General features: G+C 69.0%; 41 protein-coding genes and 1 pseudogene. 23 read left to right on the top strand and 19 right to left on the bottom strand.

What is annotated here, in order from left to right; translation table 11 throughout:
• Positions 1–422 precede the first annotated feature (422 nt).
• Positions 423–1,367: an RNA polymerase sigma factor SigJ gene (sigJ, locus tag AB0395_RS35415; protein ID WP_366288506.1), complete on the top strand. Its 945-nt coding sequence runs from the start codon at positions 423–425 to the stop codon at positions 1,365–1,367.
• 93 nt (positions 1,368–1,460) lie between these two features.
• The gene (locus tag AB0395_RS35420; RefSeq protein WP_366288508.1) at positions 1,461–2,657 is read left to right on the top strand and encodes an FAD-dependent oxidoreductase; all 1,197 of its coding nucleotides are present in this window, start codon (positions 1,461–1,463) and stop codon (positions 2,655–2,657) included.
• Between the two features lie 179 nt (positions 2,658–2,836).
• Here the strand turns inward: AB0395_RS35420 and AB0395_RS35425 are convergent, their stop codons facing one another.
• Both AB0395_RS35425 and AB0395_RS35430 read right to left on the bottom strand, forming a co-directional pair.
• On the bottom strand, positions 2,837–3,229 hold the full coding sequence (locus AB0395_RS35425) for a DUF3224 domain-containing protein (RefSeq protein WP_366288510.1): 393 nt from the start codon (positions 3,227–3,229) through the stop codon (positions 2,837–2,839).
• A 53-nt stretch (positions 3,230–3,282) separates the two neighbouring features.
• Positions 3,283–3,927: a CatB-related O-acetyltransferase gene (locus AB0395_RS35430; RefSeq protein WP_366288512.1), complete on the bottom strand. Its 645-nt coding sequence runs from the start codon at positions 3,925–3,927 to the stop codon at positions 3,283–3,285.
• 85 nt (positions 3,928–4,012) lie between these two features.
• On the opposite strand from AB0395_RS35430, the gene AB0395_RS35435 reads away from it, so the two are divergent.
• Entirely contained in the window at positions 4,013–4,627 is a 615-nt protein-coding gene (locus tag AB0395_RS35435; RefSeq protein ID WP_366288514.1) for a TetR/AcrR family transcriptional regulator, read from the top strand.
• A 68-nt stretch (positions 4,628–4,695) separates the two neighbouring features.
• Here the strand turns inward: AB0395_RS35435 and AB0395_RS35440 are convergent, their stop codons facing one another.
• Entirely contained in the window at positions 4,696–6,429 is a 1,734-nt protein-coding gene (locus AB0395_RS35440; RefSeq protein ID WP_366288516.1) for an ABC transporter family substrate-binding protein, read from the bottom strand.
• A gap of 224 nt (positions 6,430–6,653) precedes the next feature.
• Between AB0395_RS35440 and AB0395_RS35445 the strand changes: the two genes are divergently transcribed.
• Both AB0395_RS35445 and AB0395_RS35450 read left to right on the top strand, forming a co-directional pair.
• The gene (locus tag AB0395_RS35445) at positions 6,654–7,943 is read left to right on the top strand and encodes an MFS transporter (protein WP_366288518.1); all 1,290 of its coding nucleotides are present in this window, start codon (positions 6,654–6,656) and stop codon (positions 7,941–7,943) included.
• A 151-nt stretch (positions 7,944–8,094) separates the two neighbouring features.
• Complete coding sequence (locus tag AB0395_RS35450; RefSeq protein ID WP_366288520.1) at positions 8,095–8,793, top strand: aminoacyl-tRNA hydrolase; 699 nt, start codon at positions 8,095–8,097, stop codon at positions 8,791–8,793.
• A 35-nt stretch (positions 8,794–8,828) separates the two neighbouring features.
• Here AB0395_RS35450 and AB0395_RS35455 read toward each other — a convergent pair whose 3' ends face one another.
• Positions 8,829–9,836 (bottom strand): DUF3616 domain-containing protein, encoded by a 1,008-nt coding sequence (locus AB0395_RS35455; protein WP_366288522.1) that lies wholly within the window; start codon positions 9,834–9,836, stop codon positions 8,829–8,831.
• 124 nt (positions 9,837–9,960) lie between these two features.
• On the opposite strand from AB0395_RS35455, the gene AB0395_RS35460 reads away from it, so the two are divergent.
• From AB0395_RS35460 to AB0395_RS35475, 4 genes are all read left to right on the top strand, one after another.
• Positions 9,961–11,001 (top strand): hypothetical protein, encoded by a 1,041-nt coding sequence (locus tag AB0395_RS35460; protein WP_366288524.1) that lies wholly within the window; start codon positions 9,961–9,963, stop codon positions 10,999–11,001.
• 356 nt (positions 11,002–11,357) lie between these two features.
• Positions 11,358–11,951 (top strand): nucleoside triphosphate pyrophosphatase, encoded by a 594-nt coding sequence (locus AB0395_RS35465; RefSeq protein ID WP_366288526.1) that lies wholly within the window; start codon positions 11,358–11,360, stop codon positions 11,949–11,951.
• A gap of 332 nt (positions 11,952–12,283) precedes the next feature.
• Positions 12,284–13,084 (top strand): EI24 domain-containing protein, encoded by an 801-nt coding sequence (locus AB0395_RS35470; protein ID WP_366288528.1) that lies wholly within the window; start codon positions 12,284–12,286, stop codon positions 13,082–13,084.
• A gap of 324 nt (positions 13,085–13,408) precedes the next feature.
• On the top strand, positions 13,409–14,527 hold the full coding sequence (locus tag AB0395_RS35475) for a DUF4192 domain-containing protein (protein WP_366288530.1): 1,119 nt from the start codon (positions 13,409–13,411) through the stop codon (positions 14,525–14,527).
• A 4-nt stretch (positions 14,528–14,531) separates the two neighbouring features.
• On the opposite strand, the gene AB0395_RS35480 is transcribed toward AB0395_RS35475, so the two are convergent.
• Positions 14,532–14,870 carry a hypothetical protein gene (locus AB0395_RS35480; RefSeq protein WP_366288532.1) on the bottom strand — a complete coding sequence of 113 codons (339 nt, stop codon included), beginning with the start codon at positions 14,868–14,870 and terminating at the stop codon, positions 14,532–14,534.
• 233 nt (positions 14,871–15,103) lie between these two features.
• Here AB0395_RS35480 and AB0395_RS35485 point away from each other — a divergent pair, with 233 nt between their 5' ends.
• The gene (locus AB0395_RS35485) at positions 15,104–15,649 is read left to right on the top strand and encodes a DUF1707 and DUF4870 domain-containing protein (protein ID WP_366288534.1); all 546 of its coding nucleotides are present in this window, start codon (positions 15,104–15,106) and stop codon (positions 15,647–15,649) included.
• Between the two features lie 6 nt (positions 15,650–15,655).
• Here the strand turns inward: AB0395_RS35485 and AB0395_RS35490 are convergent, their stop codons facing one another.
• The 3 genes from AB0395_RS35490 to AB0395_RS35500 all read right to left on the bottom strand — a co-directional run bounded on the left by AB0395_RS35490 (position 15,656) and on the right by AB0395_RS35500 (position 19,046).
• Positions 15,656–16,396, bottom strand: coding sequence for a septal ring lytic transglycosylase RlpA family protein (locus AB0395_RS35490; RefSeq protein WP_366288536.1), 741 nt, complete (start codon positions 16,394–16,396; stop codon positions 15,656–15,658).
• 617 nt (positions 16,397–17,013) lie between these two features.
• Positions 17,014–18,540, bottom strand: a complete 1,527-nt coding sequence (locus tag AB0395_RS35495) for an ATP-dependent DNA ligase (RefSeq protein WP_366288538.1) — start codon at positions 18,538–18,540, stop codon at positions 17,014–17,016.
• Between the two features lie 131 nt (positions 18,541–18,671).
• Positions 18,672–19,046, bottom strand: a complete 375-nt coding sequence (locus tag AB0395_RS35500; protein ID WP_366288540.1) for an FKBP-type peptidyl-prolyl cis-trans isomerase — start codon at positions 19,044–19,046, stop codon at positions 18,672–18,674.
• Positions 19,047–19,396: 350 nt separating this feature from the next.
• On the opposite strand from AB0395_RS35500, the gene AB0395_RS35505 reads away from it, so the two are divergent.
• Positions 19,397–20,392 (top strand): LacI family DNA-binding transcriptional regulator, encoded by a 996-nt coding sequence (locus tag AB0395_RS35505; RefSeq protein WP_366288542.1) that lies wholly within the window; start codon positions 19,397–19,399, stop codon positions 20,390–20,392.
• Positions 20,393–20,513: 121 nt separating this feature from the next.
• On the opposite strand, the gene AB0395_RS35510 is transcribed toward AB0395_RS35505, so the two are convergent.
• Positions 20,514–21,110 (bottom strand): general stress protein, encoded by a 597-nt coding sequence (locus AB0395_RS35510; RefSeq protein WP_366288544.1) that lies wholly within the window; start codon positions 21,108–21,110, stop codon positions 20,514–20,516.
• Between the two features lie 255 nt (positions 21,111–21,365).
• Between AB0395_RS35510 and AB0395_RS35515 the strand changes: the two genes are divergently transcribed.
• Entirely contained in the window at positions 21,366–21,509 is a 144-nt protein-coding gene (locus AB0395_RS35515) for a hypothetical protein (RefSeq protein WP_366288546.1), read from the top strand.
• A gap of 229 nt (positions 21,510–21,738) precedes the next feature.
• On the opposite strand, the gene AB0395_RS35520 is transcribed toward AB0395_RS35515, so the two are convergent.
• Entirely contained in the window at positions 21,739–23,178 is a 1,440-nt protein-coding gene (locus tag AB0395_RS35520) for a GuaB1 family IMP dehydrogenase-related protein (protein ID WP_366288550.1), read from the bottom strand.
• A 136-nt stretch (positions 23,179–23,314) separates the two neighbouring features.
• On the opposite strand from AB0395_RS35520, the gene AB0395_RS35525 reads away from it, so the two are divergent.
• A complete protein-coding gene (locus AB0395_RS35525; protein WP_366288552.1) occupies positions 23,315–23,782 on the top strand; it encodes an effector binding domain-containing protein in 468 nt (155 codons plus the stop codon).
• A gap of 37 nt (positions 23,783–23,819) precedes the next feature.
• On the opposite strand, the gene AB0395_RS35530 is transcribed toward AB0395_RS35525, so the two are convergent.
• Positions 23,820–24,953 (bottom strand): CaiB/BaiF CoA-transferase family protein, encoded by a 1,134-nt coding sequence (locus AB0395_RS35530; RefSeq protein WP_366288554.1) that lies wholly within the window; start codon positions 24,951–24,953, stop codon positions 23,820–23,822.
• A 219-nt stretch (positions 24,954–25,172) separates the two neighbouring features.
• Between AB0395_RS35530 and AB0395_RS35535 the strand changes: the two genes are divergently transcribed.
• The 3 genes from AB0395_RS35535 (at position 25,173) to AB0395_RS35545 (ending at position 29,628) form a co-directional block, all read left to right on the top strand.
• Entirely contained in the window at positions 25,173–26,813 is a 1,641-nt protein-coding gene (locus AB0395_RS35535; protein WP_366288556.1) for a serine/threonine-protein kinase, read from the top strand.
• A 184-nt stretch (positions 26,814–26,997) separates the two neighbouring features.
• A complete protein-coding gene (locus tag AB0395_RS35540; RefSeq protein ID WP_366288558.1) occupies positions 26,998–28,356 on the top strand; it encodes an FAD-binding oxidoreductase in 1,359 nt (452 codons plus the stop codon).
• A gap of 12 nt (positions 28,357–28,368) precedes the next feature.
• Entirely contained in the window at positions 28,369–29,628 is a 1,260-nt protein-coding gene (locus tag AB0395_RS35545) for a cyclopropane-fatty-acyl-phospholipid synthase family protein (RefSeq protein ID WP_366288559.1), read from the top strand.
• Between the two features lie 194 nt (positions 29,629–29,822).
• On the opposite strand, the gene AB0395_RS35550 is transcribed toward AB0395_RS35545, so the two are convergent.
• On the bottom strand, positions 29,823–31,355 hold the full coding sequence (locus tag AB0395_RS35550; RefSeq protein ID WP_366288561.1) for a long-chain fatty acid--CoA ligase: 1,533 nt from the start codon (positions 31,353–31,355) through the stop codon (positions 29,823–29,825).
• Between the two features lie 175 nt (positions 31,356–31,530).
• On the opposite strand from AB0395_RS35550, the gene AB0395_RS35555 reads away from it, so the two are divergent.
• The 3 genes from AB0395_RS35555 (at position 31,531) to AB0395_RS35565 (ending at position 36,320) form a co-directional block, all read left to right on the top strand.
• Positions 31,531–33,090 carry a GMC family oxidoreductase N-terminal domain-containing protein gene (locus tag AB0395_RS35555; protein WP_366288563.1) on the top strand — a complete coding sequence of 520 codons (1,560 nt, stop codon included), beginning with the start codon at positions 31,531–31,533 and terminating at the stop codon, positions 33,088–33,090.
• Positions 33,091–33,721: 631 nt separating this feature from the next.
• Complete coding sequence (locus AB0395_RS35560) at positions 33,722–34,999, top strand: cytochrome P450 (RefSeq protein ID WP_366288565.1); 1,278 nt, start codon at positions 33,722–33,724, stop codon at positions 34,997–34,999.
• A gap of 46 nt (positions 35,000–35,045) precedes the next feature.
• Positions 35,046–36,320, top strand: a complete 1,275-nt coding sequence (locus AB0395_RS35565) for a cytochrome P450 (protein WP_366288567.1) — start codon at positions 35,046–35,048, stop codon at positions 36,318–36,320.
• A 2-nt stretch (positions 36,321–36,322) separates the two neighbouring features.
• Here the strand turns inward: AB0395_RS35565 and AB0395_RS35570 are convergent, their stop codons facing one another.
• A complete protein-coding gene (locus AB0395_RS35570; RefSeq protein WP_366288569.1) occupies positions 36,323–38,983 on the bottom strand; it encodes a hypothetical protein in 2,661 nt (886 codons plus the stop codon).
• A gap of 559 nt (positions 38,984–39,542) precedes the next feature.
• Between AB0395_RS35570 and leuS the strand changes: the two genes are divergently transcribed.
• On the top strand, positions 39,543–42,011 hold the full coding sequence (leuS, locus tag AB0395_RS35575; RefSeq protein WP_366288587.1) for a leucine--tRNA ligase: 2,469 nt from the start codon (positions 39,543–39,545) through the stop codon (positions 42,009–42,011).
• 187 nt (positions 42,012–42,198) lie between these two features.
• Here leuS and lexA read toward each other — a convergent pair whose 3' ends face one another.
• Entirely contained in the window at positions 42,199–42,909 is a 711-nt protein-coding gene (gene lexA, locus AB0395_RS35580; RefSeq protein WP_366288571.1) for a transcriptional repressor LexA, read from the bottom strand.
• A gap of 492 nt (positions 42,910–43,401) precedes the next feature.
• Between lexA and AB0395_RS35585 the strand changes: the two genes are divergently transcribed.
• The 3 genes from AB0395_RS35585 (at position 43,402) to AB0395_RS35595 (ending at position 47,460) form a co-directional block, all read left to right on the top strand.
• Positions 43,402–43,752, top strand: coding sequence for a hypothetical protein (locus AB0395_RS35585; RefSeq protein ID WP_366288573.1), 351 nt, complete (start codon positions 43,402–43,404; stop codon positions 43,750–43,752).
• A 299-nt stretch (positions 43,753–44,051) separates the two neighbouring features.
• Positions 44,052–44,513, top strand: coding sequence for a transcriptional regulator NrdR (nrdR, locus tag AB0395_RS35590; protein WP_366288575.1), 462 nt, complete (start codon positions 44,052–44,054; stop codon positions 44,511–44,513).
• 85 nt (positions 44,514–44,598) lie between these two features.
• The gene (locus tag AB0395_RS35595) at positions 44,599–47,460 is read left to right on the top strand and encodes a vitamin B12-dependent ribonucleotide reductase (RefSeq protein WP_366288577.1); all 2,862 of its coding nucleotides are present in this window, start codon (positions 44,599–44,601) and stop codon (positions 47,458–47,460) included.
• Positions 47,461–47,605: 145 nt separating this feature from the next.
• On the opposite strand, the gene AB0395_RS35600 is transcribed toward AB0395_RS35595, so the two are convergent.
• The 5 genes and pseudogenes from AB0395_RS35600 to AB0395_RS35620 form a co-directional block, all read right to left on the bottom strand.
• Positions 47,606–47,932, bottom strand: coding sequence for a 3-hydroxyacyl-CoA dehydrogenase family protein (locus tag AB0395_RS35600; protein ID WP_366288579.1), 327 nt, complete (start codon positions 47,930–47,932; stop codon positions 47,606–47,608).
• Between the two features lie 20 nt (positions 47,933–47,952).
• Positions 47,953–48,222 (bottom strand): annotated as a pseudogene (locus AB0395_RS35605) (3-hydroxyacyl-CoA dehydrogenase NAD-binding domain-containing protein); the annotation flags it as partial.
• A gap of 79 nt (positions 48,223–48,301) precedes the next feature.
• Positions 48,302–48,469: a hypothetical protein gene (locus AB0395_RS35610; RefSeq protein WP_366288581.1), complete on the bottom strand. Its 168-nt coding sequence runs from the start codon at positions 48,467–48,469 to the stop codon at positions 48,302–48,304.
• A 63-nt stretch (positions 48,470–48,532) separates the two neighbouring features.
• Positions 48,533–49,516: an NADPH:quinone oxidoreductase family protein gene (locus tag AB0395_RS35615; RefSeq protein ID WP_366288583.1), complete on the bottom strand. Its 984-nt coding sequence runs from the start codon at positions 49,514–49,516 to the stop codon at positions 48,533–48,535.
• Positions 49,513–49,722: hypothetical protein (locus AB0395_RS35620; RefSeq protein ID WP_366288585.1), on the bottom strand; the 210-nt coding region annotated here is incomplete at its 5' end. The genes AB0395_RS35615 and AB0395_RS35620, both read right to left, overlap by 4 nt.

Below are 49,722 nucleotides of genomic sequence, written 5' to 3' on the forward strand. Positions count from 1 at the left end.
TTCGAGCGGCTCCTGAATTCGTGCGAAAGACACACGACGGGGACCAGCGGGTACGGCGGAGGCGTTGCGCGAGGCTGCCAACAGATGTCCTTCCGGAGAGCACGGATGGAATCAAACTGCGCGCACGCCAAACGCCCCGGGGAAAACCGGGGCTTCGACAGGCAGCGCGAGAAAGCAGCATAACGCAAATGACAAACAGATGGCCAGACATATTATAAGTGTCAACCTCAGTGCCGCCTTCAGCTTCCCATAGCCGGAGCGGCCTCGTCAACTTCTCACGGTCGCGGTACGCGTCGACCTATGCCGGACACGTTGATGGGATCCCGTTCGAGATGTCGGACAGCGCGTCGAACGGCGCGTCGAACAGCGAAGGCCCCATCGCGGCGGCGGCCGATTCGCGCTGCCCGACCTAGGATCGGGCCATGCCCTTGACCGCGCACGACGTCGACCGGTTCGAGGCCTCCAGGCCGCGCCTGGAAGCCATCGCCTACCGCCTTCTCGGCTCCGCCGGGGAGGCGGAGGACGCCGTACAGGAGACGTTCCTGCGCTGGCAGGCCGCCGACGTCGACCGCATCGAGGTCCTCGAGGCCTGGCTGACGAAGGTCCTCACCAACCTGTGCCTCAACCAGCTCACCTCCGCGCGGGCGCGCCGCGAGACCTATGTGGGCCAATGGCTTCCCGAGCCGCTGCTCGCCGGGGACCCGATGCTCGGCCCGGCCGAAACCGCCGAGCAGCGCGAATCGGTCTCGTACGCGGTCCTCACCCTCATGGAGCGCCTGTCTCCCAACGAGCGGGCGGTGTACGTGCTGCGGGAGGCCTTCGACTACCCGCACCGGCAGATCGCCGAGATCCTCGACATCACCGAGGCCGCCAGCCAGCAGATCTTCCACCGCGCCAAGAAGCACGTCGCGGAAGGCAAGACCCGAACCGAGATCGGCGAGGCCGCCGCCCGGCGGATCGTCGAGGAGTTTCTGGCGGCCGCCACCAGCGGCCAGACCGGGCCGCTCGTGCGCCTGCTCACCGAGGACGCCGTCTCGATCGGAGACGGCGGCGGGAAGATCCCCGCCCGTGCCAAGGCTTTCGAGGGCGCCGTCGCGGTCGCGAAGTTCCTGCGGGGCCTGTTCAAACCCGGCAAGGCCAAGCGCGCCATGGCCGGCGGCTCGCCCGGGGTCTACGCCTGGACCGCCAACGGCGACCCCGCCGTCGTGGCCGTCGTGGACGGCCGGATCGTCGGCGTCATGTGCCTGGAGGTCACCGCCAAGGGCATCGCCGCGTTCCGCAACCAGGTCAACCCCGACAAGCTCGAACGCGCGACCGCGCACTGGGCGGCCACCGACCATGGGGAGCCCTTGTTCAACGCCTTCTGATCGCGATGTGAGGTGCTTCACATCGCGTTCCTGTCAGGAAACGGCGGGCCGCCCGGTTCAAGGGGCGAACCCGCGAAAGACAGGAGCAAGGAAATGCAGCACCGCGTCATCGTCCTCGGAGCCGGATACGCCGGAGCCGTCGCCGCCGGTCGCCTCGCCAAGCGGCTCCGCCGCGAGGACGTCGCCATCACCCTCGTCAACGCCGAGCCCGACTTCGTGGAACGCGTCCGCATGCACCAGCTGGCGGCCGGACAGGACCTCAAACCTCGGCCGTTCAGCGAGATGTTCGCGGGCACCGGGGTCGAACTGAGGCTCGCGAAGGTCACCGGCGTCGACGTCGACGGCAAGACCGTCGCCGTCGTCGGCGTGAACGGTGCCGAAGAACTCGCCTACGACACGCTCGTCTACGCCCTCGGCAGCGGCTGGAATGCCCAAGGCGTCCCCGGGACCGCCGAGCACGCCTATGAGATCGCCGGCCGTCCCGGAGCACTCCGGCTGCGCGAGCGCCTGGCCCGCCTCGACGCCGGGCAGAGGGTGGTCGTCGTCGGCGGAGGTCTCACCGGCCTGGAGGCCGCGACTGAGATCGCCGAGGCGCGCCCGGACCTCGACGTCGCCCTCGCCGCCCGCGGCGACTTCGGGGACTGGCTCTCGCCCAAGGGCCGCGAGCACCTGCGGAAGGTCTTCGGCAGGCTCGGGATCACCGTGCACGAGCACACCGCCGTCACCGGCGTCGAAGCCGAGCGCGTCGCCACCGCCGACGGCAAGACCATCCCGGCCGCGGTCACCGTGTGGACCACCGGATTCGCGGTTCACCCGATCGCGAAGGCGACCGCTCTTGAGGTCACCGGCACCGGCCAGATCGTGGTCGACGGGACCATGCGCTCGGTCTCGCACCCGGACGTGTACGCCGTCGGCGATGCGGCCATGGTGATGGGCCCCGGGGACAAGCCGCTGCGGATGTCGTGCGCCTCGGGAACTCCGACCGCGTGGCAGGCCGCCGCCGCGATCGCGGCGCGCCTGACCGGCGGAAAACGTCCGAACATGTCGATCCGCTACTTCAACCAGTGCATCTCACTAGGCCGCGAGGAGGGCTTGATCCAGTACGTCACCGCCGACGACCGCGCCGTGCGGGCGGTCCTGACCGGACGGCTCGCCGCCGTTTACAAGGAACTGGTCTGCAAGGGCGCCGCCTGGAGCGTCGCCAACCCGACACTCGGGCTGCCGACCTGGCGCCGCCGCGTCACGCGGGAGCGGGCCGCGGCAGGCTCGGCCGTCAAGGCGCCGGCATAGAGCACGAAGCGAAGCATGCACCCTCGCTGCCGCCGATCGGCGAAGAGATCAGGAAGCCTCACGGCGAGCACTCTGACGACCTCGACCCCTCACCCCCGGGAAACGATCACAGGTGTTCCGCGCGCGGCCGCGCGAAGGGCGGGATGGCGCGACACCGGGGGAGGGGTGGCGGGAACGGCTCAGCCGAGCTCGTAGTCGAGGTGATAGGAGTGGGCGCCGTCGTCGTTGACGATCTGGCCCCCGCCGCGGATGCCCGACAGCTCACCGGTTCCGGAGTCGGGGAGGATCGTCCAGCTCAGGGATGACTCCCCGGCGTGCGAGGTCGCGGTGTGGTGCAGCACGAAGGTGCCCTTGCGGCCGTGCACCGTCCCGGTGAAGCGTTCGAAGCCCGCGTAGGCCGCGGAGTCCTCGACCTGGCCGAGCGCGGTGATGATGTCGGTGGTGCTGGTGCCCAGCAGGTCGCCGCCGAAGGTCTTGGTCAGATGGACGCGGGAGAGCGTCGCACCCTCAGCCTCGTCATACGGCTGCTGGTCCCAGCTGTCGATGGTGAAGGTGCCGCCTGCGCGGGGCATGGGAGTCTCCTTGGGTCTTCGAGGTACGTCTCCCATCCTGGCGGCCATACCTGTCATCTGCTGTCAGCTATGGCCTCGATCTCGGCGGGAGTTCCCGTCATGATCGTTCGGACGTGTTCGGTGACGAGTTCGACCGGCCAGTCCCACCAGGCGGCCCGCAGCATCCGCTCGACGTCCGCGTCGTCGAAGCGCCGCTTCACCACCCGTCCCGGGTTCCCGCCGACGACGGTGTACGGCGGGACGTCTGAGGTGACCACGGCGCCGGTCGCGATGACGGCCCCGTCCCCGATGTGGACGCCGGGCATGACCGTCGTGCCGTAGCCGAACCAGACGTCGTTGCCGACGACGGTGTCACCCTTGGTCGGCATGGACATCATGATGTCGAGGGTCCGCTCGGCCCAGTCGCCGCCGAAGATCGTGAAAGGGAAGGTTGAGACTCCCATCGCCGGGTGGTTCGCCCCGGCCATGAGGAAACGCGTTCCGGTGGCGATCGCGCAGTACCTGCCGATGATCAGTTTTTCCTGGCCGTAGCCGTACAGGACGTTGCGTCGCTCGAACTCCGTCGCGTGCTCGGGGTCGTCGTAGTAGGTGTAGTCGCCGACCTCGATCCTGGGGTCCTTGACCAGGGGTCTGAGCAGGACCACGCGAGGGTGGTCGGGCAACGGGTGAAGCGTGTCCGGGCTGGGGATGGCGGTCATGGGCACCTCTCGCTCATAATGCGACCCAGGTCGCTTTATGATGAGCATGCCAGACCGGCAACAACTAACGCAACTGGAGTCGACTTTGTCGGAGGAGTCCATCAGGCGGCCGGGCGGGCGCAGTGCCCGGGTCAGGGCGGCCGTGCTCGACGCGACCCTGGCCGAGCTGGCCGACGGGGGATACGACCAGCTCACCGTCGAGGCGATCGTGGCCCGCTCGGGCGTGCATAAGGCGACGCTGTACCGCAGATGGGGCGGGATCGACGGGCTCATCGCCGATGTGCTCTCCCGGTCGGTCGAGCAGCCGTGGCAGGTGCCGGATACCGGTTCGCTCGGTGGTGACCTGCACGCGATCACCCGGCTGATCTACGAGGGCTTCACCGACCCGGAGCAGGGCGCCATCCCCCGGAACCTCATCGTTGCCGCGCTCCGCTCCTCGCAGGCGGCGCAGGCGCTCACCGGGTTCTTCGAGACCCAGCACGGGCTGGCCGCCGAGGTGGTTTCCAGGGCCGTGCGGCGCGGGGAGGTGCCCGAGGGCACCGACGCGGTCGACGTGGTGCGGACGGCGTGCGCCCCGCTGTACTACCGGCTGTTCGTCACCGGTGAGCCCCTGGAGGAGGAGGCGGCGGGCCGGGCGGCGGAGGCGGCACTGGCCGCTGCACGGGCCGGGGCGTTCCTCCCGAGGGAACGGCCCGCGTAGCGGCGTCGTCCGGGAACGTCAGGAGAGCCTGCTCCTCGGTCTCCCGGCTGCTCCCCAGCGCCTTGGGGTCACACCAGGCTCCACTTGTCCATGTTCCAGGTGATGGTCGACTGGGCGGGGTTCGGGACGACGTTGTGGATCGCCTCGTCCCACGCGGTGAGGGTCGAGTGCTGGAAGAGGGGGATGGTGGCCACGTCGGCCCACAGAGTCTTCTCGATCTCCCCGATGATCGGGTTCTGTGCGGCCAGGTCAACGGTCGCGTTCAACTTCCTGATGAGCCGGTCGACCTTCCTGCTGGAGTAGCAGCCGTTGTTGTTGCCCTTGTTCTCGCCGTCGCATTTCTTGGGCGTGGTGTAGGTGGAGGCCCAGCCGCTGACCAGGGACGACGCTGACCAGGCGAACAGTGCCACGTCGTAGCCGTTGGCGGGCATCACCGTGCCGAAGAAGTCCTCAGAGCCCTTGTCGATGACCTTGAAACCGGCCTTGTTGCAGGCGTCGATGATGAGCTGTACCTCGACGGTGCGGCGCGGGTTCGGGGTCTGGTAGCCGATCTTGATCTGCACGCCGGTCTTTCCGGCCTTCGCCACCAGGGCCCTCGCGCCCTCGATGTCCTGCTCGGCGTAGACACCGGCGCCGCCGGAGGCGGCGATGACCGCTGCGGCGTTCGCCTGGAACGGCGCCACGTTACGGATCTCCAGGGGCTTGGCGTCCGGAGCGACCGGTTTGATCAGGCTGTCGACGATGAGCTGCCTGGGCACACACTTGGCGAAGGCCTGGCGCAGCCTCTTGTCCCTGAAGGGACTGGAGTCGACGTTGAAGTCCAGGTGCTCGTAGGTGTACTGGTCGGCGATGTTGACTTTGACGTTCTCCAGCTTCTCCAGCTCCTTGAGCACGCCGGGACCCGGCTGCGGCTCAATGATCTGGACCTCGCGGTTGTGCAGCGCCTGAGCCTGTTCGTCGAGGGTGATGAAGCGCTCGATGACGGTCGGGGTCGCCGCGGGGGTGCCCCACCACCTGTCGTTGGCGACGAAGGTCAGGGACTGCCCCGCGTCCATCTTGGAGAGCTTGTAGGGGCCTGAGGACGGGATCAGCTCGGCGGGCGGCAGTGAGATCTCGGAGACCCAGCCGTCGTTGAAGAACTTGGCAGCCCTCTCGAGCCGCTTCGCGTCGAGTGCCTTGATCGCCGCGATGAACTCCTCCTCGGAGAGGCCTCCCTGCTTCTCGACCACGTGGGCGGGCAGCAGCTCGGTCGCGCCGGGGCCGCCCGCTATCCAGTCCGCGAAGGGCTTGTCGTAGACGAGGGAGAACGTCTTGCCGCCCTTGTCGCACTTGGGCAGCGCGGTGTCCTCGACACCGGTGGTGCCGGAGGTGGAGAAGCCCTTGATCTTTCCGGACTTGAAGCCCCACCACAGCAGCACGTCGTCGCAGTCGATCGGGATCCCGTCGGACCAGACGGCCTTGTCGCTGATTGTGTACTCGACGGTCAGCGGGTTGTCCGAGGTCTTCGCATAGGTGCCGAAGTCCTTGTCGGGCGTGATCGCGCCCTTCTCGCCGTAGAACCAGAAGCCCGTCAGGACCCGCTGCAGCGGGCCCGCGTTACGCGTGGCGTTCTCGGCGGCCGTGTTGTTGTTGTAGGAGTGGAACTCCTGCTCGTAGGCATAGGCGATGCTCTTGGCCCCCGCGGAGACCGACCCCGAGGTCGTGGGCCTGCTCGCGGTGTCGCCGACCCCGCAGGCGCTCAGCACGAGCATGCCTCCCACCAGCACTGACAGGAGCCTGCCAGGCCTCGGCGTATGGAACACGGTAGAACTCCTTACTAGTCCGGCGTATGTTCCCCTGCCGGCCTCAGTCGAGCAAAGCTGAGCATCTCTCATTTCCGACAAGTAGGACAAGCTGGGTGTTGTGTGTCTGAGACGGATCGGCCCGGACACACCTTCGGTGCGACCGTCGACATGGCCTGATCCTTACGGATATTGGCACTCGGGCCACTCGTGAGGGCGGTGGACCACCATCCATGATGAGCCACATGACAACCACTCTTCAGACGCGTGAGCGTGGGCTGCATCGCGCCTGGATCGTAGCGGGAGTCGCGTTCGTGGCGATCCTCGGCGCGGCCGGGTTCCGGGCGACGCCCGGTGTGCTGATCACTCCGCTGCAGGAGGAGTTCGGCTGGTCACGGGGCACGATCTCGCTGGCCGTCTCGGTCAACCTCATGCTCTACGGTCTGACCGCGCCCTTCGCTGCCGCCCTCATGGACCGCTTCGGCATGCGCAGGATCGTGTCGTGCGCGCTGCTGCTCGTCGCGGCGGGCAGCGGCCTCACGATCCTGATGAACGCCCCCTGGCAGCTCGTCCTGTGCTGGGGAGTCCTGGTCGGGCTGGGCACCGGGTCGATGGCCCTGGTCTTCGCCGCGACCCTCACCGACCGCTGGTTCGTCCGCCACCGGGGCCTCGTCACCGGGATCCTCACCGCGGGCGGCGCCACCGGCCAGCTCATCTTCCTGCCCGTGCTCGCCACCCTGGCCGCGGCCCAGGGATGGCGGATCGCCGCCGCGACGGTCACCGCGGCCGCCCTGGTCGTCGTCCCCCTGGTGTGGTTCCTGCTGCGCGACCACCCGGCGGAGGTCGGCACGACCGCGCTGGGCGCCGACCGGGAGGCGCCCCCGCCCGTGCCGCGCCCCAGGACGGGCGGGGCCGCCGCGCACGCCCTCGCCGTACTGTGGAGGGCGGCGCGCACCAGGCCCTTCTGGCTGCTCGTCGGCGGGTTCGCGATCTGCGGGATGAGCACGAACGGCCTGGTCGGCACCCACTTCATCCCCGCCGCCCACGACCACGGCATGTCCGAGCCGATCGCGGCGGGACTGCTCGCGGTCATCGGGATCTTCGACGTCGTCGGGACGATCGCCTCCGGCTGGCTGAGCGACAGGATCGACCCGCGGACCCTGCTCGGCGTCTACTACGCGCTGCGCGGGCTGTCGCTGATGGTCCTGCCGATCCTGTTCTCTGCGACGGCCGAGCCCAGCATGCTCGTCTTCATCATCTTCTACGGCCTCGACTGGGTCGCGACCGTGCCGCCGACGGTGGCCCTGTGCCGTCAGGTCTACGGCCAGGACGCCCCGGTGGTTTTCGGCTGGGTCTTCGCCTCCCACCAGATCGGCGCGGCCGTCGCCGCGGTTGGCGCGGGACTGACCCGGGACCTCTCCGGTGCCTACGACCTCGCCTGGTACGCGGCGGGCGCCCTCTGCCTGCTCGCCGCCCTCATGTCGGTCGCCGTCGGGACCGCGAAGGACGCGGCGGGCCGTCGCGTCCCGGCCTGACGGTCGTCGCGGGCCCGGTTCCTTTCGGCACCGAGCCTCCGGCCCGCGCGGGCCGGAGGCCTTCGCGGAGAAGGCATCCTTGGAGGGTGAGCGAGCGAGGCGGGCAAGCGGGCACACCGCAGGGCAGACGCCTCCGGGTGAAGGAGGTCGTGTGACCGGTCAGAAGGTGCTCCCGCTGGTGGTGCGGATCGAGCGGGCGGCTCCGCCGCAGCGCACCGACGCCCTGGAGGCGGCCGCGCTCGCCGTGCTCACGCTGCTCGACGACCCCCGTGCGGCAGACGACGGCGAGTGGGCCGAGCCGGTCAGGTCCTGGGAGAGCGTCGGGATCAGGAAGGTCGTACGGCGGGCGCGCGGGGCCGAGTGGCGCAGGGTGCTCGACCTGCCGGGCCTCACCGTCACCTCGGGCACCGCGGAGGTCCGCGTCCACCCGCCGGTCCCGCTCGACGAGTGGCCCAGAGACCTGTCCAGGCTCCAGGTCTCGGGCACCGACCTGACCGACTCCGCAGAGCCGGGGCCGGAACCGGAGGAAGGCGTGGTGCTCTGGGTCAACCCGGACCTTGAGATGTCGGCGGGCAAGGCCATGGCCCAAGCAGGGCACGCGGCCCAGCTCGCCTGGTGGGGCAGCGAAGAGCCCGCCAGACGGCTGTGGCGCGAGCGGGGGCTCGCCGCCGCCGTACGGACCGCCGACCCCGCCAGATGGGCCGCACTGGCCGCCTCCGGCCTGCCGACGGTCAGGGACGCAGGGTTCACCGAGATCGCGCCCGGCTCGTGCACGGTCGTCGCGGACGCCCCGTGGCTGCGCCAGGGAGGTTTCCGCCCGGCGGGCTCCGGGCCGCTCAGATCAGCCTGACCCTGGGAGGTTCCGCCTGGCGGCCCCCGGGCCGCTCAGATCAGTCTGACGATGTCGGCGAGCACGCCGCCCTCGGGGGTCAGGCGCGCCGCTGACGGGCTGTCGTAGACCACCAGGAGACGCTCGTCGTCGAGCATGGTGATCCCCTCTGCGTGGTCGTCGCCGTCGCCGTGGGGCAGATCCATCACGAGCTCGGGATCGTGCTCGACGGACGGAGTGTGCCCCGGACTCCAGCGCAGCAGCCGCACCGGGCCGTCGAGGTCCATGGTCGGTCCCGCCAAAATCATCAGGTGACCCCGGTGCGGGCACAGGTCACGGATGCCGAGGCCGCCGAGGTTCAGGAAGTGCGTCCGATACGGCTCGCCGTCGATCGGGGCGAGCAGCAGCCGATCGGGACGGCGGGGATCGGTCTCGGGGCGGATCTCCAGCAGTACGGCCCAGCCGCGCAGCACCGGGCCACGCAGCCCGACGAACATGCGGTCGCCGAGGAGCGCGATGCCCTCGACGTCCAGGCCGTTGTCCTTGCTGGGGATCTTCAGGAAGGGGGCCAGATGGGGGTCGTCGGCCATCAGATCCGCCAGGTTCCTGCCCCGGCCCGACAGGATCGCGGCCGTCCGGCCGCCGTCCGTGCGGACCGGGACCGATCCGGCGAGCGGCAGCCGTACGAGGATGTAGCGGTTCTCCTCGCGCACGACGCTTCCAAGCCTGCGGCGGGTCTTGTCGACCGGGTGGCCCCTCTTGGCCCGCTTCCGCTTGAGACTGTGTGAGCCGATCGCCCAGAGCCACCCGTCGGCCCTGGCCAGCCCTTCGATGTCGGCCTCGTCCTCTGGGCCGGCGGGTAGGTCGACGAAGTCGGCCAGGGCGTAGGTGCGCTGGTCGTCGTAGCGGCCCTCGCGCAGCGTCAGGTGCTCGACGGTCGCGGTCTCGTCACCCGCAAGCCAGAGGCTCGCGCCATCCGAGCGGACGGCGGACAGGTTCGTGTGGGTCCTCGCGTCACGGGAGGTGACGTGGAAGCGGAGCTCTACCCGGCGTTCTGCAAGCACGGTCGAATCATGGCAGGTGGACACCGGGCCGGACATGCCGGGTGCGGGGACGGGAAGGCACTCGTTCCCTAAGTGTGATGGGGATCGCGCACGAGAAAACCGGATTTGTCGTACGCTCCCGATCGTGCTCGATGGGTTGGGTGGGACTCAGGGGACCCGGGAAACGGGTGCCGTATCGGCGTATGCGACCGCGGAGGCGGACACGCCCGGGGCGCCCAAGGCCGCTGTCCCCGGCCCGCCGAGGCCCCCGAAGCGATCCCGTATCGGCGACCTGTCGATGCGCGTCATCTACCGGATGCTGGCGGTGGGCGTCGCGGTTGTCGTGGTCGCCGTCGCCGCCGTGGTCGTCTTCATCTCCTCTGGTTCCTCCGGACAACCGGGCGGGGCGTCGTCGGGGCAGGTCGCCGCGCCACCTGCCGCGACGCCCTCGCCCGGTCTCAGTTCCACCCCCGCGTCCCCGGTGGCCTCGGTGTCCGCCTCGGCCTCCCCGGCGGTCCTGGCCTCCGCGGCGTCCTCCGCTGCTCCGTCGGTGTCTCCTTCGGCGTCCGTTTCGGCGTCGCCCTCGGTGTCCGCCTCGCCCTCGCCGACCGGGTCCCAGGAGGTCGCACACGACCGGAGCGCGGTCGTGGCCGCCCTGGCCGACTCTCGCGTCCCCGAGCTGCCGCGCAACAGGAAGCTCGTCCGGCTGCCCGGCAAGGCCTACAAGACCAAGCGCCTCCTGAAGGACCCCAAGGCGGGCGTCTCGCTCGTCCGCTTCGGCAAGCCGTGGAAGATTTTCGGGGCCTCGCCGTTCTCCACCAAGCAGGTCCTGCCGAAGGTGAAGGGCACGCCCGTCCGGGCGATGCTCGTGAGCTGTCCGGTGCCCACCCAGGTGCAGAAGAGCCCCAGGGACACCGCGCTGCTGGCCGCTCGCTGGACGCTCAACCACCACCCGAGGGGCGCCAAGATCTCCTGGGTCGCCTCTCAGCCGATCAAGAACGGCTGGCTGCTCGGCTATCGGGTGAAGTACAAGGTCAAGGGCAAGGCTCGCTTCTCCATGGCCGCCGTCGCCGTGACCGAGGTCTCCGAGGCCAAGCCCGCCATGGTCTTCGTGACCATCCCCGACGCCCAGCGCAAGCGCTGGCGCGATATCAACACCGCCATCTCCTCTATCAGGGTGAAGTAGCCGCCCTCCTGGCGGGAGCCGCGCTGTTCGCATGGCCTGACGAAGCCCGGGGGAGGTTCGTCGGCGTCCTTCTCACCGCCGTGAGGCTCCCGCGAGGAATCGCGGACCCCTCCCTCCCCGCTCAGAACCGCACAGCCCGCTCGGCAGGCGTGCTTTCCGCCGTTTCCCGGGAGGCGCTGCCCGGTCCGGCGGTTGTGCCCCGCGGCTCCGCCGTGCGGGGAACGCTTCGCCGCGTGTCGAGTGCCCGGCGCCGACCGTGCGCCCACACTGTGCCCGGGGACGGCGGACGGCCATGGTGAGGGGGATGCTTCGCCGTACGGTGGGACAAGGCTGGATTCGCGCTAGGCTCGATCGGCGTGACCCAGATCGTTCTCGCCTCCGCCTCGCCCGCCCGTCTCACCCTGCTCCGCAGCGCCGGGCTCGACCCCAAGGTGATCGTCAGTGGAGTCGACGAGGAGGCCGTGACCGCGGACACTCCCGCGGAACTCTGTCTCGCGCTGGCCCGCGCGAAGGCGTCGGTGGTCGCGCGTGACCTCACCGAGGGCCTCGTCGTCGGCTGCGACTCCATGCTGGAGCTGGACGGCCGGGCCTATGGCAAGCCGTCCTCGCCCGAGGAGGCCGTCGCCCGCTGGGAGCTCATGCGCGGACGTCAGGGGCGGTTGCTCACCGGTCACTGCGTGATTGACGCGGCAGACGGCAGGGAGGTGGCCGAGGTCGAGGGCACGGTCGTGCGCTTCGGGACTCCCAGTGACGAGGAGATCGCCGCGTACGTCGCGACCGGCGAACCCCTCAAGGTCGCCGGCGCCTTCACCCTGGACGGCCTCGGAGGCTGGTTCGTCGAGGGCATCGACGGTGACCACGGCAACGTCCTGGGCATCTCCCTGCGTCTTCTGCGCCGTCTCTTCGGCACGCTCGGCGTCTCCGTGCCCGCCCTCTGGCGACGGGCCTGAGCCGGGCTCCTCGTCTCCGACCACTGATGACTTACGCGTGATGTCGCCGGGCAACCCGCTGTTCTCCAAGTTCGGAGCCGCCGTCTGCGGCGACGGCACGCGTTGGGATCCAGTAACCCTCCGTCCGTGATCGATCCTCCCGGCCGGGGCTGATCCTCTCTTGGACCGCTCATCCCGTCTCGGACGGCCGGGGCACCCCGTCTCGCCCGCCGCCTCCGCCGTCCTGCGTACGGGCTCCAGCACGCCTTCGGCCGGAGATCCCGTACGGCGCCCGCGGAGGCGCCCCCCGGCATCGCCGCGCGGTGATCAGCCGATCCCGCTAATCTTCCGGCATGGGTCATTTCCGCTCCTTTGTGGAGGGCGTCGGGTTCTTCTTCCAGGGACTGCGCTGGGTCGCGCGAAATCCTCGGTGGTGGCTGTTCGGGCTCATTCCCGCCCTGATCGTGTTCGTGCTCTACGCGGTTGGGCTCTACTGGCTCGGCACCAGGGCCGTCGACATCGCCGGGTGGGCGACGCCGTTCGCCGAGGGCTGGGGGCAGGCGACGCGGACAACCCTGCGGACCCTGGTCGGGCTGGCCGTCTTCGGCGCCGGTGTGGTCCTGTTCGTGGTGACCTTCACCGCGGTGACGCTGATCCTCGGCGAGCCCTTCTACGAGAAGCTCTCTGAGCAGGTCGAGCTGACCTACGGTGACCTGCCGAGCGGGCACGAGCTTCCGCTGTGGAAGTCCATTCCCAGGTCCATCAGGGACAGCCTGATCACCCTTGGATACGTGCTGCTGTTCACCGTTCCGCTGTTCTTCCTCGGCTTCGTTCCCGTGGTCGGGCAGACGGTCGTGCCGGTGCTGGGGGCCCTGGTCTCGGGCTTCTTCCTGACCGTGGAGCTCACCGCGCTGGCCATGGAACGCAGGGGCATGACGCGTAAGGCCCGTTTCGCCGTGCTGCGTGGCGACAAGGCCCACGCGCTCGGTTTCGGCGTGCTTCTCTTCCTGATCTTTCTCATCCCGCTTGCCGCTGTCGTGACGATGCCCGCGGCCGTGGCGGGGGCGGCCATCATGGTCCGAACGCGGCTGACCGCGCCGGAGCCACTTCCCGGCTTGCGGGACGGGGATCAGGGCGTCCACGGGAGAGCGTGAGGTCGTGTCCGCGGCGGGGGTGGATGACACGCCCGCGGCGGATGCCGGCGACCGGTGCGGGAGGACAGGCGGGTGCCGGTGATCAGCCGATACCGGCGAACACATGCATGGCCTGGCCGGATGTGACCACGGGGGACGCGTGCGCCGTTGCCCGGATGTCACCTACGGGTGGACGCGTGCGCCGTTGCCTGGATGTCGCCTACGGGTGGACATGTACACCACTTGCCCAGATGTCACCACGGGCAGCTGTGGACAACCGGAAACCATCCACAGAACGCCGTTCGGTGCCGGCCTGGGGGTGGGATCCCGGCGATGCTCTTCGCCATGACAACCGACATCCCCGCTCCGCCCGTCCCGCTCCGCCCGCCGCCCAGCCTCCTGCTCACCTCCACGCAGGACATCCTCGGCGCGGTGCCCTATCTCGTGGGATTCCACCCTGCCGACAGCCTGGTCGTCATCGGTCTGAAGGGGAGAGCGCCCAGATGCCGCCTGCACCTCACCGTCCGCTGGGACCTGCCGCTGGCCGACCCGGGGGCGGGCCAGATCGTCCCGCTGCTCGCTGAGGAGGGGATCACCCAGGTCATCGTCGTGGGATACGGCTCGGGCTCGCTGGTGACCCCGGCCATGGACCTGATCGTCGCGTTGTTCCGCCAGGTGGGGATCACGCCCGTCGACGCGCTTCGGGTCGAGGACGGCCGCTACTGGTCCTACATGTGCTCCAGGATCGACTGTTGTCCCGTCGACGGCACTCCATACGACAGGGAGGCGGGCGCCGTGGCCGCTCGCGCGACCGTGCACGGACTGGTCGCGCTGCCCGACAGGCAGACCCTGGAGCGGTCACTCGACCCCGTCGGCGGATCCGCGCGCCTCGCGATGCGCCAGGCGACCGCACGTGTCGCGGAGGAGCTGAAGCGCAGGCTCGCCGGAAGCGACGACCCCGGAGGACTCGCGGCGGAGTTCGTCGCCGATGGGACGGCGCGGGTGCGCTCGGCGATCGCCATCTATGCCTCCGGCGGGCGGCTCGACGACGACGAGGCGGCCAGGCTGGGGTTCGCCCTCGCGGTGATCCGGATCCGTGACGAGGCGTGGGCGCTGGCCACCGACGACGCCCACGACGCTCACCTCGCGCTGTGGCAGGACCTCACCCGCAGGCTGGAAGCGAGACTCGTGCCTCCGGCCGCCTCCCTGCTCGGAGTGGTCGCGTGGTGTCAGGGCGACTCCGCCTTGGCCGGCATCGCCCTCGCTCGCGCATGCGAGATCGACCCGGGTTACTCGATGGCCAATCTGCTCATGCACGCGTTGCGCCATTTGCTCCCGCCGCGTGTGCTCAAGGAGAGGATGCCCAGTCCAGAAGAACTGGACAAGGAGATGGGCGGTCCCCGGATGACCTGGCTGCTGCCGATGATCGCCTCACTCGGGGAGCCGGAAGGCTCCGCGAGATGACCGCTCAGCCCTCGGCGCGCTTGCGGCGCTCGTTGTAGGCCCGCATCCGGGCCGGGTAGCCGGTCAGTTGCACGTCGTAGACCGGAAGGGCCAGGTCGCGGGCGACCTTGCGGATAACCGCGGGAGAGCCCACCCGGCGCCGTGTCCATTCACCATCGTCCGCAATCGCCATTGCGGTGGTGTCGGTCGCGAAGGTCTCGGGCTCGACGTAGAACTCCACGCCGCGGCGCGACTTCGCGAAGGCGATGAGCGCCTCGACGTCGGAGTCCGTGGCCTCTCGGTCGAACTTGGCGATCTTCGGTCCGCGCAGACGCCTTAATCCATAGCGATCACGCCATCTCATGTCTCCTTGTATACATCCCCTGGTCGTTTCATGGAGTAAGGCCAGGGTGGACTCTAGGGGACATCCAAGGGTTCATCCGGATAGACCACTCAAAAGTTGTCGCCGAACATTGAAGGCAAAGGCGGAGACGAAAGGTATGGCGGTCTATGGCGAGCACAGCGACACCCGCGGTGAATCCGTGGCACGGCACCGTGCCACCCCCGGCCCCTGGCTTCGAGCACGCTGGGCTCCGGGTGAGTAACCAGGATCGGGAACAGGTGGTTGAGCACGTCAAGGTCGCCTACGCGGAAGGGCGGCTCGACAAGGTCGACTTTGATGACAGGCTGGAGCGGGCGATGACGGCCCGCGTCCACGCCGACCTCATGCCCATCATGCACGAGCTGTACGGCACGCGCCCTCCCGCGCCCGCGCCGTACCCGTTCACGGCCGGAGCGGCGGCGCCCGTCCATCACGGAGCACGGGCGGACACGGGAGGAAGCAGGCTGGGGGCGGCAGCGGCGCATCTGTTACCGCTGACCGGCCTGCTCGCGATCGGCCCATTGATCATGTTGCTCGCCGCGGGCAAGACCTCGCCCTACATCCGCAGGCACGCGGTCGAGGCGCTCAACTTCCAGCTCACCCTGCTCGGTGCCACCGTCGTGCTGGCCATCACGTTCGTGGGCGTCGTGCTCATGCCCGTGCTCTGGCTCGGGGCGATGACGCTCTCCGTGGTCGGTGGCGTGGCCGCGCTGGGCGAAGGGGATTTCCGCTACCCGTTCACGCTGCGCCCGGTGAAGTAGTCACGATCATTTGCCGAGCACTTCGTATTCGACTCGCATGACCCCGGCGTCAGTGTTGCCGATCGCGGAGAACGCAGCCCTCGACAGGTCGAGGCAGCGTCCGCCCACGTAAGGGCCCCGGTCGTTGATCCTGACCGTGACTGACTCGCCGTTGGCGGGATTGGTCACCCGGACCCTGCTGCCCAGCGGCAAAGTCTTGTGCGCGGCAGTCAGCGCGTTGGGGTTGAAGCGCTCGCCGCTGGCCGTCATCTGCCCTTCGGCGTAGTAGGACGCGCCGCAGGTTCCGCTTGAGATCACGCGGACCTTCGACGTGGCGGTCTTGGCCTTGGCGGTCTTTTCCGTCTTCGGTGCGCTCTTCGTCTTGGAGGTCGCGGCGTCGAGGGGGGCCGTCGTGGCCGAAGGGCTCGCCGTGGGGGCGGCGGACGGCGTGGCCGAGGCCTCGGGGGAGGAGGTCCTGGTTGTCTCGTCGCCGGCGGCATGCGGGCCGGTCGAGGCCTGGGGGGAGGCGGGCGAAATGGTCTTTTCCGGGGTCGCCGCCGCGCTGGGGGGCGCGGAGGGTGAGGAGGGCGTCGTGCCGGAGGGGGGTACGGCGCCACCGGGAACGGCCGTCGAGGAGTGGCCGGGTGCCTGCTGAGCGCCGGTGAGGGCGACGGCGGTCGTCAGCTGGGCGTCGTCGCCCGTGGAGAGCGCCCATGCGGTGGCGGAGACCACAGCGACCACGGCGACACCGGCGGCCAGCGCAGCCATGCGCCGCTTACCCGGCAGCGGGTTCTTCGGGGAGGAAGGATCAGGGGTGGGGGAGTGCAGGCCCAAGGGAAACCACGGTCCAAGGTCGGGGGCAGGACATGGGAGGGCCGTACGGAGCGGAGAGGCGGGGGTGCGCACCGGCCGGTCCCATCGGCGGGGCACCGGGGTGCTTCCCGCGTAACGTGGGCCGACCATATGCGACAAAGAGCAAGTAAAGCCATGTTAATGACACATAAAGTGATTTATGTCACTTTTAAGTCGAAACGATAATGAATCAGGCATTGATCGCCATCTCTGGTTGCGTAGGTGGATGGCGTTGGCGATGGCGGGTTCCGTGGAGAATTGCGATCTCCGAGGCCCTGAGGGTCCCGTGGAAGGACACGTGATCGCGAAGTAGTCGCAGCTCCCGGGGGTGCGGGGGTGCCCGGAAACCTTTGACGCCGAAAGTCTCGAAAAACTACGGCGTTTCACCAGACTCTGGCATAACGGCAGCCTCATAAGGCCACATAAGACTCTCCGGTCTCACATTTGATCTTCTGCGAAAGAGTCCATGGGCGCGTGCGACCGGGCGAGTGCTGGAGGTTCCTTTTCCGCATCACGGCCAGGGCGCACCAGGATCAGAGCATGAGGGTTCGCACGGTTTCCACGGTGTCGGTTTGGTCGGCGCTCTTGTCCGAGCGGTAGCGCAGCACGCGGGCGAAGCGCAGGGCCATGCCCCCGGAGTAACGGCTGGACTGCTGGACTCCGTCGAAGGCGACCTCGACGACGAGCTCGGGGCGGACCGTGACCATCCAGCCGTCCGCAGGGCCGTCGGCGAGCTCCAGGAGGCGCTCGGTCTGCCAAGCGAGCAACTCGTCCGTCAGGCCCTTGAAGGTCTTGCCGAGCATGACGAACCCGCCCGTCAGCGGATCGCGGGCGCCCAGATGCAGGTTGGAGAGCCGGCCCTCGCGGCGGCCATGGCCCCACTCGGCGGCGAGGACGACCAGGTCGAGTGTGTGCCGGGGCTTCACCTTGATCCAGCCCGCGCCGCGCCTTCCCGCGGCGTACGGCGTCTGCAGGGACTTGATGACCACACCCTCGTGGCCGTCCCTGATCACGTTCTTGAAGAACTCCTCGGCACTCGCTCTGTCCGCGGTGACCAGCCGGGGGGTCACCAGCTCGGGGGGCACGACCTTGGCCAGGGCCACGTGGCGGACCTTGCCGGGCAACTCGAGGAGGTCGGCGCCGTCCACCCGCAGCGCGTCGAAGAAGAACACGCTCAGCGGGGTCTTCTCGCGCGCCCCGGCGACGTCGGTACGGCTCGAGACACGGCCCGAGGTGACCTGGAAGGGCTCGGGGCGCCCGTCCGGACGCAACGCGATGACCTCGCCGTCCAGGACCAGGTCCTGAGACGACAGGGCGCGCACCGCCTCCACCACCTCGGGAACCTGGGAGGTGATGTCGTCGAGCGTCCGGGTGAAGACGCTCACCGTTGCGCCGGAGCGGTGGGCCTGGATCCGGACGCCGTCCAGCTTCCACTCGACGGCGGCCGGCCCGCCGATCTTGCCGAGCGCGGCGGCGACGGAGGTCGCGCTCTGCGCGAGCATCGGGGAGACCGGGCGGCCGACCTCCAGGTGGAAGGCGCGCAGCGCCTCGACCCCGCCGTTCAGGGCGGCGGCGCCGACGGCGGGCAGCCAGCCGCGAAGCGTCAGTGCCCGCCGGACCTCGGCGGTCGGGACCTCGGCCGCCTTCGCGATCGCCTCGATCATCACACCGTCGAGCGCGCCCTGCCGCAGCTCGCTGCGGAGCAGCCGCGACAGGAAGGTCTGCTCCTGGCGGGTCGCCGCGCCGAACAGCTCGGTGATCAAGGCCTTGCGCGCGGCCTGGGAGCCGGGGCCCACCTGGGCCTTGATGCGGTCGAGGAGGCCGTTCACCTGGCGCAGGGTCGCGGTCGCCGCCAGGCGCGGGTCGGGCGGGTCCTGCAGGCCGGCCCAGCCAACGCCGATGTTGCGCTGCGGCAGCTCACCGGAGAGATAGGCGATGGCGATCTCCGCCTCGTCGGGCCCGACCCGGCCGAGCAGCTCCGCGAGGTGACGGATTTTCGCCAGTCTGGCGGAGTCGGCGGCCACGGCCGCCGAGGTGCGGGCGAGGTCGATCAACAGCACAGGATCAGCCTATGAGTTGCCGGTGACATTTCGGGAGGGTGAACTTCTCCTTTTCGGAGCGATCCAACTCCTGGGGGCAGGTGGGCCATCCTTCTGAGGAGGGATGGCCCACCCATCCGGCTCGCGGGACGTCAGCTGACGCCGAGCAGGTCCACGACGAAGATGAGCGTCTCGCCCGGCTTGATGCGAGCGCCGGCGCCACGGTTGCCGTAGCCGAGGTGCGGCGGGATGGTGAGACGGCGACGGCCGCCGACCTTCATGCCCGCGACGCCCTGGTCCCACCCGGCGATGACCCGGCCACCGCCCAGCGGGAACTGGAAGGCTTCGCCGCGGTTCCAGGAGGCGTCGAACTCCTCGCCGGTGGAGAAGGCCACGCCGACGTAGTGCACGCTGACCTGGTGGCCTGGCTTGGCCTCAGGGCCGTCTCCTTCGACGATGTCGACGATCTGCAGCTCCGTGGGCGCCTCGCCCTCCGGGAAGTCGATCTCAGGCTTCTCCAGTGCCACGTTGGTCTCTCCTTGATTGGATGCGCGCCGGCCGTTTTCCGGTCGGCCGGACGACTCTACGGGGTCCGGCCGACACATGAGAGGTGGGGGGAGAAGGTGGTTCCCGCGTGCCGTGCGGGCGTGGCCCGGGACGGGCGTGGGTGCCCGGACGGCCAACGGTGTGCCGTGCGCGCCGCGATCGGCGCGGGCGCGGTCGTGCCGAGCCTCCGGCCGGACCGCTGCCGCATAATTCCGGGTAGTGCCGAGTGGGCCGAGGGAAGCAGGCGGGGGTCCGTAACCGTGCGCGTCGGCCTCGCCACCCGGGGCGGCGCGCTGTGGTGTCGATGGTCATCGAAGTGCGGGAGAGCCAGATGAGAAGACCCACCCTGGAGGCGGTCGCCACTCGTGCCGGGGTGTCCCGCTCGACTGTCTCGCGGGTGGTGAACGGCCAGCCAACCGTCACCCCCGACATCCGTGACGTGGTGATGCGGGCGGTGGACGAGCTGGGCTACGTCCCGAACGGCGCAGCCAGGAACCTCGTCACCCAGCGGACCAACTCCGTCGCGCTGGTCGTCTCCGAGCCTCAGAACCGGGCGTTCTCGGACGACCCCATGTTCTCCACGGTCATCCGCGCGGCGAGCCTGGAGCTGGAGACCGCGGGCAAGCAGGTCGTGCTGCTGCTGGCCGGGTCGCCGGAAAGCCACTCCAAAGTGGAGAAGTACATCGCGGGCGGCCACGTAGACGGGGTCATGCTCGTGTCGAGTCACGGGGCCGACCCGCTGCCCGTCGCGCTCACCCGGCTACGCGTCCCGGTCGTCTCGTACGGCAGGCCCGCGGTGCCGGTCGCCCTGCCGTACGTGGACAACGACAACGTGGGCGGCGCGAAGCAGGCGGTGGGACACCTGCTTGAGCGGGGGAGGCGGCGGATCGCGACCATCGCCGGGCCGCTGGACATGATCGGTGGCCAGGACCGGCTCACCGGATACCGCGACGTGCTGCGCGACTCCGACCGGCGCTCGATCATCGCGGTCGGTGACTTCACCCGTGAGTCCGGCGCGGTCGCCATGCGCCAGCTGCTGGCGGACGACCCGTTCCTGGACGCGGTGTTCGCCGCCAACGACCTGATGGCGATCGGCGCGATGCACGCGCTCCGCCAGGCGGGGCGCCGCGTCCCCGATGACGTCGCGGTGGTCGGCTACGACGACATCGAGGCCGCCCGCTACACCGACCCGCCGCTGACGACCGTCCACAGCCCGCACGCCGAGCAGGCCGCCGCCATGGTCCGGCTGCTGCTCGACCTGCTCCAGGACGGCTCCGCCGATCCGCTGATCATGGCGACGGAACTCGTCGTCAGATCCTCCTCGTAGGCCGCCGCGCCACCGGCTCGGCGGCTGGTGGCGCCTCGGTGCCCCTCCTGCGGCGCCGCGGTGTGCTCCTTCGCCTCCCGGTGGCGGGCAGCCTGGCGGTGGTCCGCGCGTCTCGGGACTTTCAAGGACGGATCTTCGAGGACGACTCCTCTGGGAGGCCCGGTACGGTCGGCCTGGTGGCGGCGGGGTCGTAGGTTCCCGCGGACGGCGGGGGCTCGACGACCACGGTGTCGGCGGGCCGCGGGGCGCCCTCGGCGACGACGCGGGCGTGGTCGAGGTGGGAGGCCGCGACCAGCACGTCGTAGCGGCCGGCGACGATCGCGCTGCGCGAGGCGAAGTCCCGCTTGCCGCCGGTGAAGAAGTGGTTAATGAAGCCGAACGCGGCTCCCACCACCGCGCCCCAGAGCGCCGCCCAGAGTACGAGGACGAAGAACGACATCGTGGTCGAGGTGAACAACCCGAGGAACAGCCCAACGACGGCGCCGAAGAGCACGCCGCTCCCCGCACCGGTGAGCGCGGCCCTGCCGTTGGTCATCCTGCCGGTGACGGTCTCCTCCAGCTTGAGGTCGCTGCCGACGATCGCCACGTGCTCGACGGGGAACCCCGCGTCCGAGAGCCCGTCGACGGTTCGCTGGGCGGCGAGGTAGTTGTCGTAGCTGACGAGCACTCTGCGGTCGACGACGACCTGTGCGCCCTGGGCGGGGGATGTCTGTGCCATGTCCGTGCGCCTTCCCGTGCGTGGTCGGGGGATCAGGCCCGCCGACTACCCCGCGCCGAATAGAGCATGCGTGCACCCTGGTGCGGCATCTTCTGACCCTGGTAGTCTGCAGAAAGCTTCCAAGTGAAAACTTTTCCAATGAAAGCGGACATTAGGCGACAAACCGTCCATAGGACTGTTAAGGTTCTTACGAATAGCGCAAGACGAGTGGGTGGGCAGGGATCGTCGGGCGCTAGGGCCGCGAAGGAACCCGAAATGATCGCATTTATCATGATGATCGAAGCAGTGCTCGCCCTCGCCGGGCTGATGGCACTGTGCAGGCTCACTCGCTACCGAGGTGGGCGGCTGCCGGTCGAGGACCGCCGTGAGCACGTGCTGGAGTCGCGTTACAACAGGTGACGGCTCCTCTCGCGCCGGGGTAGGCGATACCCCGCGTGGAACACGTGAGGTGCGCGCCCGTCCCGTGCTCCCCCCGGTGAGCACTGGTCCCGGCCTTGGCGCAGGCCACCAGGATCGTCGCCGACCACCCGCCCTCGGGTGGAGTCGCGCCGCCGCCGGGACGTGACGCCGACCGGCCCGGCGCCTCGAAGTGGAGAGGAACGCCAGGCCGGAAAGAAAGGGCCGACGGCTACCAGCTCTGGTGCAGCGGCATCCCCTCCGTGTAACCCGACGAGCTCTGAACACCGATCACCGCGCGCTCGTGGAACTCCTCCAGGGTCGAGGCACCCGCGTAGGTGCACGAAGAGCGCAACCCCGCCACGATGGCGTCGATCTGGTCCTCGACACTGGGCCTGACCGGGTCGAGATACATCCTGGAGGTGGAGATCCCCTCCTCGAACAGGGTCTTGCGGGCTCGTTCGAAGGGAGAGTCCTCCGCGGTGCGCAGTTTCACGGCGCGGGCCGAGGCCATGCCGAAGTTCTCCTTGTACCTGCGGCCGTCGGCGTCGGTGCGGGCGTCACCCGGGGATTCGTAGGTGCCTGCGAACCAGGAGCCGATCATCACGTTCGCCGCCCCCGCGGCCAGGGCCAGGGCGACATCCCTTGGGTGCCGGACGCCGCCGTCGGCCCAGACGTGACGGCCCAGGCGGCGAGCCTCGGCGGAGCATTCCAGCACGGCGGAGAACTGCGGGCGGCCGACGCCGGTCATCATCCGGGTGGTGCACATCGCCCCCGGCCCGACGCCGACCTTGAGGATGTCCGCTCCGGCCTCCGCTAGGTCGCGCACCCCCTCCGCGGTGACGACGTTGCCCGCCGCGACCGGCACGCCGGGATCGAGCGAGCGGACCGCCCGCAGGGCGCTGATCATCTTCTCCTGATGGCCGTGGGCGGTGTCCACGACCAGGCAGTCGACCCCGGCCTCGAGAAGCTCCTTTGCCTTCGCCCCCACGTCGCCGTTGACGCCGACGGCGGCGGCGACGCGCAGCCTGCCCGAGGCGTCGAGGGCGGGCCGGTACAGCGTGGCCCGCAGTGCCCCCGTCCTGGTCAGGATGCCGACCAGGCGGCCGTCCTCGTCCACGATCGGGGCGAGCCTGTGGCGCCCGTCGTGGAGCCGGTCGAAGGCCTCGCGCGGGTCGAGGCCCGCGGGCAGGGTGAGCAGGTGGCCCGACATCACCTGGGACAGCTGCGTGTACATGTCAACCCCGCCGCAGTCGCTCTCGGTGACCACGCCGACGGGGCGGTTGTCCCAGTTGACGATGATGACCGCGCCGTGCGCACGCTTGGGCAGCAGGCTGAGGGCCTTGCCGACGGTGTCGTGGGGGGTGAGCGTGAGGGGCGTGTCGTGAACCAGGTCGCGTTTCTTGACCCAGTCGATCACGTTGGCGACGACCTCGATGGGGATGTCCTGCGGGATCACGGTGATCCCGCCGCGCCGTGCGACGGTTTCCGCCATGCGGCGCCCGGCGACGGCTGTCATGTTGGCGACCACGACGGGGATCGTGGTGCCCGTGCCGTCCCGGGTGGACAGGTCGACGGCTAGTCGGGAACCGACGGAGGAGCGGGACGGAACCATGAACACGTCGCTGTAGGTCAGATCATGGTCTGGTGCCATCTCATTGAGAAATTTCACGTTCTTCCACCTTGTCCGGTGAATAGTCAAAAGTAAGCGTTCCCGTTTTGAAGATCCCGAAGAGGAGTCACCACTCGGGGAGGGCACTAGGATCCGGTTTGCGTGGAGTTCAGTGGATGGCCGTGGGGGAGGCGTTGTGATCGTTGTCGATCGGTCCGAGATGCTCGTCGTGGGCCATGCCGTACGGACCTCCAACGCGGAGGAGATGGAGCAGGGGCGGGGAAGGCTCGGCGCGCTGTGGGCGCGGGCGGGGTCTCCCGGGGCCTTCGCGCATGTCCCGGGAAGGGTCGATGAGAACCTCTACGCGGTGCTGACCGACTACGAGAGCGACCATCACGGCTCCTACACGCAGATCGTCGGGGTGGCCGTGCGCAGCGCGGCCGCGCTGCCCGAGGGCATGGTCGCGGTACGGGTGCCCGGGGTCCAGACGCTGAAGGTCGAGGCGCGCGGTCCCATGCCGGACGCGCTCCTCGAGGCCTGGCGGCAGCTGTGGAAGCACACCGAGTCGGGCGGCGCTCCGGCCCGCGCCTTCACCACCGACCTGGAAGTCCACCACCCCGAGGGCGTCGACCTCTACGTCGCGGTCTTTCCCTCGATGCGCTGACCCCGGGAAGTCGGGCACGCCGGCTCCCGAGAGCCCGTCAGACGAGGACTCCCGTCTCGCGCAGCCTGGCCTGGGTCTCGGGGGGCAGGCCCCACGAGGACAGGTCGGCGAGCCGGGTCGCAGGAGAGAGGTCCTGTTCCGGAACACCGAGCAGACGGGGCGCGGGCGCGGGCTGGCGGACGCCGTCGACCTCGACGAACATGCCGCGCGCCCTGTTGTGCGGATGATCGGCGGCCTCGGCCATCTCCAGCACCGGGAAGACACACGCGTCCGAGCCCTCGAACACCGCCTCCCACTCGGCGCGGGTCCTCGACCCGAAGGCCTCGGCGAGCCGCCGCCGCAGTTCGGGCCACTGGGACCTGTCGTCCCTGTCCGGCAGGCCGGACAGACCCATCAGGGAGACCATCTCCGCCCAGAACCGCGGCTCGAGCGCCCCGACCGAGACGAACCCGCCGTCGGCCGTCTCATAGGTGTCGTACATGGGTGCGCCGGTGTCGAGCAGGTTGGTGCCGCGCGGACCCCAGAGGCCGTCCTGGATGCCGTTGTAGAACATCGCGACCAGTGTCGCGGCCCCGTCGATCATCGCCGCGTCCACCACCCGCCCCTCACCGGTGCGTTCCCGCTCGATGAGCGCGAGCAGCACGCCGTACGCGAGCATGAGGCCGCCGCCCGCGAAGTCGCCGAGGATGTTGATCGGCGGGGTGGGCCGCTCGTCCTCGCGGCCCAGCATCGACAGGACGCCGGAGACCGCGACGTAGTTGATGTCGTGCGCCGCCGTAGAGGCCAGCGGGCCCTCCTGGCCCCAGCCGGTCATCCGCCCGTAGACGAGGCGCGGGTTCACCGCGTGCAGGTCGGCGGGACCGATGCCGAGCCGCTCGGCGACCCCGGGACGGTAGACCTCGATGACCACGTCGGCACCCCTGGCCAGTTCCTTGAAGGCGGCCACCCCCTCGGGGGATTTCAGGTCTAGGCCGATCGTCCGTTTACCCCGGTCCATTACCTCGCGTCTTGGCTTGCTTTTCTCGGCGGTGACGGCGGCGGCGCGCTCGATCCGCAGCACCTCCGCGCCGTGGTCGGCGAGCATCATTCCCGCGAACGGCCCGGGAGCCAGGCCCGCCAGCTCCAGTACGCGCACTCCGGCCAGTGGGCCGCTCCTGGTCACGCGCTCCATCGGTGTCTCCTCTTCACGCTGCCCGCTCTGTCTTCATGACACCCGCTCCGCCGCGACGCGGGTCTCATCCGGCGATCACTTGGTAAGGTCCCAGAGTCTCTTCCGGCAAAGTAGAACAACGTTCGGCTTTCTGTGGCAAGACATCTCTCGGTAGCCCGCGCGGTGTCTGAGTGATATGGGAAACTTGCGCCCTATTTGATTGGGACTAGGGGTCGTGCGATGACATATCCGCACAGTGAACGGGTGGTCGCTGGGCGCTATCGGTTGCTGAGGGAGCTCGGCCGCGGGGGGATGGGTGTGGTGTGGGAGGGATACGACACCCTCCTTGACCGCCCGGTCGCGGTCAAGGAGGTGCTGCTCCCGCCGAACCTCGCCCCCGCTGAGCACGAGCGGCAGCTCGCCCGCACCTCCCGTGAGGCCAGGACCGCCGCCCGGCTCAACCACCACAACATCGTGGCGGTCTACGACGTGGCCGAGCAGGACGGGCGCCCCTGGATCATCATGGAGCTCGTCAGGGCCAGGGGTCTCGACGAGGTGGGATTGCTGCCGGTGCGGCAGGTCGCAGGCATAGGCCGTCAGGTGCTGGCGGCGCTCAGGGCGGCCCACGACGCGGGGATCCTGCACCGTGACGTCAAGCCGAGCAACATCCTGCTGGACGCCGAGGGCAGGGCCGTGCTCACCGACTTCGGCATCGCGACCGTCGAGGGTGACGCCTCGCTTACCCAGACCGGCATGGTGACCGGCTCGCCGAGCTTCCTGCCCCCGGAACGTGCCACGGGCGCCGACTCCGGCCCCTGGTCGGACCTGTGGGCGCTCGGCGCGACCATGTACGCCGCGCTGCTCGGCCACGGTCCTTTCGAGCGCCGCGACGCCATCGCGACCCTCGGCGCGCTCCTCACGGAGGAGCCCGACTTCAGCCGGGTGCCCCCGGCGATGCGAGAGGTGCTCACCGGCCTGCTCCGGCGAGACCCGGCGCACCGGCTGAGCGCGGAGCAGGCCGACCTGCTGCTGGCTCAGGCGGCCGACGACCCGTCGGGTACGGTGCCCCACCGCATCGAGCGGCCCGGTGGCAGGCGCGCCGGGCGGCGGAGCTCGGGACAGGCGTCCACCTCGGCGACGCCCGCCCGGCGACGGCGGCGGCGGGACAGCCGTGGCGGCGGCGGGGTCGCGCTGATCGCCGCCGCGGTGGTCGTTCTGGTCGGAGGGGGCGCCGCGGCGGTGGCGATGACGAGATCCGAGGAGCCCGCCGTCCCGCAGGCGGGACAGGAACTGCAGCCCGCCGACCCCTCCACTCCTGCGGCCGACGTCACCGCGACGGCCGAGGCGACCCCGACGACCGCGTCGCCCTCGCCCAGGGTCTCCAGGACCAGGAGCGCCGACCCGGTTCCCCGGCTGAAGGTCTGGCAGGCCAAGTCGCCGGAGAACTGGTCCATCCGGTACCCGGCGGGCTGGAAGGGAGACTGGGCCGCCGAGACGGGATACACCCAGTGGCTGCGCCCTGACGGCAGGGCGCACATGTCGGTCGAGGTGCTCTCCGGACCTCTCGACAGCCTGGAGACGGTCCAGCGGACCGTCAAGGAGAACACGGCGCAGTGGAGTGAGATCGGCTCCGACCGCGTCACGCGGATTCCCCTGGCGTACGGCTCCGGCCTCCAGTGGGAGTTCACCTGGACGGCCACGGACATCGGCGGCGTGCCGTGGGCGATCCCGGGGGCGACCTACCACGAGGTGAGCCGCTTCGTTGCGGTCGGTGACACGGTCATGGTGCTGAGCTGGACCACCTCCGCCGCCGAGTGGAAGGGCGGGGTCAGCCTGATGAACCAGGTGCTCGGGAGTTTCCATCCGCGCGGGGGCGAGTGATGACGTCGCTGGTCAGCGTGCCCGGCGGAGCCGAACCGGTGGTCCGCTATGGGCTCAGGACGGGACCCCCGTAGAGTTTCCACGCGTTTACCGTGTCCCGCCTGGCTCCCGGGACATCCGAGATATAACGTGCTAGAGGCGATCTTTACTATGGGAGCCCTGGGGGTGAGGACCTGTGGAGCAGATGACACAGATGTCGGCACATCGGCGTGCCGTAGAACAGATCAGGGACTCCTACGCCGCGATTCCGGATAATTCGGTGCCGCGCCTGTCCAAGGCGACCACGAACCTGTTCCGCTTCAGGGACGGCTCCCAAGGGGCGAAGCTTTCGGCCCGTGACCTGGATCAGGTCATCGAGGTCGACCCGGTGGCCATGACCGCCGAGGTGCAGGGCATGACCACCTACGAGAACCTGGTGGACGCCACGCTGGCGCACGGGCTCATGCCGTACGTCGTGCCGCAGCTGAAGACGATCACGCTGGGCGGCGCGGTGACCGGGCTTGGCATCGAGTCGACCAGCTTCCGCGACGGGCTGCCGCACGAGTCGGTCGAGGAACTGGAGATCCTCACCGGCGACGGGCGGATCGTCGTCGCCCGCCCGGACAACGAGCACGCCGACCTGTTCCATGCGTTCCCCAACTCCTACGGCACGCTCGGCTACGCCCTGCGGATCCGGATCAAGCTCAAGCGCGTCCAGCCGTACGTCCGGCTGACCCACATCCCGTTCACCGACGCCGACAAGTGCATGATCGCCATGAAGGAGATCTGCGAGCGCGGTGAGCACGACGGCGAGCCCGTCGACTTCGTGGATGGCACGTTCTTCGGCCCGGGAGAGCTCTATGTCACCGTCGGCCGCTTCGCCGAGAAGGCGCCCTACCTGTCCGACTACACCGGCATGCGCATCTACTATCGGTCGATCCAGACCAGGACGCGCGACTGGCTGACCGTCCGCGACTACCTCTGGCGCTGGGACACCGACTGGTTCTGGTGCTCGCGGGCCTTCGGCGTGCAGGAGCCGCTGGTGCGCTCGCTGATGCCGCGCAAGTGGATGCGCTCCGACGTCTACCGCAGGCTCGTCGGCCTGGACCGTAAGTACGGCGTCATCGCGCGGGTCGACCGCTGGCGTGGCAGGCCCCTGCAGGAGTCGGTCATCCAGGACATCGAGGTGCCCGTCGAGCGCGGCGCGGAGTTCCTGGAGTTCTTCCACGACAAGGTCGGCATGGAGCCGGTGTGGATGTGTCCGCTGAAGGCTTCTGGGGAGTGGCCGCTCTACCCCCTTGAGCCGGGGCGACTGTATGTCAACTTCGGCTTCTGGGGTACGGTGCCGTTGCCCAGAGGGCAGTTCGACGGCTACTACAACCGTCTCATCGAGCGTCGGGTGCACGAGCTGGAGGGGCACAAGTCGCTGTACTCGACGTCGTTCTACGCGGAGGACGAGTTCTGGCAGTTCTATAACGGAACCGCCTACTGGCCGGTAAAGCGGGCATACGACGCGGGTGGCCGGTTGCTCAACCTCTACGACAAGTGTGTACGGGGGCGTTAGGAGGTTGATTCTGTGAGGCTCGCAGAGATCTTCGAAATGGTCGTCGGCTCCGAGGCGGGGATCCGTTTCAGTGCCTACGACGGCAGCAAGGCAGGCCCGGACGGTGCCGACATCGGCATCGAGGTCAAGTCTCCGGCCGCGGTGGCCTATCTCGCCCAGGCCCCGGGCGAGATGGGCCTCGCCAGGGCCTATGTGTCGGGGCACCTCGACGTCGACGGGGACATGTACTCCCTGCTGGCGCGGATGTGGTCACTCACCATCAACGACATCACCACGGCGCAGAAGGTCGCGGCCGTCCGCGCGCTCGGCCTCAAGCCGCTGATGATGCGTGTGCCGCTTCCCCCCCAGGAAGTACGGCACAGCATGCTCGCCAAGATGGGCAGCAGGCACGCCAAGCAGCGTGACGCGGAGGCGATCCACCACCACTACGACGTGTCCAACAAGTTCTACTCCTGGGTGCTTGGCCCGTCCATGGCCTACACCTGTGCGGTCTTCCCCACCGAGCAGTCATCGCTGGAGGAGGCGCAGCACGCCAAGTTCGACCTGGTGGCCAGGAAACTCGGCCTGAAGCCGGGAATGCGCCTGCTGGACGTGGGCTGCGGCTGGGGCGGGATGGTCATCCACGCCGCCCGTGAGTACGGCGTGAAGGCGCTGGGCGTCACTCTCTCCCGCCAGCAGGCCGAATGGGCGCAGAAGGCCATCGCGGAGGCGGGGCTCAGCGAGCTGGCGGAGGTCCGTTACATGGACTACCGCGACGTCAAGGAGACCGGCTTCGACGCCGTGAGCTCGATCGGACTGACCGAGCACATCGGCAAGGAGCAGCTTCCGTTCTACTTCAGGTTCCTCTACGACAAGCTGGTGCCCGGCGGGCGCATCCTCAACCACTGCATCACCAGGCCGACCGGCACCGAGAAGACCATCAACGCGGGCGGCTTCATCAACCGCTACGTCTTCCCCGACGGTGAGCTCGAGTCGGTCGGCTACCTCGTCCGTCAGATGGAGGACATCGGCTACGAGATCCGCCACGAAGAGAACCTGCGCGAGCACTACGCGCAGACCCTGCGCTACTGGTGCGCCAACCTCGACGACCACTGGGACGAGGCGGTCGAGGAGGTCGGGCAGGGTACGGCCAGGGTGTGGCGGCTCTACATGGCGGGCTGCGTGGTCGGCTTCGAGCGCAACAAGATCCAGCTCCATCAGGTCCTCGGGGTGAAGCTCGACTCCGAGGGCGCGGCACACCTACCGCTCCGTCCGTCTCTTGACTGGCCCTGATCTTCCTCTAACCGGCACGCCGACGACGACCGGTTTCGGGGTTTGTCCGGCGCTGCGGCCCGCACCTTTCAAAGGTGCGGGCCGCGGCGTTTTCCATCGCGGGCGGCCGGTCGGCGCGGCCGGAAGAGCGCTCCTCCGCCTCCTGGTGGACCGGGGGACGATGACCGGCGGATGCGGATTGGCGCGCTCGCGCCCTACCTCAGCTCGCGCTTGAGAATCTTGCCGGTCGCCGTCATCGGAAGGGCGTCGCGGAACTCGACGAAGCGCGGATACTTGTAGGCGGCCATGTTCTCCCTGGTCCAGGCGACCAGCTCCTCCTCGGTGATCTTCGCTTCCCGGGTGCGGATGACGTACGCCTTGACCTCCTCGCCGTGTGAGTCGTGCGGGACACCGATCACCGCGGCGAGGGAAACCTCGGGGTGGGTCATCAGCACCTCCTCGATCTCGCGCGGGTAGACGTTGAAGCCACCTCGGATGATCATGTCCTTGGCTCGGTCGATGATCGAGTAGTAGCCGTCGGCGTCGCGTACCGCGATGTCGCCGGTGCGGAACCAGCCGTCGTTCATGGCCTCCGCGGTCGCCTCGGGGCGGTTGTAGTAGCCCTTCATCACGTTGTGGCCGCGGATCGCGATCTCGCCGGGCTCGTCGCCCTCGACCGTCTTCCAGTCGCCGTCGATCAGCCTCATCTCCACGCCCCAGACCGGCGTGCCGATCGTGCCGGGCTTGGTCGGTCTGCCGAGCTGGTTGAAGCTGGCCACCGGGGAGGTCTCCGACAGGCCGTAGCCCTCCAGGATGCCGATTCCGAAGGTGGCCTCGAAGTCCCTGAGCACCTCGGCGGGCAGGGAGGCGCCCCCGGAGACCGCGACCTTCAGCGAGGGCGGCACCGCGTCACCGTCGGTGTGGATCTTGGTCAGCATGGCCCAGTACATCGTCGGCACGCCCGCGAACAGCGTGACGTTCTCCGTGCGCATCAGCTCCAGGGCGGGTCCCGGCTCGAAGCGCGGCATGAGCACCACGGTGGCCCGGCGCCGGAACCCCAGGTTCATGACGGTGGTCTGACCGAAGGAGTGGAACAGCGGCAGCGCGGCAAGGAAGGCGTCGCCCCCCTCGGAGCGCGGGAACATCTCGTCGGAGATCATGGCGTTGAGCAGCATGTTCTGGTGGCTCAGCTCCGCGCCCTTCGGCTGGCCCGTGGTGCCGCTGGTGTAGAGGATCACCGCGGTGTCGTCCGGCGCGGTCTGCACGGTCTGGAACTCGCCGGAAACGCCGTCCAGCGCCGCCCACAGGGTCTCGCCGTACTCGGACTCGGTGGCGAAGGCGGTGGCCGGGAGCACGAAGAAGTGCTCCGTCGCCGCCTCCTCGAAGCCCGCCCTGCCGCGCTCGCCCAGCGGCAGCTCGGGGGTCCCCTCGAAGCAGAAGAAGGCCTTGGCCTCGGCGTCCTGGAGGTGGTAAGTGATCTCTCTGGGCTGTAGCAGCACGTTGAGCGGAACGACCGTGGCGCCTGTCTTGAGGATGCCGTAGTACACGAAGGGGAAGTAGGGCAGGTTCGGGCAGGCCAGCGCGACCTTGTCCCCCTTGCCGATGCCTCTGGAGACCAGCAGGTTGGCGACCTGGTTCGCGACGGTGTCGACCAGGGAGTACGGCAGCCGCAGGTCGCCGAAGACGATTGCGGTGCGATCGGGCTGCTGCCGTGCGCTGTCCTCCAGGACGATCGACAGGTTGAGCATGGGCGTCCTCCTCCGAGCAGGCTCTGACCCGCCTCATCTTTTCAGCCCGAGATACCTACCGGTAGGTAACGGTGATTACGAATTGACGTGTAAAAGCACCCGGGGTAAGCAGGTGAGAGCCCGCTTACCGGGGGAGGCGAGCTGTCCGTTCGTGCGGCGAAGGGTCAGTGGGCACATGGAGTACGACTACGTGATCGTGGGGGCGGGATCCGCGGGGTGCGTGCTGGCCAACCGGCTGTCCGCCAACCCCGCGACGACGGTGGTCCTGATCGAGGCGGGGGGGCCGGACGACAAACTGGAGATCCGGATGCCCGCCGCGTTCGCCAAGCTCTTCAAGACCGGCTATGACTGGAACTTCACCACCGTCGAGCAGCCGGGCCTGTCCGGCAGACGGCTCTACTGGCCGCGTGGCCGGATGCTCGGCGGCTCCTCCTCGATGAACGCCCAGATGTGGGTGCGTGGGCACCGGGCCGACTACGACGGCTGGGACGTCCCCGGCTGGTCCTACGACGAGGTCCTGCCGTACTTCCACCGGGCCGAGCGCCGCGTCGGCTCCAACCACGGCGGCGTCTACGGTACCGCGGGCCCGATCCGCATCTCCGAGCTGCGCAGTCCCAACCCGACGACCGCGGTGTTCCTGAGGGCCTGCGAGGAGATCGGGCTCCCCCGTCTCGACGAGCTGAACGGCTCCGCCAACGAGGGCTGCTCCCAGACTCCCGTCACCCAGGACAGGGGCCGTCGCTGCAGCTCTGCGGACGCCTATCTGAGACCCGTGGCGAGAAGGCCCAACCTCACCGTGCTGACCTCCTGTCACGTGCGCAGGGTGCTGGTCGAGGGTGGGCGCGCGACCGGCGTCGAGTACGGCACGGCGGACGGGAACGGCGACACGGTCGTGCGGGCGCGCAGGGAGGTTGTGCTGTCTGCCGGAGCCATCGGCTCGCCGCATCTGCTGATGCTGTCCGGCATCGGCGCGGCGGACGAACTGCTGGCGCAGGGGATCGAACCGGTCATCGACCTCCCCCAAGTCGGCGCCAATCTCCAGGACCACCTGGCCTCCGGCGTCATCCTGCACTGCCCCGAGCCGGTCACGCTGGCGGGCGCCGAGTCGATCGGCAACCTGCTGCGCTTCCTGGTCGGCCGGAGTGGAATGCTCACCTCGAACGTCGGCGAGGCGGTGGCCTTCATCAGGACCTCCCCCGGCGAACCGGCCCCGGACATTGAGCTGATCTTCGCCCCGGGACCCTTCATCGACCACGGGCTCACCCCGCCGCCCGGCCACGGCCTGAGCATCGCCTCCATCCTGCTGCGCCCGGAGAGCCGGGGCAGGGTCTTCCTCGAAGGCCGCGACGTGGCGATCGACCCCGCGTACCTGACGGCGGAGGCCGACATCAGGCGGCAGATCGCCGGGCTCAGGAAGGCCAAGGAACTGTTCGCGACCGCGGCGCTCCTGCCGTTCGCCGGGGCGCCGATGAACCCGTACTGGGGCGCGGAGACCGACGAGGAGCTCGCCCGCTGGATCCGCGAGCGCAGCGAGACCCTCTACCACCCGGTGGGCACCTGCCGGATGGGCGAGGACGCCGACGCGGTGGTCGACCGGGAGCTGAGGGTCCGCGGAGTCGAGGCGCTCCGTGTCGCCGACGCCTCGGTCATGCCGGTCATCAATCGGGGCCACACCCATGCCCCAACCGTCATGATCGCTGAAAAGGCCGCCGACCTCATCACCGCCACCTCCTGAGGCCTCCTCACGCAAATTCCCGAACGACCCCGCGAACCAATTGACGGCATTCGCCTGCGATGTAGTCATCCCTCTTCGAGGTTTATCCAGATTAAGGACGTCGTCCTGGAGAAGTTTGCGAAGTTCATCATGAAATATCAGGGTATTTCGGGCTTCGGTGCGGTCGATCTACTCATCATCGAGCACTCCGGCCTGTGATCGCGCCAGCTCGGAACCGTGATCCGTTACCGGTTCGGTCGTCCGGAGGAGGTCGACGCCCGGAGCAGGGCGGGCCGTGACGGAGAGGCGTCAGAGGCGCTGTGGAGAGGGATCTCCGGGGTGTCTGTGACGCTCGTGATCATGGATCCAGACTTATGCAGGTATTTGCTTATGTGAAGGATGAGTTCGGGCTGGCGGATGTCTTTGCGAGGAGCAGTCCAATTGTCCCTGCCGCGTGACGATTTCCGATCCACGGGACACTCTGCGGGGAATCCTGACTCCTCACCGCCAAGCGGATGTTAGGTTCCGCCCATGGGATCGGGATCGTCACCCTCCGCGACGGGAATCGCTGGCGCCGAGGTGCGTTCCGCGGCCGGCCGGTCTCTTTTTCGGCTTGGGCGGTCTCGTTCCGGATTGTTGAACGAAAAATCATATGGCAGGATCGGCAAAACCGAACGCGGTTCTATTGGGGGATGGTGTGACTGTTTCGCTGTCGGATATCGACCTGTCGGACATCGCCTTCTGGGAACGGCCGATGGCCGAGCGGGAGGAGGCCTTCGCGCTGCTGCGCGCCCAGCCGGCGCCGCTCAGGTTCACCGAGCCCGACATCAGCTTCGCCCTTCCCGGGGCGGGCTACTACGCCCTGGTGAGACATGCCGACATCGTCGAGGCCAGCCGCAACCCCGAGGTCTTCTCCTCGGGGCGCGGCGCGACCGCCATCCACGACATGGGGCCCGAGTTCGGCGAGTACTTCGGGTCGATGATCAATATGGACGACCCAAGGCATGCCAGGCTCCGCCGGATCGTCTCCAGGGCCTTCACTCCCAGGATGATCGGGCAGTTCGAGGACGACGTGCGGGACGAGGCCGCTCAGATCGTGGACGACCTGATCGCGAAGGGGCCCGGCTGCGACTTCGTCACGGAGGTGGCGACCAAGCTTCCCTTGAAGATCATCTGCGACATGATGGGCATCGGAGCCGAGCACTACCAGACGGTTTTCGACGCCTCGAACATCATCCTGTCCGGTGGTGACCCGGAGTTCATCGAGGACGTCAGCCGGGCGGCCGAGCTGCTCCTCGGCGCGGGGCAGCGTCTGCAGGACCTCGTCGTCTCTCTGGCCGCGGAGGGAGGTGACACACTGATCACCTCTCTGACCAGCGCCAACATCGACGGCGAGAAGCTGACCATGCGGGAGCTCGGCTCGTTTTTCATCCTGCTGGTCGTCGCGGGCAACGAGACCACCCGTAATGCCATCTCGCACGGTCTGCAGTTGTTCACCGAGAACCCCGGCCAGCGCGAGCTGCTCCTCGACGACCTCGAGGGCCGTCTCCCGGGCGCGGTTGAGGAGATCGTCCGTCTCGCCTCCCCGGTCGCCTGGATGCGCCGTACCCTCACCCGCGACCACGAGATGAACGGCCACCTCTACTGCAAGGGCGACAAGGTGTTGCTCTACTACTGGGCGGCCAACCGTGACGAGGCCGTCTTCACCGACCCCTACCGGTTCGACATCCTGCGCGCGGGAGGAGCCCACGTGGCCTTCGGCGGCCCCGGACCGCACTTCTGCCTGGGCGCCCACCTGGCCCGCCGTGAGATCGCGGTGATGTTCCGTGAGCTGTTCACCCGGCTGCCGCAGATCCGCTCCGTCGGCGAGCCCGTCCGCCTGCGCTCCAGCTTCATCAACGGCATCAAGCATCTCAGCTGCGACTTCTGAAACGTTCCATTGACGTGGGTCGTTGCTCGTGAAAATGATTGGCCGTATGAGCGTGACGCCGCCCCAGCGGAAGACGATCACCTCCGCCGCCGACTTCGACCTGTCCGACTACGACTTCTGGGCCAGGCCCATGCGGGAGCGGGAGCACGCCTTCCGGCTTCTGCGCGACCTGGAGCGCCCTGCCTTCTACGAGGAGATGGAGGTCTCGTTCGCGCCGAAGGGGCTCGGCTACTACGCACTGGTCAAGCATGCCGACATCCTGGAGGCCAGCCGCAACCCGGAGGTGTTCTGCTCGGGCGACGGCGGGGCGACCAACATCCCGGACATGCCCCCCGAGTTCGGCGAGTACTTCGGGTCGATGATCAATATGGACGACCCAAGGCACGCCAGACTCCGCCGGATCGTTTCCAGGGCGTTCACCCCCAAGATGATCAGGCAGTTCGAGGCCGACGTCGAGGCGGCGGCGGCGCGCATCGTGGACGACCTGATCGCGAAGGGACCCGGCTGCGACTTCGTCACCGAGGCCGCGGCCAGACTTCCCTTGAAGATCATTTGTGACATGATGGGGATCCCGGAGAAGGACTACGGCTTCGTCTTCGACCGCTCGAACCTGATCCTCGGCGGCTTCGACCCCGAGTACGGCGGCGGCGACATGAACACCGCGGTGGAGAAGCTGCTGACCGCAGGAATGGAGTTGCAGCAACTCGTCCAGGACCTCGCCGCCTACCGCGTCGAGCATCCCACGGGCGACCTCATCTCTTCCCTGGTGAACGCCAACATCGACGGTGAGCGGCTGACCGGGCAGGAGCTCGGCTCGTTCTTCATCCTGCTGGTCGTCGCGGGCAACGAGACCACCCGTAACGCCATCTCGCACGGCCTGCGCCTGCTCACCCGAAACCCCGGCCAGCGCGCGCTGCTTCTCGACGACCTCGAGGGCCGTCTCCCCGGGGCGGTCGAGGAGATCGTCCGCCTGGCCTCCCCGGTGAACTTCATGCGCCGCAAGGTCACCAGGGACCACGAGATGAACGGCCAGCTCTATCTCGAGGGCCAGAAGGTCGTCCTGTACTACTGGGCCGCCAACCGCGACGAGAGCGTCTTCCCCGACCCGCTGCGTTTCGACGTCACCCGCACTCCCAACCCCCACGTCGGGTACGGCGGGCCGGGGCCGCACTTCTGCCTGGGCGCCCACCTGGCCCGCCGTGAGATAACCGTCATGTTCCGCGAGCTGCTCCGCCGTCTCCCCCGGATCGAGGGCGGCAGGCCAGAACGGCTCTACTCCAGCTTCATCAACGGAGTCAAGCACATGACCTGCGAGTTCTGAGGCTACGAGGAAGCCGCCTTGATCGACTTGAAAGCGGTGTTGATGTCCGGCAGCAGGTCCTTCTTACTGTCCGGCACCGACATGTAGACGACCGAGGGAAGGTCGGCGCCGGTACTCACGACCGCCACGACCATGGTGGTCTTCTCCTCGCCCGCGGTGACCTCGTAGGCGGCGAGCTGACCGGGAAGGCCGTTGACGGACAGCGCCTGCTGGGCGGTCTTGCGGGCGCTGTTGCCCTCGGGGAAGAACTTCTTTCGTGCCTCCGAGGCCACCGCGTTGACCACGGGAGCGAGGTTCTCCGGCGAGGTGTACTTGTCCTTCAGCCGAGGTGAGAGCGCGCCCGACATCAGCTGGGCGAACTGTGCTCTGCCCGCCGAGTCCGTGCCCGCGGGAACGTACTGGCGGGTGGTGAAGCCGTAGACCGTGGGCACGGTCCTGCGCTGGTCCTCGCGCCACGCCCCGCCGAGCCGTGCCACGCTGATCGCCGCTGCCTGGTCGGAGAGGGTGCCCGCGACCGGGGACGCCTTGCCGGGGAAGCGTGGCAGACGACCGATCGTCTGGGACTTCACGGGCCTCTTGGCGGTCGGGGAGGGCTTGGCCTGAGGGGTGGGGTCCGCTTCCTTGGTCGAGGCCAGCGGTCCAGCCAGGAACGCCCAGAGCAGCGCACCGACCAGCGCGATCACCACCGAGCCGACGAGCGCGAAGACCCAGATCGGTCTGCCCTGCCCGTCGAACTCGTCGTCGTCTCCCATGGCCTGGTAGTTGTCGCCGAAGACGGTGTCCCACAGCTCCTGCTGGCGCTCGGGCGGCGGGGTCTTCGGGCCACTGATCTGGCCCGCGGTGACGAACGGCTTGTAGGGGTCGGACGGGTCCTGACTCAGGTGCTGTCCCGGCTGGCCCTGCGGCGGATGTCCCGGATGTCCTGGCCCCGGCTGTCCCGGGTGCCCCGGCTGGCCCTGTGGGAACTGTCCCGGCTGGGGCTGGTAGCCGGGGTTGAGCGGCTGGGCCTGCGGTTGGTGTGCGCCGTCGGACGGATACTGCGGGGGTGCGCCCTGCGCGGGGCGCATGACTCCCTGGGACTCGGCGGCGGGGGAGGCCTCGGGCGCGGTCGTCGCGGCCAGAGCCCAGACCGCGGGATTGTTCGGCACGCCGAAGCTGCTCCGCGCGGCACCGTCGCCGAAGGAAGCTCCGTTGCCGGGGAGGGCATCGCCTCCGGCAGGGGGGTGCCCGAGGGGAACGGCGGGAGCCTGAGCCTGGGGGTCCTGCCAGGTGGGGGAGAAGAGCGGGTCTCGTGCCTCCGCGGGGCTCGTGGTGGACCACGAGGCGCCGTCTGCCGCGGCGGGCGGCCACACGGCGTTGTCGGCCGGAGGGGTCTGAGCGGCTGACGGCCACGCCGTGTCCGCGGCGGGCGGAGAGGACGGCCATGAGGTGCCGTCCGCAGAGGGGGACGACGCCCACCCGGTGTTCTCTGCCGGGGCGGCGGGGGGCCAGCCGGTGTTCTCTGCCGACGCGGGCGGCCACACGGCGCTGTCGGCCGGGGCGGTGGGCGGCCACGCGGTGTTCTCGGCCTGAGCGGCGGGCGGCCACCCGGCGTTGTCCGCCGGGGCGGTGGAGGGCCAGCCGGTGTTCTCTGCCGACGCGGGCGGCCACACGGCGCTGTCGGCCGGAGGAGTCTGAGCGGCCGGCGCCCACGCGACGCTGTCTGTGGCCGGAGCGGGGAACGAGGCTCCCGGCTCCCCGGAGGAAGACGGCGGGACCTGCCAGGACTCGGCGCTCGCCGGTGCGGTGGCGCCCAGGTACGGATTCTCGCGCTCGCTGGACAGATCGGGATCCTGCCTGATCTCATCCATCGGCTGCGGGGTGAAGGCCTGGCTCCAGCTGGTGGTGGCGGACACGCTGGGCTGGGGCGCGCTGGGCTGGTCCCAGCCGTTTCCGGTCGGTGTCGCGGTCGCCTGGTCCCAGCCGTTGCCTGCCTGGGGTGCGCCTGCCTGCTCCCAGCCGTTGCCGGGTGTCGTTGTGGCTGGCTGGTCCCAGCCGTTGCCCGTCTGTGGTGCGCTCGCCTGGTCCCAGCCGTTGCCCGTCTGCGGCGCGCTCGCCTGGTCCCAGCCGTTGCCCGTCTGCGGCGCGCTCGCCTGGTCCCAGCCGTTTCCGGTCGGTGTCGCGGTCGCCTGGTCCCAGCCGGTTCCCGTTTGGGGTGCGCTCGCCTGGCCCCAGCCGTTGCCGGGAGAGGTCGATGGGGAGTCACTGTCCGGCGGGGGGACGTCCGGCAGTCCTTGGCCGCTGTGCTGAGAGGCGGTCGCCCCGTCCCAGCCGTTACCGACGGTCTGGGCCGAGGTCGCCTGGCTCCAGCCGTTTCCGGTCGGTGTCGCGGTCGCCTGGTCCCAGCCGTTGCCCGTCTGCGGTGCGCCTGCCTGCTCCCAGCCGTTGCCGGGTGTCGTTGTGGCTGGCTGGTCCCAGCCGTTGCCCGTCTGCGGTGCGCTCGCCTGGTCCCAGCCGTTGCCCGGAGAGGTCAACGGCGAGCCGTTGCCCTGCTGATGCTCGTCCTGGGGGAGAGGCAGCCGGGGAGAGGTGCCGAGAGACTCGTTCGCCCAGCTGGGCGTCGAATCCACCGTATCCGGCCATGCCGGAGGCAGGTGGGACTGGCTGGACTGCTCCGAGGCCATGGCTTCCTTACCTCCCGCGCGGGTGCCCGAATTATGGGTATTGGGCATGGTCTCACGTGAGACAGGGGCGTTCACAGGGAAACCGGAGAACGCCCCCCTGAACTGGAGTCCTGTGGGGTCGGTTGGTGGATCCTGCATCGGCAGGCCGGCCTCCGAGGGATCCGGGCCCTGCCCCGGCTCGACTGAGTGTGCCACGGTGAGAAGAGTAAACTGACGGGACATGCGAGGTCACAACGGATGTGTCCCCATCGGGTCTCGGCCTGTCCCAGACAGGTAAGCGTCCCCATTGTGCTGAACTGCCTGGGCCGGTGTCTCCCGTTTGCCGTGATCGAGGTCGTTTTCCCAGGCCACGAATATGACTTGCGGACTGCGATAGTCTTGACCTATGCGTGCCGCGACCCTGCTGCTTACCGGGCCGCATCGGCCTTCTCGGCGTTAGACGCCTCGCCGGTGCGGCTGCCCTTCGCGTGAGCGGAGGGTTTTTCTATTGGGTCGGATGGGTCAGATCATCTGCGCAGACGTATACCGAGGGAAGATTGACGTGAGCGAGCGAGCCGACATGCAGAGCGACGAGCAGCACTACGACCCGCAGGCACTGCAGGTCAAGTGGCAGCAGCGGTGGGAGGAACTGGACCCGTTCCATGCCTCGGACGACCCCGCCGACACGCGTGAGCGGCGCTACATGCTCGACATGTTCCCCTACCCCTCTGGCGACCTGCACATGGGGCACGCCGAGGTGTTCGCCATCGGTGACGTCGTCGCGCGTTACTGGTTCCAGCGCGGCTACAACGTGCTGCACCCGATCGGCTGGGACTCCTTCGGCCTGCCCGCGGAGAACGCCGCGATCAGGCGCAACGCGCACCCGGCCGAGTGGACCTACGCCAACATCGAGACCCAGGCCAACTCCTTCAAACGCTACGCGGTCTCCTTCGACTGGTCCCGCCGCCTGCACACCAGCGACACCGACTACTACAGGTGGACGCAGTGGCTGTTCATCCGCTTCTTCGAGCGCGGCCTGGCCTACCGCAAGGGCGGCCTGGTCAACTGGTGTCCCAACGACCAGACCGTGCTGGCCAACGAGCAGGTCAAGGACGGCAGGTGCGAGCGGTGCGGCGCCGAGGTCGTCCGCAGGGAGCTGACCCAGTGGTACTTCAAGATCACTGACTATGCCGACCGGCTGCTGGACGACATGGCCCAGCTGGAGGGCGGCTGGCCCGAGCGCGTGCTGACCATGCAGCGCAACTGGATCGGCAGGTCGGAGGGCGCCGACGTCAACTTCGTGATCGAGGGCCGCGACGAGCCGGTCACCGTCTACACCACCCGCCCCGACACCCTGTACGGCGCGACCTTCTTCGTGGTGGCCCCGGATGCCCCGCTGGCCGAGGAGATCGTCTCAGAGGAGCACCGAGAGGCCTTCGAGGCCTACCGGGCCGAGGTGGCCAAGCTGTCCGACATCGACCGGCTGTCGACGGACAAGGAGAAGAGCGGCGTCTTCCTGGGCCGCTACGCCGTCAACCCGGTCAACGGCGAGCGCATGCCGATCTGGGCGGCCGACTACGTGCTGTCCGACTACGGCCACGGCGCCATCATGGCTGTTCCCGCGCACGACCAGCGTGACCTGGACTTCGCCCGCAGGTTCGGCCTGCCGGTGCGGGTCGTCGTGCACACCGGCCTGGCGGACCCGGGCGAGACCGGTGTCGCCACCGCGGGAGAGGGCTCCCTGGTCAACTCCGGGCCGCTGGACGGCCTGTCGAAGACCGAGGCGATCCGTAAGATCGTCGAGGTGCTGGCCGAGCGCGGCACCGGCAGGGCGGCGGTCAACTTCCGCCTGCGTGACTGGCTGCTGTCCCGCCAGCGTTTCTGGGGCTGCCCGATCCCGATCATCCACTGCCCCGACTGCGGCGAGGTCCCGGTCCCCGACGAGCAACTGCCCGTCACCCTGCCCGACCTGCGCGGTGAGGCCCTGGCTCCCAAGGGCGTCTCCCCGCTGGCCTCGGCCGAGGACTGGGTCAACGTCTCCTGCCCCAAGTGCGATGGCCCGGCCAGGCGTGACACCGACACGATGGACACCTTCGTCGACTCCTCGTGGTACTACCTGCGCTACGTGGACCCGACCTACGAGGGCGGCCCGTTCGACGTCGAGAGGGTTCGCAAGTGGGGGCCGATCGACCAGTACGTCGGCGGCGTTGAGCACGCGGTGCTGCACCTGCTGTACTCGCGTTTCTTCACCAAGGTCCTGCACGACATGGGCATGGTCGACTTCACCGAGCCCTTCACCCGCCTGCTGAACCAGGGACAGGTCATCAACCAGGGCAAGGCGATGTCCAAGTCCCTGGGCAACGGCGTCGACCTGGGACAGCAGATCGACGCGTACGGCGTCGACGCGGTCAGGCTGACCGTGGTGTTCGCCGGTCCGCCCGAGGACGACATCGACTGGGCCGACGTCTCCCCGGCCGCGTCGCAGAAGTTCCTGGCCCGCGCGTTCCGTGTCATGGCCGAAGCCGGTGCGGCGTCCGCCCCCGGGGTCGACGTCGCCGCCGGCGACCTGGAGCTGCGCAAGGTCGTCCACCGGACCATCGACGAGGTCACCAAGCTGGTCGAGTCGCACCGCTTCAACGTCGCGGTCGCGCGCATGATGGAGCTGACGAGCGCGGCTCGCAAGGCCATCGACTCGGGGCCGGGTGCTGCTGACCCCGCGGTGCGCGAGGCCGCGGAGACCCTGTCGATCATGTTGTCCCTGGTCGCGCCGTACGCGGCGGAGGAGGGCTGGGAACGACTGGGCCACCCCGCCTCTGTCGCGACCGCCGGATGGCCGGTCGCGGAGGCGGAACTGCTGGTTCAGGACTCTGTCACCTGCGTCGTGCAGGTCGCGGGCAAGGTCCGTGACCGCATCGAGGTCTCCCCGGAGATCTCAGAGACGGACCTGGAGGCTCTGGCGCTGGGCTCGGAGAAGGTCCAGGCCTTCCTGTCCGGTGCTCCTCGCAAGGTCATCGTCCGCGCGCCCAAACTGGTCAACATCGTCCCCTAGGGCACGGAACCCGTACCGCGCCCGGGATCGTTCACCGGGCGCGCAAGGGGCGCGGGAAGAGAGCGCGTTCCCTGAAGGGTGTGCACACCCGTCGAAGACGTGAACGCCGGAAGGTGCGAACCGTCCGGCGGAGCGTGTGAAGGAGTGGCCCTCGGCTACGGTGGGTCGCTCCTTCACACGTGTCGTCTCAGAGTTTGCGCAGCACCGCCACGACCTTGCCCAGGACGGTGGCCTCGTCGCCGGGGATCGGGTCGTAGTTCGCGTTGTGCGGGACCAGCCAGACATGGCCGCCCTTGCGCTTGAAGGTCTTGACCGTGGCCTCGCCGTCGATCATCGCGGCGACCACGTCGCCGTTGTCGGCGACGGGCTGCTGGCGGACGACCACCCAGTCGCCGTCGGCGATCGCGGCCTCGATCATCGAGTCGCCCGTCACCTGGAGCAGGAAGAGCGTTCCCTCGCCGACGAGCTGTTTGGGCAGGGCGAAGACGTCCTCGATGCTCTCCTCGGCGAGGATCGGGCCACCGGCGGCGATCCGGCCGACGAGCGGCACGTAGGCCGCGGTCGGGCGGCTGATCGGCGTCTCGTCGGCGCCCGCGTCGGGATCAACCCACAGCACCGGTTCGCCGGGCAGGCGCACCTCGAGTGCGCGGGGGCGGTGTGGATCGCGGCGCAGGTAACCCTTGCGCTGCAGGGCCGTCAACTGGTGCGAAACGCTGGAGGTGCTGGTGAGCTGCACCGCCTCGCCGATCTCCCGCATCGACGGCGGGTATCCGCGTTGTTGCACAGAGTCGCGGATCACTTCAAGGATCTTGCGCTGCCTGGGGGTGAGGCCAAGGGAGTCACGCCTGCGCACCGCCAGGTCGCTGACGGCCGAACCGTTCTCGTCGTGCTCGCTCATACGATCTCCTCGCTCCCGGTCTGTATTGCTTACGTCGCACACAGCGACCGTACCCTCGCCGAAGATCATACTCAAACAATTGTTCGAATGGTCCTCGAAATAAGCGGTGGCGTGGTGTACAACATCGTACGGGAGTTCGATCGACATCGTGTTCGATTCGCCGATCTTTCTTCGACATGTGTTCGGCCAGGTCGAGGGGATGGGGGCACCATGAAGGCGACCGCGAGGACATCCAGGCCCCGGCTGACCGTCGTCGGGGGCACCGACCGGGCAGCCGCCGCGGGAGCGGGGCGAACGACCGCGGGGGGTGCTGGTCGGAGGGGTGCGGGAGGTGTCTCCCGTGCGACCGCAGGGGGAGGCGGAGGGGCTTCCCGTGCGATCACCGGAGGGGGTGCAGGGGCCTCCCGTGCGACCGCGGGAGGGATGGCGGGCGGAGTCGGCCGTGTGTCCGTCAGGGATGCCGCAGGGGTGGCCGCAGGGGGAGGCGGGCGGGTGACCGCCCGGAGGGGCGGCCCTGCGCGGAGAGGGCGACGTCAGACCCCGCCGATCCGGCTGACCCGGCGGGGGAGGATCGTGGTCGTCCTGGCGCTCGCGCTCGTCACCCTGGGGGCGATCTGGGTTGGCGCCCGCATCGACGCCGCCTTCGCGCTCCAGCGCCGTGCCCCTGAGGGGCTGTCGGTGGTGGCGCGTGCGGGGGCCACTTCGCCGGGCGTGGCGAGCCTCGTGGCGACGGAGCGTGACTCTGCGCCCGGGGTCCGGCCGATAATGGATCCGGGCGACCTGTCCGGCTCCGTGATCCGGCCCGGCGCCCGGCTCCGTCTGCCCGAAGCCTCCACCCGCTGAGCGGGCCCAGGAGCGGGGTCGCCCGGAGGGCGACACGCCCGGCTGTCGCCGATGCGATGCGCTGATCAGCGACTTCGGTCCGCAGGGTCTTCCTAACTTGCGTTCATGCCCCGACGCTTCTACGGTTGGACCACAACATCTAGTGGCATCATCGCTCTGCTCCACCATAGATTGTGTTTCTATTACCGCATCTCGACCATTCGAGGGGCGTGCGCGAGCGTCTCCTGACGGAGGCTGCGAAAGTAAGCGGAGCAACACGAGAAAGGTGAGCCGCTAGGCAAGTCGAGGAGGCGACGCACGTGCACTGTCCGTTCTGTCGTCACCCTGACACGCGGGTCATCGACAGCCGGTCGACCGAGGACGGCGGTGCCATCCGCCGCAGGCGCACGTGCCCGGAGTGCGGGCGCAGGTTCACCACGCAGGAGACGGTGTTGCTCATGGTGAGCAAACGCAGCGGGGTGACCGAGCCGTTCTTCAGGGACAAGGTGATCGCCGGTGTCCGGCGGGCGTGCCAGGGCCGCCCGGTGAGCGAGGACTCGCTGGCCCAGCTCGGCCAGCGGGTCGAGGAGAGCATCAGGGCGACCGGGTCCGCGGAGATCGCGGCCCACGAGGTCGGGCTGGCGATTCTGGGACCGCTCCGCGAGCTGGACGAGGTGGCCTACCTGCGGTTCGCCTCGGTCTACCGCAGCTTCGAGACCCTGGCGGACTTCGAAGCGGAGATCGAGCAGTTGCGCGCCGAGCGTTCCGCCAGGCGCGACTGAGTCAGTCCCCGGGCGCCGGGGGAACAAGCGGCGCGTTGAAGTGGTCCGACTCGAGGGCTCTGCGGAGCCCTGAAAGGGGGAAGTCATGACGGAGACGGTCAGTGGCGCAGCCGCGCGTGGGGGAAAGCGGTCGCGCAAGGGGCTGAAGATGAAGCGCATCTTCACCACACCCGGGGTGCACCCGTACGACCAGGTGTCCTGGGAGCGCCGTGACGTCGTCATGACCAACTGGCGGGACGGCTCGATCAACTTCGAGCAGCGGGGCGTGGAGTTCCCCGAGTCCTGGTCGGTCAACGCCGCCAACATCGTGACCACGAAGTACTTCCGCGGCGCGGTCGGCACCCCGCAGCGCGAGTGGAGCCTGAAGCAGCTCGTCGACCGGGTGGTCGGCGTCTACACCAGGACCGCGGTCGAGGAGGGCTACTTCGCGACCGAGGAGGACGCGGAGATCTTCGATCACGAGCTCAAGCACGCCCTGGTCAACCAGGTCTTCAGCTTCAACTCGCCGGTCTGGTTCAATGTCGGTACCGCCTCGCCGCAGCAGGTCAGCGCCTGCTTCATCCTGGCTGTCGACGACCAGATGGAGTCCATCCTCGACTGGTACAAGGAAGAGGGCGTGATCTTCAAGGGCGGTTCCGGCTCCGGGGTGAACCTCTCCCGGATCCGCTCGTCCAAGGAGTTGCTCTCCAGCGGGGGCACGGCCAGCGGCCCGGTCTCCTTCATGCGCGGCGCGGATGCCTCGGCGGGCACCATCAAGTCCGGCGGCGCGACCCGCCGCGCGGCCAAGATGGTCGTCCTCGACGTCGACCACCCCGACATCGAGGAGTTCATCGAGACCAAGGCGCGCGAGGAGGACAAGGTCCGCGCGCTGCGTGACGCCGGGTTCGACATGGACCTGGGCGGCAAGGACATCGTCTCCGTCCAGTACCAGAACGCCAACAACTCCGTGCGTGTCTCCGACGAGTTCATGCGCGCGGTCGAGAACGGCGGCGACTTCGGCCTGCGAGCCCGCCTCACCGGCGAGGTCATCGAGAAGGTCGACGCCAGGGACCTGTTCAGGAAGATGGCCAAGGCCGCCTGGGAGTGCGCGGACCCCGGCGTCCAGTACGACGACACGATCAACGACTGGCACACCAGCCCGGAGACCGGCCGCATCACCGCGTCCAACCCGTGCTCTGAGTACCTCCACCTGGACAACTCCTCCTGCAACCTGGCCAGCATCAACCTGCTGAAGTTCCTGAAGGACGACGACTCCTTCGACATCGCGAACTTCGTGAAGATCACCGAGCTGATCATCACCGCGATGGACGTCTCCATCACGTTCGCCGACTTCCCGACCGAGAAGATCGACCAGACCACCCGGGCCTACCGCCAGCTCGGCATCGGCTACGCCAACCTCGGTGCACTGCTCATGGCCACCGGCCACGCCTACGACTCAGAGGGCGGGCGGGCCATCGCGGGCGCCATCACCTCGCTGATGACCGGCGTCTCCTACCGCCGCAGCGCCGAGCTGGCCGCGGTCGTCGGGCCGTACGAGGGCTACGCCCGCAACGCCGACGCGCACAAGCGCGTCATGCGCAAGCACGCGGAGGCCGACCACGACCTGCGCACCCTGGGCGGCATCGACAGGGCGATCCACACCGAGGCCTCCCGCCAGTGGGCGGACTGCCTCAAGCTCGGTGAGAAGAACGGCTACCGCAACGCCCAGGCCTCGCTGCTGGCGCCGACCGGCACCATCGGCCTGATGATGGACTGCGACACCACCGGCATCGAGCCCGACCTGGCCCTGGTCAAGTTCAAGAAGCTCGTCGGCGGCGGCTCCATGCAGATCGTCAACCAGACGATCCCGCGTGCGCTGCGGCAGCTCGGTTACCAGGAGGAGCAGGTCGAGGCGATCGTCGAGTACATCGCCGCGCACGGCCACGTCGTCGACGCCCCGGGCCTGCGACCCGAGCACTACGAGGTGTTCGACTGCGCGATGGGGGAGCGGGCCATCGCGCCGATGGGCCACGTGCGGATGATGGCGGCCGCCCAGCCGTTCCTGTCCGGTGCCATCTCCAAGACGGTCAACCTGCCCGAGTCGGCGACGATCGAGGACATCGAGCAGGTCTACCTGGAGGGCTGGAAGCTCGGCCTGAAGGCCTTGGCCGTCTACCGTGACAACTGCAAGGTCGGCCAGCCGCTCTCCGCCGCGGGCAAGAAGGCGGAGGAGAAGGCCCAGCCCAGCCAGCCCGCCGAGCCGGAGATCCAGGTCGTCGAGGTCAGCCGTCCGACCCGCCGCCGGATGCCGAACCAGCGTCCCAGCACCACGACCCGTTTCACCGTGGGCGGCGCAAAGGGCTACATGACCGCCTCGTCCTACCCCGACGACGGTCTCGGCGAGGTCTTCCTGAAGATGTCCAAGCAGGGCTCGACCCTCGCGGGTGTCATGGACGCCTTCTCCGTCGCCATCTCCATCGGCCTGCAGTACGGCGTGCCGCTGGAGACCTATGTCGGCAAGTTCGTCAACATGCGCTTCGATCCGGCGGGCATGACCGACGACCCGGACATCCGCATGGCCGCCTCGGTGATGGACTACATCTTCCGCCGTCTGGCCCTTGACCACCTGCCCTACGACGAGCGGGCCGCCCTCGGTATCTTCTCGGCGTCCGAGCGCGCCGCCCAGCAGCGAGGTGAGGACCCGGCCCCGATCGCCGCGGACGAGGTCATCGCCGAGCTGGCCACCTCGGCACCCATCGAGGAGCCCCAGCCCCAGCCCCAGGCGCAGCCTCGCGTCCAGGCCGTGGCCGTGGCCGTGGCGGCGCCCGAGCGGGTGGTCGGCTCTCTTGAGTCCCACCAGGGCCGCACCGCGGACGCGCCGCTCTGCATGACCTGCGGCACCAAGATGCGTCCCGCCGGCAGCTGCTACGTCTGCGAGGGCTGCGGCTCGACCAGCGGCTGCAGCTGATAGGGCGGAGACCTCCAGCCGTATCCGCGTAGCCGGAGAACAGCAGGGAGTGAGGGGTGGCGAGACAGTGGCCCGCCACCCCTCACTCCCTCCCGGCCTCGACGAACTCGACCGGGAAGGAGCTGGGGCAACCAGGGCGAGGCGCTCACCAGTCGTAGAAGCCGCGGCCTGTCTTTCGGCCGAGGTGCCCTGAGGTGACCTTCTCGCGGGGGATGGAAGGCGGTTCGAACCGCGGGCCGAGCTCGCGGTTGAGGTGTTCCGCGATGGCCAGACGGACGTCGAGCCCTACGAGGTCGGTGGTTCGAAGCGGCCCCATCGGGTGCCGGTAGCCGAGTGTCATCGCCGCGTCGATGTCCTCGGCTGAGGCGATCCCCGCTTCGAACATGCGCATCGCCTCCAGGGCGATGGCGACGCCGAGCCGGCTGCTGGCGAATTTGATATCGAAAGGCTGGAGGTGTTCGTGCCGATCCATGCAGAGGGTGCATTGGCCTCGATGGCGCGGAGCACATCCGCCCTCAGTTCCGGTTCCTCGGAAACGGCTTCGACCACCAGCCCGCAGCCCGCGAGTCCCCGTGGATCCGAGCCCACGGACAGCCTTTGAAGGTGTTCACCGGCGGTGCCGCCGACGGATCCGCGATTGACGGCGGTTGACACGCTGGTCTCGATCCGGGACCTCGCGGCGTCCGCACCGGAGTCGGACACCTCGACCACCCGCACCGTGGCGCCTGCGGTCAGGAACGCGTGCGCGATTCCCGATCCCATGCGTCCTCCGCCGTAGACCCCCACGATGGAGGGAACCTCATCGGTTGGATCTACCCGATCACTCAATGCGCTGCTCCGATCAGTTCGTCACGTTCTCGAGGACGCCGGCCAGGCTCTGGCCGACGCCGACGCCGACGCCGACGCCGACGCCGATGCGGAGGGCGGCGACACTCCGGCGACGGTTGTCCTCGGCCGGTCGCCGGGCAAGGGTGCCGAGAATTCGCCCGCCCGAAGCGCCGGCCCGCATCGCCTGTTCCCTTCATGAACCGTCGCGACCGGATGGGGCCGGCCACCCGTCGGGACCGGAAGATCATCCGAGGCCGGTCGTGATGACGACCTTGCCTCGTGCCTTCCCGTCCTTGACGTACTGCAGTGCGTCGCCGGCCTCGGCCAGCCCGAAGGTCCGGTCGACGGCGCCGTTGACGCGCCCGTCGGCGACGAGCCGGAAGATCTCGTCGACGGCGCCACGGAGCACCGCGGGCCGCCGGTCCCGGTAGTCGCTGCTCTGAAGCCCGATGACGCTGATGTTCTTCACCAGGAGGTGTCCTGGCTTGATCGGGTTCTGGCCGCCGGAGGCGAAGCCCACCACCACGACGCGGCCCTCCCACGCGGTGCTGCGAATCACCTGGGTCAGGTAGTCGCCGCCGAGTACCTCGAGGGTCACATCGACGCCTCTGCCCTCGGTCGCGGCCATCAGCTCGTCCTTGAGCGTCTCGGGCCCGCACGTGAGGGTGAGATCCGCTCCCTGCGCGCGTGCGAGGAGCGCCTTCTCCTCGTCCTGGGCAAGGGCGATCACCTGGGCGCCCCAGGCCTTCGCCAGCTGAACGCCCGCGGACCCGACGCCGCCGCCGGCTCCCGTGATCAGGACGGTATCGCCTCGGGTGAGGCCGGCCCGGGTCCGGAGACCGATATGGGCGGTGGAGAACGCCAGCCCGCATGCCGCGGCCTCGTCGTAGGTCACGGCATCCGGAAGGGGGATGACGAGATCCTCGGCAACCCGGAGCTGTTCCGCATAGGCCCCGTACTCTACGAGGGCCAGTACCCGCTCTCCCACCCCCACCCGGGACACGCCGGCGCCGACCGAGAGGATCCGGCCGGTGGCTTCCTTCCCGGGGCTGAACGGGCGATCCGGTAGAAACTGATACGAACCTTCGACCACGAGGAGGTCCGGGAAGTTCACGCTGACCGCGGCGACCTCGATGACGACCTCGCCCGGACCCGGCTGGAGATCCGGCAGCTCCTCGACGCGCAGCGAGCTCGGCGGCCCGAACTCGCGGACGACGACGGCCCTCACGCGCCCGCTCCCGGATGGTCCCAGGACGTGCCGTCCACGAGCGGCGGCAACAACGGGCAGGGCTCGGCCGACGGCTGCCTGCGGAGCGCTCGCGAGATGGGCACGGCCAGGGCGCCGAACGCCCGCTTGCCGCGGTTCAGCAGCGCGTAGTTCGCACTCGCCTCGCCGAATCTCGGCGCGTAGGCGCGCATCTCGTCCCCGACGTC

The sequence above is a fragment of the Streptosporangium sp. NPDC051023 genome, assembly GCF_040689595.1.
Classification (GTDB): Bacteria; Actinomycetota; Actinomycetes; order Streptosporangiales; family Streptosporangiaceae; genus Streptosporangium.

Bases quoted from the DNA above. Each gene is read 5' to 3' on its own strand.
- AB0395_RS35420 (WP_366288508.1), top strand. From the start codon at position 1,461: ATGCAGCACCGCGTCATCGTCCTCGGAGCCGGATACGCCGGAGCCGTC.
- AB0395_RS35480 (WP_366288532.1), bottom strand. From the start codon at position 14,870: ATGAGATGGCGTGATCGCTATGGATTAAGGCGTCTGCGCGGACCGAAG.
- AB0395_RS35570 (WP_366288569.1), bottom strand. From the start codon at position 38,983: ATGGCCTCGGAGCAGTCCAGCCAGTCCCACCTGCCTCCGGCATGGCCG.
- AB0395_RS35425 (WP_366288510.1), bottom strand. From the start codon at position 3,229: ATGCCCCGCGCAGGCGGCACCTTCACCATCGACAGCTGGGACCAGCAG.
- lexA (WP_366288571.1), bottom strand. From the start codon at position 42,909: ATGAGCGAGCACGACGAGAACGGTTCGGCCGTCAGCGACCTGGCGGTG.
- AB0395_RS35505 (WP_366288542.1), top strand. From the start codon at position 19,397: ATGAGAAGACCCACCCTGGAGGCGGTCGCCACTCGTGCCGGGGTGTCC.
- AB0395_RS35540 (WP_366288558.1), top strand. From the start codon at position 26,998: ATGACACAGATGTCGGCACATCGGCGTGCCGTAGAACAGATCAGGGAC.
- AB0395_RS35475 (WP_366288530.1), top strand. From the start codon at position 13,409: ATGACAACCGACATCCCCGCTCCGCCCGTCCCGCTCCGCCCGCCGCCC.
- leuS (WP_366288587.1), top strand. From the start codon at position 39,543: ATGCAGAGCGACGAGCAGCACTACGACCCGCAGGCACTGCAGGTCAAG.
- AB0395_RS35515 (WP_366288546.1), top strand. From the start codon at position 21,366: ATGATCGCATTTATCATGATGATCGAAGCAGTGCTCGCCCTCGCCGGG.
- AB0395_RS35565 (WP_366288567.1), top strand. From the start codon at position 35,046: ATGAGCGTGACGCCGCCCCAGCGGAAGACGATCACCTCCGCCGCCGAC.
- AB0395_RS35490 (WP_366288536.1), bottom strand. From the start codon at position 16,396: ATGGCTGCGCTGGCCGCCGGTGTCGCCGTGGTCGCTGTGGTCTCCGCC.
- AB0395_RS35600 (WP_366288579.1), bottom strand. From the start codon at position 47,932: ATGGATCGGCACGAACACCTCCAGCCTTTCGATATCAAATTCGCCAGC.
- AB0395_RS35535 (WP_366288556.1), top strand. From the start codon at position 25,173: ATGACATATCCGCACAGTGAACGGGTGGTCGCTGGGCGCTATCGGTTG.
- AB0395_RS35430 (WP_366288512.1), bottom strand. From the start codon at position 3,927: ATGACCGCCATCCCCAGCCCGGACACGCTTCACCCGTTGCCCGACCAC.
- AB0395_RS35510 (WP_366288544.1), bottom strand. From the start codon at position 21,110: ATGGCACAGACATCCCCCGCCCAGGGCGCACAGGTCGTCGTCGACCGC.
- AB0395_RS35550 (WP_366288561.1), bottom strand. From the start codon at position 31,355: ATGCTCAACCTGTCGATCGTCCTGGAGGACAGCGCACGGCAGCAGCCC.
- AB0395_RS35530 (WP_366288554.1), bottom strand. From the start codon at position 24,953: ATGGAGCGCGTGACCAGGAGCGGCCCACTGGCCGGAGTGCGCGTACTG.
- AB0395_RS35595 (WP_366288577.1), top strand. From the start codon at position 44,599: ATGACGGAGACGGTCAGTGGCGCAGCCGCGCGTGGGGGAAAGCGGTCG.
- AB0395_RS35610 (WP_366288581.1), bottom strand. From the start codon at position 48,469: ATGCGGGCCGGCGCTTCGGGCGGGCGAATTCTCGGCACCCTTGCCCGG.
- sigJ (WP_366288506.1), top strand. From the start codon at position 423: ATGCCCTTGACCGCGCACGACGTCGACCGGTTCGAGGCCTCCAGGCCG.
- AB0395_RS35555 (WP_366288563.1), top strand. From the start codon at position 31,531: ATGGAGTACGACTACGTGATCGTGGGGGCGGGATCCGCGGGGTGCGTG.
- AB0395_RS35560 (WP_366288565.1), top strand. From the start codon at position 33,722: ATGGCAGGATCGGCAAAACCGAACGCGGTTCTATTGGGGGATGGTGTG.
- AB0395_RS35445 (WP_366288518.1), top strand. From the start codon at position 6,654: ATGACAACCACTCTTCAGACGCGTGAGCGTGGGCTGCATCGCGCCTGG.
- AB0395_RS35470 (WP_366288528.1), top strand. From the start codon at position 12,284: ATGGGTCATTTCCGCTCCTTTGTGGAGGGCGTCGGGTTCTTCTTCCAG.